At 43.6% G+C, this 55,863-nt stretch carries 67 protein-coding genes and 1 pseudogene (1 of these 68 only partly in view); 44 read left to right on the top strand and 24 right to left on the bottom strand.

Annotated elements, in window-relative coordinates:
* Positions 1-163: 163 nt before the first annotated feature.
* From DET59_RS13980 to DET59_RS14035, 12 genes are all read left to right on the top strand, one after another.
* Entirely contained in the window at positions 164-433 is a 270-nt protein-coding gene (locus tag DET59_RS13980) for a hypothetical protein (protein ID WP_113970260.1), read from the top strand.
* Entirely contained in the window at positions 427-843 is a 417-nt protein-coding gene (locus tag DET59_RS13985) for a YhfM domain-containing protein (protein WP_181778167.1), read from the top strand. Before DET59_RS13980 ends, DET59_RS13985 begins: the two co-directional genes overlap by 7 nt.
* Positions 844-987: 144 nt before the next feature.
* Positions 988-1,191, top strand: coding sequence for a hypothetical protein (locus DET59_RS13990; protein WP_113970261.1), 204 nt, complete (start codon positions 988-990; stop codon positions 1,189-1,191).
* 417 nt (positions 1,192-1,608) lie between these two features.
* Complete coding sequence (locus DET59_RS13995) at positions 1,609-1,833, top strand: hypothetical protein (RefSeq protein ID WP_113970262.1); 225 nt, start codon at positions 1,609-1,611, stop codon at positions 1,831-1,833.
* 56 nt (positions 1,834-1,889) lie between these two features.
* On the top strand, positions 1,890-2,444 hold the full coding sequence (locus DET59_RS14000) for a GNAT family N-acetyltransferase (RefSeq protein ID WP_113970263.1): 555 nt from the start codon (positions 1,890-1,892) through the stop codon (positions 2,442-2,444).
* Between the two features lie 42 nt (positions 2,445-2,486).
* Complete coding sequence (locus tag DET59_RS14005) at positions 2,487-3,284, top strand: AAC(3) family N-acetyltransferase (RefSeq protein WP_113970264.1); 798 nt, start codon at positions 2,487-2,489, stop codon at positions 3,282-3,284.
* Between the two features lies 1 nt (position 3,285).
* Positions 3,286-3,954 (top strand): hypothetical protein, encoded by a 669-nt coding sequence (locus DET59_RS14010; protein WP_113970265.1) that lies wholly within the window; start codon positions 3,286-3,288, stop codon positions 3,952-3,954.
* Positions 3,951-4,283 carry a hypothetical protein gene (locus DET59_RS14015; RefSeq protein ID WP_113970266.1) on the top strand — a complete coding sequence of 111 codons (333 nt, stop codon included), beginning with the start codon at positions 3,951-3,953 and terminating at the stop codon, positions 4,281-4,283. Before DET59_RS14010 ends, DET59_RS14015 begins: the two co-directional genes overlap by 4 nt.
* A 139-nt stretch (positions 4,284-4,422) precedes the next feature.
* A complete protein-coding gene (locus DET59_RS14020; RefSeq protein ID WP_113970267.1) occupies positions 4,423-4,707 on the top strand; it encodes a DUF3784 domain-containing protein in 285 nt (94 codons plus the stop codon).
* A gap of 13 nt (positions 4,708-4,720) precedes the next feature.
* The gene (locus DET59_RS14025; protein ID WP_113970268.1) at positions 4,721-5,566 is read left to right on the top strand and encodes an alpha/beta fold hydrolase; all 846 of its coding nucleotides are present in this window, start codon (positions 4,721-4,723) and stop codon (positions 5,564-5,566) included.
* Positions 5,567-5,653: 87 nt separating this feature from the next.
* Positions 5,654-6,172, top strand: a complete 519-nt coding sequence (locus DET59_RS14030) for a hypothetical protein (RefSeq protein ID WP_113970269.1) — start codon at positions 5,654-5,656, stop codon at positions 6,170-6,172.
* 133 nt (positions 6,173-6,305) lie between these two features.
* Positions 6,306-6,902, top strand: coding sequence for a hypothetical protein (locus tag DET59_RS14035; RefSeq protein ID WP_113970270.1), 597 nt, complete (start codon positions 6,306-6,308; stop codon positions 6,900-6,902).
* Positions 6,903-7,014: 112 nt separating this feature from the next.
* On the opposite strand, the gene DET59_RS14040 is transcribed toward DET59_RS14035, so the two are convergent.
* Together DET59_RS14040 and DET59_RS14045 are read right to left on the bottom strand one after the other, a co-directional pair.
* On the bottom strand, positions 7,015-7,476 hold the full coding sequence (locus tag DET59_RS14040) for a DUF6516 family protein (protein ID WP_113970271.1): 462 nt from the start codon (positions 7,474-7,476) through the stop codon (positions 7,015-7,017).
* Positions 7,454-8,227 carry a hypothetical protein gene (locus tag DET59_RS14045; RefSeq protein ID WP_113970272.1) on the bottom strand — a complete coding sequence of 258 codons (774 nt, stop codon included), beginning with the start codon at positions 8,225-8,227 and terminating at the stop codon, positions 7,454-7,456. Before DET59_RS14045 ends, DET59_RS14040 begins: the two co-directional genes overlap by 23 nt.
* Before the next feature lie 253 nt (positions 8,228-8,480).
* Here DET59_RS14045 and DET59_RS14050 point away from each other — a divergent pair, with 253 nt between their 5' ends.
* Positions 8,481-9,500: a C45 family autoproteolytic acyltransferase/hydrolase gene (locus DET59_RS14050; RefSeq protein ID WP_113970273.1), complete on the top strand. Its 1,020-nt coding sequence runs from the start codon at positions 8,481-8,483 to the stop codon at positions 9,498-9,500.
* A gap of 137 nt (positions 9,501-9,637) precedes the next feature.
* Here the strand turns inward: DET59_RS14050 and DET59_RS14055 are convergent, their stop codons facing one another.
* Complete coding sequence (locus DET59_RS14055) at positions 9,638-9,862, bottom strand: IDEAL domain-containing protein (protein ID WP_113970274.1); 225 nt, start codon at positions 9,860-9,862, stop codon at positions 9,638-9,640.
* A 163-nt stretch (positions 9,863-10,025) separates the two neighbouring features.
* On the opposite strand from DET59_RS14055, the gene DET59_RS21710 reads away from it, so the two are divergent.
* Complete coding sequence (locus DET59_RS21710; protein WP_181778168.1) at positions 10,026-10,181, top strand: dihydrofolate reductase family protein; 156 nt, start codon at positions 10,026-10,028, stop codon at positions 10,179-10,181.
* Between the two features lie 65 nt (positions 10,182-10,246).
* Here the strand turns inward: DET59_RS21710 and DET59_RS14060 are convergent, their stop codons facing one another.
* On the bottom strand, positions 10,247-11,041 hold the full coding sequence (locus DET59_RS14060; RefSeq protein WP_181778169.1) for a sporulation protein: 795 nt from the start codon (positions 11,039-11,041) through the stop codon (positions 10,247-10,249).
* Between the two features lie 291 nt (positions 11,042-11,332).
* On the opposite strand from DET59_RS14060, the gene DET59_RS14065 reads away from it, so the two are divergent.
* From DET59_RS14065 to DET59_RS14100, 8 genes are all read left to right on the top strand, one after another.
* Positions 11,333-11,566 (top strand): hypothetical protein, encoded by a 234-nt coding sequence (locus DET59_RS14065; RefSeq protein WP_397540947.1) that lies wholly within the window; start codon positions 11,333-11,335, stop codon positions 11,564-11,566.
* Between the two features lie 334 nt (positions 11,567-11,900).
* A complete protein-coding gene (locus DET59_RS14070; RefSeq protein ID WP_113970277.1) occupies positions 11,901-12,374 on the top strand; it encodes a DUF2975 domain-containing protein in 474 nt (157 codons plus the stop codon).
* Positions 12,375-12,383: 9 nt separating this feature from the next.
* Positions 12,384-12,599, top strand: coding sequence for a helix-turn-helix domain-containing protein (locus DET59_RS14075; protein ID WP_113970278.1), 216 nt, complete (start codon positions 12,384-12,386; stop codon positions 12,597-12,599).
* A gap of 24 nt (positions 12,600-12,623) precedes the next feature.
* Entirely contained in the window at positions 12,624-13,424 is an 801-nt protein-coding gene (locus tag DET59_RS14080) for a DUF817 domain-containing protein (RefSeq protein WP_113970279.1), read from the top strand.
* Between the two features lie 148 nt (positions 13,425-13,572).
* Positions 13,573-13,968, top strand: a complete 396-nt coding sequence (gene spxA / locus DET59_RS14085; protein ID WP_113970280.1) for a transcriptional regulator SpxA — start codon at positions 13,573-13,575, stop codon at positions 13,966-13,968.
* 75 nt (positions 13,969-14,043) lie between these two features.
* Positions 14,044-14,460, top strand: a complete 417-nt coding sequence (locus DET59_RS14090; protein WP_113970281.1) for an RrF2 family transcriptional regulator — start codon at positions 14,044-14,046, stop codon at positions 14,458-14,460.
* Positions 14,461-14,517: 57 nt separating this feature from the next.
* Entirely contained in the window at positions 14,518-14,850 is a 333-nt protein-coding gene (locus DET59_RS14095) for an IDEAL domain-containing protein (protein WP_113970282.1), read from the top strand.
* A gap of 182 nt (positions 14,851-15,032) precedes the next feature.
* The gene (locus DET59_RS14100; protein ID WP_113970283.1) at positions 15,033-15,845 is read left to right on the top strand and encodes an MBL fold metallo-hydrolase; all 813 of its coding nucleotides are present in this window, start codon (positions 15,033-15,035) and stop codon (positions 15,843-15,845) included.
* A 49-nt stretch (positions 15,846-15,894) separates the two neighbouring features.
* Here DET59_RS14100 and DET59_RS14105 read toward each other — a convergent pair.
* Positions 15,895-16,680: pseudogene (locus tag DET59_RS14105) on the bottom strand (putative hydro-lyase); the annotation flags it as partial.
* A gap of 78 nt (positions 16,681-16,758) precedes the next feature.
* Positions 16,759-16,917 (bottom strand): hypothetical protein, encoded by a 159-nt coding sequence (locus DET59_RS14110; RefSeq protein WP_181778170.1) that lies wholly within the window; start codon positions 16,915-16,917, stop codon positions 16,759-16,761.
* Positions 16,918-17,090: 173 nt separating this feature from the next.
* Between DET59_RS14110 and DET59_RS14115 the strand changes: the two genes are divergently transcribed.
* Positions 17,091-18,005 carry a cupin domain-containing protein gene (locus tag DET59_RS14115; RefSeq protein ID WP_258549679.1) on the top strand — a complete coding sequence of 305 codons (915 nt, stop codon included), beginning with the start codon at positions 17,091-17,093 and terminating at the stop codon, positions 18,003-18,005.
* Between the two features lie 158 nt (positions 18,006-18,163).
* On the opposite strand, the gene mce is transcribed toward DET59_RS14115, so the two are convergent.
* On the bottom strand, positions 18,164-18,589 hold the full coding sequence (gene mce / locus DET59_RS14120; RefSeq protein WP_113970286.1) for a methylmalonyl-CoA epimerase: 426 nt from the start codon (positions 18,587-18,589) through the stop codon (positions 18,164-18,166).
* A gap of 731 nt (positions 18,590-19,320) precedes the next feature.
* Here mce and DET59_RS14125 point away from each other — a divergent pair.
* Positions 19,321-19,647 carry a four-helix bundle copper-binding protein gene (locus tag DET59_RS14125; protein WP_113970287.1) on the top strand — a complete coding sequence of 109 codons (327 nt, stop codon included), beginning with the start codon at positions 19,321-19,323 and terminating at the stop codon, positions 19,645-19,647.
* Positions 19,648-19,698: 51 nt separating this feature from the next.
* On the opposite strand, the gene DET59_RS14130 is transcribed toward DET59_RS14125, so the two are convergent.
* Positions 19,699-20,382 (bottom strand): response regulator transcription factor, encoded by a 684-nt coding sequence (locus DET59_RS14130; protein ID WP_113970288.1) that lies wholly within the window; start codon positions 20,380-20,382, stop codon positions 19,699-19,701.
* Positions 20,383-20,400: 18 nt separating this feature from the next.
* Positions 20,401-21,762, bottom strand: coding sequence for a sensor histidine kinase (locus tag DET59_RS14135; protein WP_113970289.1), 1,362 nt, complete (start codon positions 21,760-21,762; stop codon positions 20,401-20,403).
* A gap of 178 nt (positions 21,763-21,940) precedes the next feature.
* Between DET59_RS14135 and DET59_RS14140 the strand changes: the two genes are divergently transcribed.
* Positions 21,941-22,528: a YdhK family protein gene (locus DET59_RS14140; RefSeq protein ID WP_113970290.1), complete on the top strand. Its 588-nt coding sequence runs from the start codon at positions 21,941-21,943 to the stop codon at positions 22,526-22,528.
* Positions 22,529-22,786: 258 nt separating this feature from the next.
* Positions 22,787-23,062 carry a hypothetical protein gene (locus DET59_RS14145; protein ID WP_113970291.1) on the top strand — a complete coding sequence of 92 codons (276 nt, stop codon included), beginning with the start codon at positions 22,787-22,789 and terminating at the stop codon, positions 23,060-23,062.
* Between the two features lie 77 nt (positions 23,063-23,139).
* On the opposite strand, the gene DET59_RS14150 is transcribed toward DET59_RS14145, so the two are convergent.
* Positions 23,140-24,162, bottom strand: coding sequence for a serine hydrolase domain-containing protein (locus DET59_RS14150; RefSeq protein WP_113970292.1), 1,023 nt, complete (start codon positions 24,160-24,162; stop codon positions 23,140-23,142).
* A 189-nt stretch (positions 24,163-24,351) separates the two neighbouring features.
* On the opposite strand from DET59_RS14150, the gene DET59_RS14155 reads away from it, so the two are divergent.
* Positions 24,352-24,969 carry an HAD family hydrolase gene (locus DET59_RS14155; protein ID WP_113970293.1) on the top strand — a complete coding sequence of 206 codons (618 nt, stop codon included), beginning with the start codon at positions 24,352-24,354 and terminating at the stop codon, positions 24,967-24,969.
* A 49-nt stretch (positions 24,970-25,018) separates the two neighbouring features.
* On the opposite strand, the gene DET59_RS14160 is transcribed toward DET59_RS14155, so the two are convergent.
* Both DET59_RS14160 and DET59_RS14165 read right to left on the bottom strand, forming a co-directional pair.
* On the bottom strand, positions 25,019-26,035 hold the full coding sequence (locus DET59_RS14160; RefSeq protein WP_113970294.1) for an ABC transporter permease subunit: 1,017 nt from the start codon (positions 26,033-26,035) through the stop codon (positions 25,019-25,021).
* Positions 26,028-26,912: an ABC transporter permease subunit gene (locus DET59_RS14165; protein ID WP_181778171.1), complete on the bottom strand. Its 885-nt coding sequence runs from the start codon at positions 26,910-26,912 to the stop codon at positions 26,028-26,030. Before DET59_RS14165 ends, DET59_RS14160 begins: the two co-directional genes overlap by 8 nt.
* Positions 26,913-27,028: 116 nt before the next feature.
* On the opposite strand from DET59_RS14165, the gene DET59_RS14170 reads away from it, so the two are divergent.
* Together DET59_RS14170 and DET59_RS14175 are read left to right on the top strand one after the other, a co-directional pair.
* Complete coding sequence (locus DET59_RS14170; RefSeq protein ID WP_113970296.1) at positions 27,029-27,703, top strand: hypothetical protein; 675 nt, start codon at positions 27,029-27,031, stop codon at positions 27,701-27,703.
* 162 nt (positions 27,704-27,865) lie between these two features.
* Positions 27,866-29,068: a sensor histidine kinase gene (locus DET59_RS14175; protein ID WP_113970297.1), complete on the top strand. Its 1,203-nt coding sequence runs from the start codon at positions 27,866-27,868 to the stop codon at positions 29,066-29,068.
* A gap of 102 nt (positions 29,069-29,170) precedes the next feature.
* Here the strand turns inward: DET59_RS14175 and DET59_RS14180 are convergent, their stop codons facing one another.
* Positions 29,171-29,419: a YueH family protein gene (locus tag DET59_RS14180; protein WP_113970298.1), complete on the bottom strand. Its 249-nt coding sequence runs from the start codon at positions 29,417-29,419 to the stop codon at positions 29,171-29,173.
* A 426-nt stretch (positions 29,420-29,845) separates the two neighbouring features.
* Here DET59_RS14180 and DET59_RS14185 point away from each other — a divergent pair, with 426 nt between their 5' ends.
* The 6 genes from DET59_RS14185 (at position 29,846) to DET59_RS22100 (ending at position 32,939) form a co-directional block, all read left to right on the top strand.
* Positions 29,846-30,349 (top strand): YehS family protein, encoded by a 504-nt coding sequence (locus DET59_RS14185; RefSeq protein WP_113970299.1) that lies wholly within the window; start codon positions 29,846-29,848, stop codon positions 30,347-30,349.
* A gap of 3 nt (positions 30,350-30,352) precedes the next feature.
* Positions 30,353-31,060 carry a M48 family metallopeptidase gene (locus DET59_RS14190; protein WP_113970300.1) on the top strand — a complete coding sequence of 236 codons (708 nt, stop codon included), beginning with the start codon at positions 30,353-30,355 and terminating at the stop codon, positions 31,058-31,060.
* An 80-nt stretch (positions 31,061-31,140) separates the two neighbouring features.
* A complete protein-coding gene (locus DET59_RS14195; RefSeq protein ID WP_113970301.1) occupies positions 31,141-31,530 on the top strand; it encodes a VOC family protein in 390 nt (129 codons plus the stop codon).
* A gap of 203 nt (positions 31,531-31,733) precedes the next feature.
* Positions 31,734-32,174 carry a Dps family protein gene (locus tag DET59_RS14200; protein WP_113970302.1) on the top strand — a complete coding sequence of 147 codons (441 nt, stop codon included), beginning with the start codon at positions 31,734-31,736 and terminating at the stop codon, positions 32,172-32,174.
* Positions 32,175-32,294: 120 nt separating this feature from the next.
* Positions 32,295-32,675 (top strand): nuclear transport factor 2 family protein, encoded by a 381-nt coding sequence (locus DET59_RS14205; protein ID WP_113970303.1) that lies wholly within the window; start codon positions 32,295-32,297, stop codon positions 32,673-32,675.
* Positions 32,676-32,816: 141 nt separating this feature from the next.
* Entirely contained in the window at positions 32,817-32,939 is a 123-nt protein-coding gene (locus DET59_RS22100; RefSeq protein ID WP_258549680.1) for a hypothetical protein, read from the top strand.
* 71 nt (positions 32,940-33,010) lie between these two features.
* Here the strand turns inward: DET59_RS22100 and DET59_RS14210 are convergent, their stop codons facing one another.
* Positions 33,011-34,588 carry a glutathione ABC transporter substrate-binding protein gene (locus tag DET59_RS14210; protein WP_113970304.1) on the bottom strand — a complete coding sequence of 526 codons (1,578 nt, stop codon included), beginning with the start codon at positions 34,586-34,588 and terminating at the stop codon, positions 33,011-33,013.
* 353 nt (positions 34,589-34,941) lie between these two features.
* On the opposite strand from DET59_RS14210, the gene DET59_RS14215 reads away from it, so the two are divergent.
* Positions 34,942-35,790 carry an STAS domain-containing protein gene (locus DET59_RS14215; protein ID WP_113970305.1) on the top strand — a complete coding sequence of 283 codons (849 nt, stop codon included), beginning with the start codon at positions 34,942-34,944 and terminating at the stop codon, positions 35,788-35,790.
* An 85-nt stretch (positions 35,791-35,875) separates the two neighbouring features.
* Here the strand turns inward: DET59_RS14215 and DET59_RS14220 are convergent, their stop codons facing one another.
* From DET59_RS14220 to DET59_RS14255, 8 genes are all read right to left on the bottom strand, one after another.
* Positions 35,876-36,589, bottom strand: coding sequence for a Dph6-related ATP pyrophosphatase (locus tag DET59_RS14220; protein ID WP_113970306.1), 714 nt, complete (start codon positions 36,587-36,589; stop codon positions 35,876-35,878).
* A 173-nt stretch (positions 36,590-36,762) separates the two neighbouring features.
* The gene (locus DET59_RS14225; RefSeq protein WP_113970307.1) at positions 36,763-38,079 is read right to left on the bottom strand and encodes an SLC5/6 family protein; all 1,317 of its coding nucleotides are present in this window, start codon (positions 38,077-38,079) and stop codon (positions 36,763-36,765) included.
* Positions 38,080-38,083: 4 nt separating this feature from the next.
* Positions 38,084-38,773: a response regulator transcription factor gene (locus tag DET59_RS14230; RefSeq protein ID WP_113970308.1), complete on the bottom strand. Its 690-nt coding sequence runs from the start codon at positions 38,771-38,773 to the stop codon at positions 38,084-38,086.
* A 16-nt stretch (positions 38,774-38,789) separates the two neighbouring features.
* Positions 38,790-39,554 (bottom strand): sensor histidine kinase, encoded by a 765-nt coding sequence (locus DET59_RS14235; protein WP_113970309.1) that lies wholly within the window; start codon positions 39,552-39,554, stop codon positions 38,790-38,792.
* Positions 39,555-39,623: 69 nt separating this feature from the next.
* The gene (locus DET59_RS14240; RefSeq protein WP_181778172.1) at positions 39,624-40,604 is read right to left on the bottom strand and encodes an ABC transporter ATP-binding protein; all 981 of its coding nucleotides are present in this window, start codon (positions 40,602-40,604) and stop codon (positions 39,624-39,626) included.
* A complete protein-coding gene (locus DET59_RS14245; protein WP_113970310.1) occupies positions 40,601-41,596 on the bottom strand; it encodes an ABC transporter ATP-binding protein in 996 nt (331 codons plus the stop codon). The genes DET59_RS14240 and DET59_RS14245 overlap by 4 nt, the downstream gene beginning before the upstream one ends.
* A gap of 11 nt (positions 41,597-41,607) precedes the next feature.
* On the bottom strand, positions 41,608-42,528 hold the full coding sequence (locus DET59_RS14250) for an ABC transporter permease (RefSeq protein WP_113970311.1): 921 nt from the start codon (positions 42,526-42,528) through the stop codon (positions 41,608-41,610).
* 16 nt (positions 42,529-42,544) lie between these two features.
* On the bottom strand, positions 42,545-43,450 hold the full coding sequence (locus DET59_RS14255) for an ABC transporter permease (RefSeq protein WP_113970312.1): 906 nt from the start codon (positions 43,448-43,450) through the stop codon (positions 42,545-42,547).
* Positions 43,451-43,689: 239 nt separating this feature from the next.
* Here DET59_RS14255 and DET59_RS14260 point away from each other — a divergent pair, with 239 nt between their 5' ends.
* From DET59_RS14260 to DET59_RS14295, 8 genes are all read left to right on the top strand, one after another.
* Positions 43,690-45,210 (top strand): glutathione ABC transporter substrate-binding protein, encoded by a 1,521-nt coding sequence (locus tag DET59_RS14260; protein ID WP_181778173.1) that lies wholly within the window; start codon positions 43,690-43,692, stop codon positions 45,208-45,210.
* 68 nt (positions 45,211-45,278) lie between these two features.
* The gene (locus tag DET59_RS14265; protein WP_113970313.1) at positions 45,279-46,523 is read left to right on the top strand and encodes an amidohydrolase family protein; all 1,245 of its coding nucleotides are present in this window, start codon (positions 45,279-45,281) and stop codon (positions 46,521-46,523) included.
* Positions 46,524-46,541: 18 nt separating this feature from the next.
* Complete coding sequence (locus DET59_RS14270) at positions 46,542-47,777, top strand: amidohydrolase (protein ID WP_113970314.1); 1,236 nt, start codon at positions 46,542-46,544, stop codon at positions 47,775-47,777.
* Positions 47,774-48,703: a DMT family transporter gene (locus DET59_RS14275; RefSeq protein WP_113970315.1), complete on the top strand. Its 930-nt coding sequence runs from the start codon at positions 47,774-47,776 to the stop codon at positions 48,701-48,703. Before DET59_RS14270 ends, DET59_RS14275 begins: the two co-directional genes overlap by 4 nt.
* Positions 48,704-48,900: 197 nt before the next feature.
* Positions 48,901-50,223 (top strand): D-serine ammonia-lyase, encoded by a 1,323-nt coding sequence (locus tag DET59_RS14280; protein WP_113970316.1) that lies wholly within the window; start codon positions 48,901-48,903, stop codon positions 50,221-50,223.
* Between the two features lie 255 nt (positions 50,224-50,478).
* On the top strand, positions 50,479-52,806 hold the full coding sequence (helD, locus tag DET59_RS14285) for an RNA polymerase recycling motor HelD (RefSeq protein ID WP_113970317.1): 2,328 nt from the start codon (positions 50,479-50,481) through the stop codon (positions 52,804-52,806).
* A 161-nt stretch (positions 52,807-52,967) separates the two neighbouring features.
* On the top strand, positions 52,968-53,180 hold the full coding sequence (locus DET59_RS14290; protein ID WP_113970318.1) for a hypothetical protein: 213 nt from the start codon (positions 52,968-52,970) through the stop codon (positions 53,178-53,180).
* 133 nt (positions 53,181-53,313) lie between these two features.
* The gene (locus tag DET59_RS14295; protein ID WP_113970319.1) at positions 53,314-53,937 is read left to right on the top strand and encodes a class I SAM-dependent methyltransferase; all 624 of its coding nucleotides are present in this window, start codon (positions 53,314-53,316) and stop codon (positions 53,935-53,937) included.
* A 392-nt stretch (positions 53,938-54,329) separates the two neighbouring features.
* Here the strand turns inward: DET59_RS14295 and DET59_RS14305 are convergent, their stop codons facing one another.
* Entirely contained in the window at positions 54,330-55,301 is a 972-nt protein-coding gene (locus DET59_RS14305) for a sensor histidine kinase (protein ID WP_258549681.1), read from the bottom strand.
* Between the two features lie 14 nt (positions 55,302-55,315).
* Positions 55,316-55,863, bottom strand: the 3' portion of a protein-coding gene (locus DET59_RS14310) for a LytR/AlgR family response regulator transcription factor (protein ID WP_113970321.1). Its footprint extends 151 nt past the window's final position; 548 of the gene's 699 nt are visible here — the last part of the coding sequence; the start codon falls outside the window, past its right edge — the gene reads right to left on this strand; it ends in the stop codon at positions 55,316-55,318.

The following is a 55,863-nucleotide window of genomic DNA, read 5'->3' on the forward strand; positions in this document are numbered from 1 at the left end:
CTTGTCACTTCCTATCTGGGAATTGGGTGTGTGGTAACCTCAATTATCTCCAGATTTCAGGGGGTGGCAATTTTTTTGCTCAAAAAGCCCTCTATCATAGGAATTAGTAACCTATTTCTTATAAAAGTTTTGACAATACGTTACTACTTAAAGGGGGAAGAAAATGAAGAAAATCGGTTTGATTTTTGCCTCCATATTCTTCTGTATAGTAAGTGGCTGTCAGGGCATCGAGTCAGTGGTTACAGAGGAACAAGCGAAATCCATCGTGATGGAATACCATACGAAACACAAAGGTGAAGTTGAAATTCTCTCTGTGAAGACTGAATTCAATAAGTACATCATCACATGGGAAAACAAAGATAATTGTGAGAGCGGGACAGACAGTGTAAACAAAAAGGGCGAAATCAAAAACCTCGTGACGTCTATATGTTGAAAAAATGTGTGATCTTTTTATATGTTCTGATTCCATTCGTATTATTAATGGTGACAGGTTGTTCAAGTGAAGTAGAAAATGAAGAGCAGAAAATTATCGTTCAAAAGCGGACTGACGATGAAAATCAATATGAAGATTTTAAAGAAATCACAGACAATGAACAAGTTCGTAATGTGAAAAGGATATTGGATGAAGCGAATTGGAAAGACGCACACGTAACGTTCGTTCGTCCGGCAGATTATCAATTTGTCTTTCAGTTTAAAAATCCACAAATAGAAGCAAAAGCTGTGTTATTCAGTGTTTGGGTTAGTCCGAAAAAAGATTTATTGGAGATGACCAGAGGAGAGCACGAATTTACGCAGCTCACAAAAGAAGAATCGGCACGTTTGTTTGAAATGATTCGTGAATAGAGGAGTATTCCTATCAAGAAAAAGAATGGCTGCTTCCAGTATTCGTTTTCCATTGATATTTTTTTATGTACATTGGAACTTGGGTCGGTTATGAAGATGTAGCCATTAAAGAGGCGCCTAAAACAATCCGGGAAGCGTTATACGATGATTCTGAGAGTTTGGGTTATCGTATCTTTCAAGACAACACTCACACTTACATTTAGAGGTCATCCCGGTACGTCTTCCCGGGACAACCTGTTTAACCTTATTCTAAAAAAGCTTTCGAATAATGGGGCTTATATTGTCGAGACCTATCATCCATTGGAAAATGGCGAGGAAGAAGTAGCGATATACTTACCTATTCAATGAGAGGGTCTTCCATACGTTACACAAACGGATCATAAAAAGAAAGAGTGAATCATATATCAAAATTCCGGGTCATAAACGGCTGAAACCGGATCATATATCTGAAAAGCGGATCATAAGTCGAGAAAACCGGTTCATATATTGGATGATAGGAACCTCATGAACGGTTTCAATCTCAAAGAAGCCCATTGATGGTCATAAAACGGGATATTTTCATAGATTTTGATCAAAAACAAGCTTGAACTCAGGGGCAAAACCTATTTTTTAAAAAAAATGTGATGATAGGTGGAGAAGTGTATCTATCATTCAATTTGATCATACACGATATCCGCTAGATTAGTATTGGAGGCTGTCTTGAATAGGGATTTTGCTACTATACTCAAACAAGGTGGTCTGAAAAGGAAAGAGGGGGTATTCAACATGAAATTTCTCTGGGCGGCTGCCAACATTCTGATTCCGGTTCTGGTGTTATTTCTGGCTTTTGCTACATGGATCGGGTACATTGCTGAAGATATTCGGGAGTATTATCACTTTAAATGGGCAGCCCTACTTCTTTTGTTAGTGGGGTACGGTGTACAGTTTTACAAAAAAACAATCGGACTGATCATCGTAATGTTAAGCCTTGTTATTTGGTTTTTATTATAGTTGGCTCGCCCTTAATGAAATGGAAGGTTAGTAGAAAAAAATGAAGAGGTGTTAAGTTGAAAGATTTTACGATTAGTACAGAAACTGAAAGATTGATCATACGACCTTTGAAGGTTGCTGATTATCCAAACTGGCTTGGGGAATTCGAAAGCAGATTTGCTTCCTCCAGCAGGCACGATCTGGGGAAAATGGATATGAGTGAATGCACGGAAGAATGGTTCGGTCAGTTGGTGAAGAATCATCAGGAACTGGCTGGTAATGATGTAGCCCACGTATTTGGTGTGTTTAGAAAAGAGGATCACAAGCACGTGGGTATGGTTGATTTCTCTACGTTATCAAGGAATGATTTTCAATGGGGAAGGATCGGTTACACCATACATAACCAGCATTGGAAGAACGGGTACGGCAAAGAAGCAGTGAAATCTGCATTGAATTTAGCTTTTCATGACTTGAATTTCCACCGCATTGAAGCTCATATCAACCTCGATAATACTCCTTCCATAAAGCTTGCTGAAAGCGTCGGGATGGAATTTGAATGCATCAGGAAAGGTTTTATCTATGAGTTCGGTGAATGGACGGATAATATGATTTACTATTTAAATGCAGGGTAAGGTATTTTCTTCAATACAATTAGTATAGGGAGGTGAATATTCATGGGACAAGGAAAACTCGTAACGAAAAATCAGATGGTTCATGACTTAGGGGAATTAGGTGTACACCAAGGCATGACCATCATCGTCCATTCTTCCTTAAAATCATTGGGAAGAGTCATTGGTGGCCCGGTTTCTGTTATCCTGGCTCTGGAAGAAACCGTCGGGGGAGAAGGAAACATCGTGATGCCGACACAGACCGAGCAGTTATGTGACCCGGCAGAATACGGAAGCGGCTATACAGATGAAGAGATGAAGATCATCAGAGATAACATGCCGACTTATCACCCCGATTTAACCCCTACATGCTATATGGGCTTCATTCCTGAGACGTTCAGGAAGCAAAAGAGAGTGGTTCGAAGTGCCCATCCCCACACGTCCTTTGCCGCCTGGGGTAAGCATGCTAAATACATAACAGAAGATCATGGCCTTCACTTTTCTTTAAATCAAAACTCACCATTAGGAAAAATCTACGAATTAAATGGCTATATTTTATTACTCGGAGCACCGACAGATTCGAATACCTCACTACATCTGGCTGAATACAGACAAGAAAACACTTTTGTTAAAGAAAAGATCTGGGATGTGAAGGTTGAAAAGAATCATATAGGAGTATGGACGACGTATCAGGATATTAACAATGACTCGGATGATTTTGATAAGATATTTGATGCTTTTCGTAAAGATACAGACAATGTAAAAGAAGGCTTGGTCGGTGAAGCGAGGAGTTATTTAATCCCCATGAGAGAAATGGTTGAGTATGCTGTCGGGTGGATGAATGAAAACAGGGAGGAGACATGAGATGCAATTATTTCATTATCACTGGTGGACGGACAAAGTGGAGGAAATGGAAAGGTTTTATCTGGAGTCAGGATTTAAAACCACGTTAAGAGTCGGTCGATACAATGGGGAAATGCATACATTCAATCCTCCTTTGAACTGGGAAGATTTCCGGGATAAAAACATTCGATTTAGAATCATCGAGATGGTCAAAGGTCAAACCAACCTGACATTTGGACACGGAAAAAGGGATATGTTCGACCATATCGGCTTCTTGGTTACGGAGGTTGAGTATTCAAAGGTCATAGAAAGAGCGGAAGAACTAAAGTGGAAGGTCAATGAAGGCGAACGAAGAACGTTCATATCAACTCCCTGGAAGTTTCGGATCGAACTTCAAAAAAGGCGGGAAGTGGTGACACAAGAAAAACAACCATCTATACAAGCGATGGAGATTCAAATGCCCTTCCGTGAGGATCCTGCCTTGGTAAGCAGTCTATTAAACTTTGAACTGATCGAACAAACTGGTGGAAACGTGACAATAGGGAACGACGAGTGCACCCTTATTTTTTGCAACAGTGAGGAGAAGGAAGCGAGTCTGCATACCGTTGCGTACCTTGCTGATGATGATTTCAGCAACGTAGATCCTGTTCATACGAAATTAATTGGTAGAACACAAAGGTGGAATCAGTGAAACGACACCTTTTCATCATGGGGATTTTGATCCTGTTCTTGGCAGCATGCGGCAACCAGGACGAAATCATCGACCCTCACTTTATGTGGAGAGGTAATAAATATATCACTACCTATGAACCCGTAGAGGAAGAGCGACTAGAAGAACAGGTAGGTGTTATAAAATCGGAGGTGAAAGCCCCAATCGATGAGAATGGGGAAGCCACGGATCTTCCGGAAGGCACGCTCCTTTTTAAAATTGACGATCAAAATGAAAATCCTGCAGATATGCTGGCTTATCAAATCGGGAATCGATTCTATATAGCAAGGAAACTGATGATCCATCATTAAGTAGCATATGAAACTCTTTTGTTTTGGTATGGTCACTTGGGGACTTCCTAATGAAAATCCAGGAATAATATGGAACCTTTTTCCCGTGAATACGTACATGTAGGAAAGGCCTTTTTATTCGCATGAAGGAGGAGTCATGATGGATTATGGATTACTTACCATTGGAGTCGCTCTATTACTGATTTCGTATCTCGTCGGAGTGAAAAAACAAACGTGGCTGCTGGCAGGCTTTAATGAAAAAATGATCAAGGATAAGTCTATGTTAGGGACGATTACGGGGCTTCTATTCTTTCTTCCGTTAGGGGTGCTTGGGATTGTTAACAGTCTGTTCGATTATGCCCATGAGGGAACCGTTTTTGTAGCAGTCATGTTGATCTTACTTACCGTGGTGTATCTACTTATTAATCGTAAACTACTGAAATGAAGGGTGCGCTTGTATGGAAGGAAAGCATATAACAATCAATGGCAAATCGATCTATGTTTGTGTCCAAGGGCAAGGGAAGCCGATCCTCTTTCTCCACGGCGGGCCGGGCGGGAGCCTTGAATATTTCCTGCCACATATGGAGCCTCTGGCTGAAGACTATCAGATAATTTTATATGATCAATCGGGTTGCGGGAAGTCAGGAGGCGATACCTATTCCATAGAAGAGGAAATTCACACTCTTGAAGGCATAAGAAAGGCACTGAGCCTGGAGAAAGTGACGCTGTTCGGCGAGTCGTGGGGGAGTATCTTAGCATTGTCTTATGCAGCAAGGTATCCATCCCATATCCACAAAATCATTCTAACGGCCGCCATCGGTCTATCCTCCAAAGACTATGTAACGTTCAAAAAAGTCTTACTTCAAAAGCTGGGTCCCTATAAAAAAATCCTGCTCGGTTACTATTCGCTATCTTCTATTTTCCGCGTAGATGCATCCCGAAAGCTAAACAATCTGATGGACCCTTATTATGTGCATTCAGTCCATACTTTGAAAAAGAAAAAAGAGATTTGCTACAACAAAGAGGCCCTGGAAAGCATAGGCAAAGACATTGAACAGAACTACAACCTATTCCCCTCCCTGTCTCAAATTGAAGCTCTGCCTATTTTGATCGCTCAAGGATCGCATGATATTCTACCCCCTGCTTATATAAGGGTAAATGTACTCCCATACTTAAGAAACGCAGAACTAGTGGAAGTAAAAGAAAGCGGACATTGGACGATCCTGGAACAACCTGAAGAAATGCTGAGATTGATCCGATCGTATATAGGAGGTCACGGGGACAGGTACCTTGGCTCTTTTTGAAGAAATCAAGGGGATGTTCTCGGTGGTCTTTTTTAGAATAGGCTAAATATAAATGACGTATCAAATCGTTTAAGAAGGGGGAATTTCGTGTTTTTATTTATCGCATTGGCGCTACTCTCTCTAAATGTGGCCTTCTTTATATTAAAGCTAGTGGCTCCTTATTCGGAAATGATGAACTCATTTAAAACAGTGAATGGATTTTGGAAAGCTCAAGCGGCTTGTTTGGCTTGTGTCTTCCTCTTCGTATTTCTGCATTATTCAGGGGAAGAGAGAGCCAAATGGCATACTAGCCCTGACTATGTTTCAGAAGGGAATTTGTATTTGGGTGATGAGAAGGGGAGCATCGAGTACAATTCATTTGTCGTGGAGGAAAAAAACTTTGAGACGAATCTTATTCTACCTGAAAAGGCCATAGGTGCAGATAAAGTGCGCCTTCTATTCACACACGATGGTCAAGGAAAAAAAGAACCGATAGCGTTACCCGATTCCCGGGAGAAGAAACAGCCAGTGACGCTGTGGTTTCCTGATAGTGGGCAATGGAGAATGGATATTGAAATAAACGGTTCCGTATATTCTTCAGTTGTGTTGCCTGTCAAAGAGAAATAGCCGATACACGGGGACAGGTACCCTGGCTTTTTTACGGAATAAGAGCCAAGGTACCTGTCCCTATGGTCTTAATTGGTACGAAGCGAAAGGGCAGGATTGCCGAAAAAAAGTTGAGTAAAGGGGCGAGAGTACGATGAAACGAATGCCGTTTGAACCACCAACAGAACATTATGAAGAACGAATTAAAGACATTGATGAACAGATCTGTCACTTCATTAAACAACGAAAGGACCTTTCTGATAATGATCCTGGTTTTCCAACTAAACAACTGATCTCCACTTGGGCAGAGAAGTATGATTTCCATGAGGAATTTTTAAATAGCGTGTTTTCTCATTTCTTACAAGAAGAAATGTTCAGACCGGTTGTTGAGCCTAAAGGGTTTATGAGGAACATACCAATCTTAAAATCATTTGAAAAAGATGATATGTTTTTCTCGGTAACATTCGTACGTCAATTTGAAAATGCCAGTGTCATTCACTTTACCATTGATACGGACGCATCCGATGAGTATCCCCGGGAATTTCGGGAGCATACATTTTTTGACCTATCAATAGAAGGAGCAGAGGATTACGAGTGTCGTAACGAAGGAGGAGGAGGCTCCAGGGGGCATACATCCTATACATACATTGTATCACCAGCATTACCCGACGATTTTTCAAACATTCATTTCGTTTTTAGAGAATGTAAAATGCCATTTCAGAAGCCAACGGGTTTTGAAATTATTATATGAATGGGGGATTAGGGTCTGATATCCGCAAGTTAAAGTCAGTGTGCAGAGGTCAGACCCTAGTTGGGATTAAGAATGGTGCCTCTTATGGTGAAGGCACCATTTCTATTTCCTCTTATTTCGAATACCTTGACACGTAAACGTATCGCTTAATAAATAAGAGAACTTGATATAAGCATTGATACTCATCATCCCGTTCACGTTTCCTTGCTTCTCTATCAAATTCATCTTCTTTAATGTGTAAGTGGAAAGGATCGAATTCCTTTATTTCATCAGGAGCTTCTTCTGGATGGTAATGGCCATGGAACTTCATCAACGTACCTGAAGCATCTTCCCAGTCATAGAAGTATTCTATGATCTCATTCGTCTGATTATCGATATACTCTACACATTTAAGGGAGGGAATGGGTAAGAAAAGTTTGAAACGAATACGTTTAGCTTGAACGGATAGATTTGGACCGTGGTGGCCAGGAACTTCCACACCGAAGATATTATTTACTTCTTCTATGATGTCCCTAAAGTCCAGTCGCTCGAGTCGAGGGAAGTTCGTCCGTTTAATCCCGAGTGTCTTCCGCATCAGTTATCCTCTGTAAGAAGAAAGACCACATCGCTGCGTCTGTTTCTTCTTCGGCCGACAGTTGATTCCAATTCCGATTTCCGAAGACAGACTTAAAGTCCTGTCCGTCGTATTTCTTCCTGAAGTGCTCCAAATAGGAATGAACCTGTTTTTGTTCACTGACCGAATGGTTTCGTTTTGATTCCTCCCAGTCCCCTGCATCATCTTGGTAAGCTTCTACAGCTTCTTTCACTTGATAACGAACCCCAGAGGGAGCATCGTACCAAAAGTCAGGATGGATTCTAAGTTTCTCGTTTGTTGTTTTTCGTTTAACGGTATCCATACGCCCGTCTTCCGATTCTCGCAAGAACCGACCTTCATTGATCCAGTTATTGATCGTCGTTGTACTTACGCTAAAAAATGTAGCAAGTTGGCCGGTGCTATACCCTTTGAAGTTCTTTGATTCGGTGGTTTTGCGTTTGACGGTTCTCACTTTCCGTTTTCCACTTGCCACTTTGACCATATCGAGAAGTATACGTTCCAGTGCGTCCTTGGCGGCTTCTAGATCATCGAGAAGAATGGATTCGGTCCACTTTGGCTTGGAGGAAAGGTTGGACTCTTCAATAAGATTGTTCATCGCTTTAATAAAGACAAGTCGAAAATGCTTGTCATTAAAAGCAAAGGACGCCCATTCCTCAAATTCCATTTCATGAAGTAAGTGGATTTTTTCTTCATATACTCTTTTCTCAATCTCCGAAATAGGCATGTTCATCACCTCTTACCTCCTAATGTAGCAAATACTGAAAGCAACTGCAAGTTATACACAATAATAACAACTTACTACAAGTATTATTCCATTTTGGATAAAGTATACCTTTTTTCGTATTGCCAAGAGCCTGGCATTTAGAAGATGGGAGGGCTGTCAAAACCGAGCACAAAATGACAGGTGTAAAGTTTTCACTGCGACTATGATGAAAACGTAGTCCTGTGAGAAGGGAACTACACACTAAAAAGGGGGAATGAATGTGTCTAGTTTCAAGGTAAGTATCTTTCAAATCAGGGGCAACTCTTTTCAGATTGGCTTGAAAACAGCTGAAAAGGTCCGGAATACTCCCATTCTTAAAACCTTTGAATCCATCACCAAGCAGGAGATTGATCTTCATAACATGAAGTCTATCTATTCTACGTTTGCCCCGCATTTGCTTGAAGAGTTAGAGGGTCTGGCACAAGGGTTGGGGATCTCGCCGGGAAGGGCAGCTGCATTGTTTAGTGGGTATGATGTTCCGAAGACTGAAGCAATGGGATGCTCGGCACTTCTGACAAACGATTATTATGTGAGGAATTACGATTTTTCTCCTGCTTTATATGATGGGATATTTAGTCTGGTTCAAGCGGATAAAGCTTTTGCTACAGCAGGGTACAATCTTCAAATGCTGGGGAGACACGATGGTGTGAACGAGAAAGGGCTTGTTGCAGGCTTGCACTTCGTCAGTCATGACGGCTACACAAAAGGAGTTTCTCCCTGGACTGCCATCCGGATGGTGTTGGACCGCTGCTCTTCTGTCGATGAGGCCGTCGCGATGCTGAAGGAAATCCCTCACTCGGCCTGTTATAATTTTTCACTGGGAGACCGGAAAGGGAATATGGCAGAAGTCGAAGCAAGCTCAGATAAGGTGATTGTCAGGTATGGAGACTCGGGCTTATCCTGCGTAAATCATTTTCAGGATGGTCGGCTTACTGATAAAAATCGGGAATCCATCGAAGGCTCGATCCAGCGTAATAAGCATCTTCTTGATTTAATGGATAAGAGACTTTCCCATCGTGATATGTTCCAACATTTTAAAAACGCAGAGTCACCCATCTTTTTCACAGATTACGGGAATTTATTCGGGACCCTTCACACCTTTTCATATTCCCATCAACATTCAAGGATCCTCACAACCATTGCCCGGAGCAGTCAGGTTCTGGATATAAACTTCCAGGATTGGGTGAAGGGAGAAGACATTCTTGAAGGGAGTCTAAGTGGTTTTATTCAAGAAGGGTAGCTTCTCAGCAAAGTGGTTAAGGCCCATTTCTCTGCAGAATTAATCATGCAAAAAACAATGCCCCTGCCATCATCAGCAAGAGCATTGTCCTTCATATCAAAAGAAACCAATGGCTTAATCTATATCCAATCAATCATTTAGACCGTTACATCCTTTTCCTCGTAATCTTTACGGATCTGATTTAACTCCTCCGTCAACCGCAGGAATTCTTCTTTATTTCGATCACGTAATGATTGGTCGATTTTCTGTTCGAGTTGTTCTTTCCGGAATGTTAGCAGGGCCTTGTCCAAAATCATTTCTGCAAAAAGAGAGTCTATGCCGGGTACTTCGGACTGTGGTGAATTTAGCAAATACTTCTTCATGAAAAATCAACTCCTTGACCTTTTTTCTATTATACTAACCATTGTCTCAATATTCAAACATTTTAAACAAAAAAATTAAATTTATTTAAAAAATGTAAAAACACTGACATTCTTTTTCCGTTTCTTATACCATGATAGATAGAACGTGAAAGGGGGATCTTATTTGTTCGCCCCTTTAGCTATAGGTGGAACAAGCACTCCATCCCTCTTCGATTCACCGGATTTAACTGATTTGGGAGGTGCCGCCAGGCTGGAATTGAAAAAGATGAAGCCTGTCGGTGAGGGTTCGGTGTGGCTTCATTATAAGGTGAAAAAGTAGCGAAAATAGTCAGGAGCCTGCCCTTCCCCGTGAAACGAGGTGTGGGGGCAGGCTCCCATTTTTATTTAAAGTACCTCATCAATAATCTCTTCAAACGTATCACTCACACGGCTTCTCTTAAGCAGGATTTCCTGATTGTCGAGTGTCACGCTTCCTCTGTGTTCATCCAGGTTGAACTTTTCTTTCAAGACCGCCATCGATCCTTTGCTGCGTTTGTCAATTTCGAAGTAGACGGTGGTTTTATGGTCGCCCTGAAGGATATAGACTTCGAGTTCGTCGAGCTTCCGGCTGTATTTGCCGAAGGATGGAGTGAATTCATATTGCTGCACGAAAGGACGGCTCGTTTTCACCCATGCCGGGGTGTTCTGACTCTCCATCTGCTTGAATTTAAACCCGATGACCTTGATGGCATCCACGATGTTTTCATGAACGGTTGATGGGTCGACGGATACATAATCCCTGTCCTTCGGGTCAACAGCATTCTTGATATCGACGCCAGTCTCGATCCAGATCGGTGGAACATTCTTCTGCGTTTCAGGGTGTATCATCGTGATCGGCGTATGCAGGGGAACCTTGAATGAGAACGGGATGTGCTTCTTTTCTCCCTTAGAAATGGTAAAGGGCTCATTTAGCTGATGGACTTCCACAACGGCAGGAGACAATCGATCGCCGCCTTCATGGCCGTACATCGTCATCAGCTTCAGATCGATCGACTCGATTCGCTGATCCGTATTTCCACCTTTCACCTCTACGACTCCCTCGAGCATCTCACCCTGTTGAATATAGGCCCGCTTCACCTTCGTATCAACGGTCGCGGAACCAATCCCGATACTCGCAATCACTTTATTGAACATGGACATGTGCATTCAACCCCCTTCTTGATATCTCTATCGTAGCATAGATTGTCAGGTTAAGAGGAAGGGGAAGTGTTCAAAATAGATGAACACTTCGGATAAGAAGGATATGATTGTCACGCCGCCGGGATGGCGTTACGCCAATCATATTCTTCTTTTTAGCTTAAAGTATGAAACGCGTTTCATAGCAAGGGGAAAATAAAAAAAGAATAGAGCAGTTGAGCTTGTCATGTAAACTCCTATCCTCTCATATTCATAAGAAAGGCAACGTAAGGAGGTGTGACCATTTTGAATAACATGATGCTACCGGCATTTATTGTGCTTCTAATCCTTATTATTATCATCTGTTTCTACTTTGTGACCAAGTACAAGCAACAGGCTGTTCAAGTCTTTACATTAGAAAGTTTCCTTCATCCGTCTAAACTGGGGGAAGACGAGGGGAAAGACAATAGCTTAATAGAAAAGGTGAATGACTTTTTTGATGATGGGGATAGCGATGGGGACGGAGATGGTGGGGATGACGGGGACTGAAGATCCCCGTTTGTCCCTCATTCACGGTTATAGGTGACAGGTGCCGCATAGATCCCAGGATAGGGCTAAAAAGCAAGAACTCTTCTTCTAAATAATAGAGATAACAAATAGCAGGAAGTTTCACATAAATGTAAACAAAGGCTTTTCTTAGGTATAAAGAGAAAGAAATCATTCTTAAGGCAATGAATGATAAAAAGCATTCCTTTCTCATAAGGAATGCTTTTTATCTTGGTCTAATACAATAATATTATAATTATATTCAATATTTTTTTATTGTAAAACAATAAAAATTAGATTAAAATAAAATGGAATTTAACTAAGCGAGGTGCTTTTGATGAAACGAGAAACACTCTTTTTGAAAATAGCTGTATTTCTTATAGGAACCCCGGTTCTTGCACTGTGTGTATTCGGGTTGCCTTGGTTAGCGAAGGATGTGGCTGGTTGGGAGCTTGCCTACTTGATATATGGCATCTTGATCGTGATGTATGTGTCGGCGATTCCGTTTTTCGGTGCCTTGTATCAGGCGATCAGACTATTAAGCTATATTGACAAGAACGATGCGTTCTCGGAATTATCAGTGAAGGCTTTAAAGAATATTAAATATTGTGCAACCACCATCACGATTTTGTATGTAGCCGGGATGCCGCTCTTCTATCTCATGGGGGAGAGAGACGACGCCCCAGGGGTCATCGTGATCGGCATGATGTTTGTTTTTGCTCCGCTGGTGATTGCGGTATTTGCGGCAGTTCTTCAAAAGCTATTAAAAAATGCCATCGATATAAAATCAGAAAATGACTTAACGGTCTGAGGTGAAAACATGGCGATTATAATCAATATTGATGTGATGCTGGCAAAAAGGAAAATGAGCGTGACAGAGTTGTCGGAGAGGGTTGGAATCACGATGGCGAACCTTTCTATATTGAAAAATGGAAAGGCAAAAGCGGTTCGATTATCCACTTTAGAGGCGATCTGTAAGGCATTGGAGTGTCAGCCTGGAGATCTATTAGAATACAAAAGTGAGGAAGACATTTAGTAAACAGGGTATGGGGGCGAAATCATGAGAGCAGTAAAGCAACTCGTTCGTTTTGGTTGGGAGCAGGCCCTGTCCTGTTTGTTCCCTGTCGTTATCTTTGCCTCTTTGGCTTTGACACAAATCATCCCGCTTCCACTACTACCCCGGTATGACTGGCTACTCATCATCTGCCTCCTGATGCAGTGGGGAATGCTGCGTTCCGGGCTTGAAACACGGGACGAACTTAAGGTGATCACCTTGTTTCACCTGATTGGGCTTGTCCTTGAACTATTCAAGGTCCATATGGGCTCTTGGTCTTATCCCGGGGAAGGGTATTCCAAAGTGTTCGGGGTGCCATTGTACAGCGGTTTCATGTACGCAAGTGTGGCGAGTTATCTTTGCCAAGCGTGGAGGAGGATTCGGGTGGAACTGGTGAAGTGGCCACCGTTTTTGGTCGTTTTTCCCCTTGCTGCTGCGATTTATTTAAACTTTTTCACCCACCATTACTGGATTGACGTTCGCTGGTGGTTATCGGGACTCGTTTTGATCGTCTTTTGGCAGACATGGGTCCTGTACGAGGTGGGCGGAATTACGTACCGCATGCCCCTTGCCCTTTCATTTGTGCTCATCGGATTTTTCATATGGATAGCCGAAAATATCGCCACGTTCTTTGGTGCCTGGGAATATCCAAACCAGACCGATGCCTGGAGTCTCGTTCATCTGGGGAAGGTGAGTTCATGGCTCTTATTGGTGATTGTCAGCTTTCTGATCGTGGCGATGTTAAAACGGGTGAAGGGGAACGGTTCGGTTCAGAGGGAAAAGAGTTTAGGGCCCTGTCCTTTCTAAAGGCGAGGGGTTCTTTTTTTTATAAAAAAGGGTTGACATACCTAACTGTAAATATTAATATTACAGTGTACCTTGATACAAAGGGTGATTTATTTTTTGTATAAACTGTTACTTTTTTTATTACATTTATAAAGGAGTGTATGAACAAATGGTCAATCTATATCTGACACCAAGCTGCACATCCTGCCGTAAAGCAAGAGCATGGCTGGATGAACATTCAATTGAGTATGTGGAACGTAATATGCTGACAGAACCGTTGACACCTGACGAGATCAAATCGATCCTTCGCCTGACAGAAAACGGAACAGAAGACATTATTTCCACTCAGTCAAAAGCATATCAGGAATTAGACGTAGACATTGATTCTTTGCCGCTCCAGGATTTATATACATTAATCAGGGAGAATCCGCAAATGCTGAAAAGACCGATCATCCAGGATGAAAAGAGATTGCAGGTCGGCTATAACGATGAAGAAATCCGCAGCTTCCTGCCGAGAAAAGTTCGTACCTTCTCCTACAAAGAGCTGCAAAAACTGGCCTATTAACAGAGTGATCGGGATGGTTGACAGTATAAACTGTAAAAGATACCATTACAGTAACATCCGTAAAGGAGGCAGGCCATGAATAGCGACTTTACATTAGCCATTCACAGTTTAACGTATCTTGCCCTGAAGACCGATCGCATGTCCACAAGCGATGCGATCTCAGAAAGTGCCGGCGTTCATCCCGTCCGCATCCGAAAAGTCCTGAGTTTGTTGAAAAAGCAGGGATTCATCGCCTCAAAAGAAGGCACGGGCGGCGGATTCATTTTTGCAAGGGACTTGAGCGAGATCAATCTGTGGGACATCTATAAAATCACGTCAGAAGGCGCCCTGCAGCCCAAATGCACGGCCTCTAACGAACAGTGTGTCGTAGGGGCGAATATGAAAAAGGTTCTCTTTCACATTTTTCTGGGAGCAGAAGAACAGCTGGGGGATTACTTAAAAGACTACACCATTAGAGATATCGTCGACTTAATCAATAAAGAGGAAGCATAGAAGCTTTCTTTTCCTATAAATGTAACAAATAATATTACAGTTGGGAAGGTGAAAGGTATGTCAAACCAGCATTCCATTTTAAAAACCGGGGATTGGATCAAAGGGAAATTACTTTCAGGTGAATTGGTCATCGGTTATATTGAAAACCTTGATATCCAAAGTCAAACACTAAAAGCAAAAGTCGTGACAAGTGATAATAAAACCATTGAAGGCAAAAGCCTTCCCTTATTAAACAGACAGGTGACCAAAATACCATCCACCCCTGTAAAAAATAAGGAACAAATCCAGTTCCTGATTGACCTTGCGCTTGCAACGGGTGACCAAGAGTGGTTCTTGGAACTGACTGCGAAGTTGAATTCCATGCGGGAGCTTGCAGAGGGGATAAAGTGAACATCATGAAAGAGCTGAAGAGAGTGATTCTTCAGCTTTTTTTTTGTTGATTTACCATTCTAGGGATTAACCCTCTCCTCCTAAAGTCGTAGAATACATTTGACCATTTGGTGGAAGAAGACTACTAGAAAATGGAATAGAATGAAATCAGATAAAGAGACGGGAAGAGGAGGAGCTCTACGATGAACAAATATGTGTGTACGACATGTGGAATTCAATATCCGGGGAGTCAGGAGGAACCTGAAAGATGTCCCATATGCGAGGAAGAACGTCAGTATGTCAATCCGGATGGTCAAAGCTTTACGACACTGGATGAAATGATCCGAAGCGGAGTCTATCAAAATACCATTCTACAAGAAGAACCGGGACTGTACAGCATCACCACCACACCGAAATTCGGCATCGGACAGACGGCTTATCTGATTACAAATGGCAGATACAATGTGTTATGGGACTGCGTCACGTATCTGGATGAGAAGACGATCCGGACCATTGAGGAGTTGGGCGGGATCGATGCGATCGCGGTTTCCCATCCGCATTATTACTCTGCGCAGCTGGAGTGGGCCGAACGGTTTAATGCGCCCCTTTACCTCCATCGGGATGATCGGAATTGGGTCATGGAACAGAGCGAGGGGATCCAGTTCTGGGACGGGGAAGAGTTGACGTTGAAAGAAGGGATTTCACTGCACCGCCTTGGTGGGCATTTCAAAGGGGGAGCGGTTCTTCACTGGAGTCAGGGCGGGATTCTGTTGACAGGGGATATCATTCAGGTGGTGGCGGATACGGACTGGGTCAGCTTCATGTACAGCTATCCGAATCTCATTCCCCTGCCGGCAGGTAAAGTGAAGGAGATGGCTGAAAAAGTAGAGCCTTTATCTTTCCATAAGCTGTATAATGCCTTTCATCGGGTGATAGCAAAAGATGCCGATCAAGCGGTCCAACGATCTGCAGCGAGATATATCATGGCTTTGGAAGGTAAACTGTTTTCTACATAATCCAAGAACACGCGGAAAATGAGGGACGGACCTCTAAAAGGTCCGTCCCTCATTTTCCTTCCTTCAGATACTCTTCATTGCTCCAGTCTGTTACGAACATATGACCAGGGGCATGGGTCATCATGAAGGGGATCTTTGCGTGGAGGGCAACTGCTTGTGGCGTCACGCCGCAGGCCCAGAACATCGGTGTTTCGCCTTCCTTGATGCCGACAAAGTCACCATAATCGGGTCGTGTGATGTCCCCGATGCCGATTTCTGTGGGGTCACCGATATGGACAGGAGCCCCGTGCATCTTAGGGAATAAAGAGGTGATGTCCGCTGCTTTTTGTACCAGGTGATTCGGGACCGGTCTCATGGAAACGACCATTGGACCTTGAAACACACCGGCTTTTTCCGTCTGGATATTCGTCTTATACATGGCAACATTCTTATTCTCCTCGATATGCCGCAAAGGGATCTCTCCCTTGATCAGCTGGCTTTCAAATGTAAAGCTGCACCCGATGAGAAAAGTGACGAAATCATCTCGCCAACCATCATCGATCCGCGTCTTCTTTTCCACCAATTGACCATGCTCATACACGTGATAGAGGGGGATATCGGTTCGAATGTCGGAGCCTTTCCCATACCCTGATTCGAATTCACCGGCTTCCAGCACTTCGACAATCGGGCAGGATTTGGGATTCCGGGTGGTATATAGTAAAAAGTCAAAGGCGTACTCCTTAGGCAGGACGACTAAATTGGTCTGTACATAATCCTGGCAAACACCGGATGTGTGGGATTGGTGCTCCCCGTTTCGAATGCGGTTTCTTAATTCTGAAGGTAACATGGGTTCAGCTTCCTTTCTTTGTTGATCGAATTTTCTCTATTTTAACACAGGAGGTCCATCCATATTGAATCGGCTTCCTGCAAAGGGCTAATGCTTCCGATTTCTCTTAATCAAATAAATCACAAAAAAACCAAGGAATATCCCAGCACTATAGGTAAGGATAAACGATAAATCCTGCATTCCGATCAGGAACAGTCCGAGAAAGACGACGATCCCGACCAGTAAAGAAAAATACCAGTGGTGCATGATGATCACCTCATTCACTAAAAAGATTTCCAAATACATCCATAAATGTACTATACCCGGATGATCGATTCCTAATCATTTGTATCTCCTTCCCTGAGCTCAATTGGGTAAGAGCACAATTCCCCGACACTTGCATAGGATATCTTGGTAAAAATCTGAAGGGAATGAGCAGCATGTACAATGTTCCGATGACGTATTCAAATCAGCCTTATGCGAATCTAAACCCCATGACAAGAACCGGGGAGGAAGGGAATCATCCGATTGCTGAAATCCTTTTCGACGGAATCAGGGGAAAGGCGGCAACAGCCGATCTGTACAGCCGATTAGCCCATGTAGCCCCGAATCAATACCACCAGCATGAACTTCTTCAACTGATGGAAGACGAACAGCGTCACTGGTGGCAACTGACCAATCTATATACTTCGCTTACGGGAAGTCAGCCCGTTTATCAGGTGGAGAGTGTTCCATTCCATTCTTACCGGGATGGATTGCAGAGAGGATATGAGGCGGAATTGGCAGATTACGAACAGTTCCGGATCGGATGCCTGCAGGCCCAGCATCAAACCCTGTATGAGGTGTTCGCCAATGCGTGTAAGGATGAATGGGAGCATGCGAGGCGATTGAGTGTATTGGGAGCGGATGAGGACAGACGGATGCCATCGATGGATTATGGTCCAGCACCGTTTGTCGTGAATATCGACGAGGCAACGATACAAAATGACACGTTCCGAACCGCCATCTGGACGGGAGAGCATCTGCAGGTGACCTTGATGAGCATTAATCCGGGAGAGGATATCGGGTTGGAGATTCATCCGCACCTGGATCAATTCCTGCGCCTGGAGCTAGGACAGGGAATCGTACGGATGGGAGACCGGCAGGATAACTTAACCTTTGAGAGAGAAGTGAAGGAAGACTTTGCGATCGTGATCCCGGCCGGTACGTGGCATAATGTGATCAATACGGGTGATACGCCGATTAAGCTTTATTCGATTTATGCTCCGCCTCAGCATCCCCGGGGGACGGTTCATGTGACGAAGGCGGATGCGGAGGCTGCGGAGGCAGGTCGCGGGTATTATTTTACGGAATAGGGATTCATGTGATTTCGAATATGAAACCATGTGTAAATAATATTGTCCCATTCCTGTTGCCACTACCTTACCATTTTCAATTGACAGTCTAAAGACGGGGGCATTTTGAACAAAAAAACGCATTGAACTCAACTTGAGCCCAATGCGTTTTAGTTTAGCTAGATTTTTTCCCCGTCCGGATAATCACAATACTCGATGATTGTGCCTTCAGTATCAGCGGGATTCAAATAAATCAATCTTCTCCCATGCTTGTTGACACGGAGACTGTCCTCCAATATGCGGATCCCCTTTGGCTTCAGTTCCTCAATAGCGGCATCGAGATCATCCACTCGATAGGCGATGTGGTGGACGCCCTTGCCTTTTTGCTTGATGAACCGTGCGATCGGCGACGTATCATTATTCGTCGGCGCAAGTAATTCGGTTCTGGCGCCGTCCACTTCCATGATGGCAATCTCGCTTTCGACACCCTTGGCATCACTTCTGTAGCGGTCGATCAGCTTCGCCCCGAGGACATTTTCGTAGAAGCGGATGGTATCTTCTATGTTTCTGACAGCCACTCCGATATGGTCGATTGTCTTTTTCATGATCATTCTCCTAAAGTCTGAATCAGTTTAGGTGCTATCTTATCATATCTTTTAGGTGACGTGAAAGAATCGGTTCGTCCCTGTGCTTGTTTTTCAAAGGCTATTTTCGCAAAGTTTGTTGCTATTGTAGAGAAGAAAGTAATAGTTGATTTCCGCTACAGGATGCTTGCTTTCAGCGGGGCTGGCGGGGAGCCTCCTCGTCTGTGCCTCCGGGGTCTCACCTGTCAAGCTCCAGTTTAAGAAGAATTATGTTTACTAGTTAGATTGTTTTTGGACACCTTGTAGCTCTGTCACGAAAATTCTCGTGAAGATGGTAAGGGGAACTGCGCAGACTCCTGCGGAAGTACGGTCGTGCCGAGTCCCCGTTCGGCTAAGCTGAGGAGGCTCGGCCGAACGCTAGCTGCAAGCGAAGCAGTTCCCCTTACCATCTAGCACACACTAATTGACAGAGCCTTGCAGAACTTATGTTAAAAACAATAATCTTTGCGAAAAGAGCCTTTTTAAAAGAAGGGACGGACCTTGTGCTTCCATAAGAAAGCTTGAGGTCCGTCCCTGTTTACAAGGGGGTGCTTTTCCAAGATGAGCCTGTTTACCCTCTATTTTTGCAGAAGATATGCAAATGAAAATAAACCTCTTTGTTTATAAAAAAATGTACCTTATCCGTTTATTACAAAATGAACGGGATATAGTAAACGTGTAGGGAATATTCAATCTTAAAGGAGGAGTTCACATTGTCACACGAAAAATATCAATCGGCCATTAACGCATTACATGAATGTATGGTAGCTTGTAATCATTGTTACGACTCTTGTTTAAAGGAAGACGATCTCAACATGATGAAAGAATGTATCCGGTACGATCGGGAATGTGCGGATATGTGTGCATACTTAGAACAATCCTTAGTAAGAGGAACACCATTTGCGTCTGAACTCGCTGGAGTGTGCGCGGCGATTTGTGAAGCATGTGGGGAAGAATGCAAGAAGCATGATCATGATCATTGTCAGGCATGTGCCGATGCTTGCTTCAAATGTGCAGAAGAATGTAAGAAAATCGCCTAAAGGAAATGACATAAGAAAAGATCAAAGGACAAGGAGCCTTTGATCTTTTTTTTATGTTTTCCACTGGTAGCCGATGCCCCATATTGTCTTCAAATGATGTTCAATAGGGAAGCCTGCTTTCTTCAGCTTATCCCTTAAATTCCTGATATGGGAATCGACGGTTCGGATATCGGTCATAGAATGGATATCCCATACCATGAGAAGGAGCTGTTCCCGGGTGTATACCCTTTCTGTGTTCTTCATCAAGGAGTGCAGGATTTTATATTCCTTTAACGTCAGAGGGGTGATTTCATTTTCATATTTTAACGTGTAGGAGTCTCCGTCCAACGTAAAAGCCCCTCTGGTCAAGCGTTGATCATCTACTTGGTCATACTGTTTGATCCTTCTGAACTGAGCGTTCACACGTGCGACCAGTTCCCCTTCATCAAAGGGCTTCGTGATATAGTCATCAGCCCCGGCGTTTAAGCCTTTAATGACGTCATCCTTATCACCCCTGGCCGTTAACATGATGATGGGGACGTTTGAAAATTCCCTGATTTTTTCACAGGTCTGGAAGCCACTGAGCTCAGGCATCATGATATCTAATAGAATCAGGTCTACGGAATGTTTTTTAACAGACTGAATGGCGTCATAGCCGTTATTTTTCTTTGTGCATACATACCCGTGAGGCTTCAGATAAAGCTCCAACAGGTTCAGCATCCTTCTTTCGTCATCGATTAATAAGATGGTATTCACCAGACTGACCTCCAAACTTCACAGTATTATGTTGATCGATGTTCCCTTATTTCGTTCACTTTGAATGGAAATTTGACCGCCATGTGCTTCCACCAATTCTTTCACAATGGATAGCCCGAGACCGGATCCGCCAAATTCCCTGGAACGTGATTTCTCCACCCGGTACATCCTGTTGAATACCTGTGGAAGTTCCTCCGGCGGGATGCCCATTCCCTGATCGTGAATCAAAAGGCTCATATTCCCTGAGTCGTTTCGCTCAACCGTCACCTCTGTCGTTGAATGAGGGGGCGAATGTTTTAGCGCGTTATCCAATAGGTTCATGACGATTTGTTCGAGACGTATGGGATCGGCAAGGAACGGGAAATCCTCCTTCACAGTCAAAATGAGATCGATTCCCTTTCTTTTAAAAACAGGAGCTACCTTGTTGATGACTTTATGATAAAAAGAGCCTGAATCGATGGTTTCAGTTTGAATGGAGAAATTATTTTCATCAATCTTTGCCAGCTCAAATAAATTTTCGATCAACGTCAGGATGGTTTTGGATTCTTCCTGGATGATGTTCAGATATTCTTTTCGTTCAGATTCCGGGATGTCCTCTCGTAAGGCTACATTGGCATACCCTTGAATATAGGTCAGGGGGGTCCTGAGCTCATGAGAAATATTCGCCAAGAATTCAGTGCGCTCCTGTTGAATGGTTTCTAAATCTGTTGCCAGCCTCTGAATGGAATCCGATAGATCCCCAAGTTCATCCTGACCGAGTTCCGGAAGTTTCACCTCGAAATTCCCTTTGCTCAATTTTTCCGTCGCCTGCTTCATTTTTAACAAGGGACGGGTCAGAAGTTTTGATAGGAGAAAATGGATACCCGTTAAGATGATGAGACTCAGTATTCCTGCGAGAAGGAAATGGCGGTTCAACTGGCTGATCAGGTTCCGTAACGGTGCGGCGCTCTTGAACATATAGACGTATCCTTCGTTTCGTTCACTTTCGAAGGATGTGACGGTGGCTAAATAATTCATGTCCTTCCAATTCGATTCGATGACCCTTCCTTCACGGGTCAAGGATTCAGGGGGGACTTGGATTAGTTCACGCATTCCATCCGTTAATTCCCTTGACCCTGTGATGACGTTATGGTTCTGATCCGTGATCACGACTTCCGTTTCCGTTTTGGATTCCATGAGGGCTATGTGATGCAGCGTCGTTTCCGAATAACGGTCCTCTAACACATCGCGATGACTATTCCCCCGGGATAAAATCGATTGAAACTCCTCCTCGATCCGTGTATCGATGATATTGTCATATAGATAGAGCATCAATAACCCTTCCATCACAAGAACCGCGATCGTAAAGTAGAGGGCTAACTTGGTTGAAATTTTATTCATGGTATAACCTCATTTTGTCATTTCCTTTATTTTACCGAAAAAATATGAAAAAACTATGCACAATGCCTGAAAGCCGGATCCATTTGTCATAAATTCTTCATGGTTCTTTTCCCTTTCTCCATATTAATTGCAATTTTACGGGGTAAACTTTAGTGGGAAGATGATAAGGAGGATGACCATGACTACAAATAGTAAAAAACCGATCCTATTACTCATTACCGCAATGTTACTTCTACTGGGAGCCTGCTCCAACAATGGAGGGGATATGGGACATGAAGGCGGAAGTGACCAGGAGATGAAAGAAGACATGGACGGGATGGACCATGGTGACATGAATCACTCCAGTTCAGGAGAAGTACCGGAAGGCTTGAAGGAAGCCGCCGATCCGACATATATAGTAGGAAGTAAAGCCATCATCCAAGATGACCATATGGAAGGGATGAAGGGAGCGGAAGCGACGGTCACTGGTGCTTACGATACCTTCGTCTATACCGTTACCTACACACCGACCACTGGCGGAGAAAAAGTGAAAGATCATAAATGGGTCATTCATGAAGAGATTGAAGATCATGGAGAGGAACCTTATGAATCGGGGGATGAGGTCGTCCTGAACGCCGAACACATGAAAGGGATGGAAGGTGCGGCCGCAACCATAGATTCCGTTGAAAAGACGACGGTGTATATGGTGGATTTCACACCAGTGACAGGTGGAGAAGAGGTGAAGGATCATAAATGGGTGACCGAGAGCGAGTTGTCACCTGAATAAAGGGTGGTTTGGTAAACCATAAAGCAAGAGCTTATTCTTTTAAGGATAGGCTCTTTTTTTGAGGATAAAAAGAGAGCAACACTGAGAAAGGGGTGGAACCGTATCGTGTGGGATGCTTGAAGAATGTACATATAGATGGGCGTGATCATTTGTAGAGAAACCATTAAATTTTTTGGTAATTTATGCTATTGTAGAAGATGTAAATTATGAATTCATGACTCCAGTGTGAGTAGATTCGGTGAAAAGGAGAGTGGAAGAATGGAACCTTACGAATTGAATAAACCTCTAAAGATTTCCATCAATGTCTTCCTGCTTTCTTTCATTATAGCGGCATGGATCATGATGTTTGATGACCAGCCTGGAAATGATTCCATCGGATGGATGTGTCTCATGGCTTTTTGGGTGTTTAAGAGCCTATATGACGGAGTGATAAGTCTGAAGAATGGAAGGAAGAAGTCGGCTATTCTAGACTTCCTTTTAACCTTTGTTGCGCTGGGTGTTTTAATATGGGGAGGTATGAGGTATTTTACTTGAAGCTGTTGGAAGAAAAGAGGCTCCATCGTTCTTTGTTACTGGAAAGCCGGAACGATGGACCCTTATTTTTCATGCACTCAGATTTCAAAATAACTCTCAATCGATTTCGTCACTTCAAATGGGCCTGATTCTCTATTGGACGGAATCGACAGCTTTAAGTCAAGCTGAGGATAATAAGAGGAACGAAAGCTCACTCCGGGATCATACCCCATCACATGATACTTGTAGATTTCCTCATTCCTTTGATTCATCCAGATTCCATACCCGTAGTGCACCTCTCCATTCACATGGACATGAGGGGTCAGCAGCTTTCTGGTTGTTTCTTCATTTACTAGTTTATAAGAATATAAAGCTTCCCAAAGGTTCATCATATCTGAAGCGGTGATAAACGCCCCGCCGTCCGCCCCGCCTTTTACAGGGATGGAGTAGAGGTTGGTTCTCCACGAGTTCTCTTTCTCTATATAGCCCACTGCTGTATTGGAAGGAAGGCAGTCCAATGAAAAATACCCTGAATTTCCCATACCTGCTTTCTGGAAAATCTCAGATTCTATGTAATCGGTAAAAGCCTGCCGGGTTTGTTGCTCGATGATCAATCCCAATAGGATGAACCCCGCATTATTGTAATGAAATCGATCGCCGGGAGTGAATTTCATCTGATTGGACTGAAAGAATGGGAGAAAGTCCTTGAGGGATCTCATATGGTAAACCGGTCTTTCCTTCCACAGCTCTTCAAAATCAGACATTACTTCTTCATCGAAATAATCAGGGATACCTGACGTATGGGTCAAAAGATGATGGATGGTCACTCCCTCATCAAAATGAGGAAAGTCGATATCCAAACGATCCTTTAACCGGGTGTCAAAAGACAGTACCCCCTTTTCCACCATTTGACCTATCCCTATGCTTGTAAATAACTTACTCCCTGATGCAATCCCGAATCGTGTACCGGTGGTGTTCGGAAGGCGATCCGATCGATTGGCATAGTCATGGGCACTTTCTGATACAACTTCTGTCCCTTGTTTGACAAGGACGACCCCAGAGAAGCCGAGTTCTTTACAGCTTTCATGTATTAAATTATGCAGCTCGGTATGTTTGCTCATTGAATTTCCCTCCGTTATAGGCTATGACTCTATTCATTATATTAACATATATTTCCTGTTAAAGGTGTGATCTATGGGGATCAGCATAGACCACTTAGGAAAAAACCTTCCCCATGAATTTCTGCTATACTACATACGATGACATTTTTTACCTGTCAAAAAACACCGAACGAATTGGAGGAATCATTCATGGACAGCATCATCTTCGACCTGGACGGAACACTTTGGGATCCCATTGAATCCGTTCTGGAAGCATGGAACAACGTTATCAACGAACATAACCAGTTAAAAGATGGAATAACAAGGAAGCATCTTGAGGGAACGATGGGGCTTCAAATGAAAGAAATCGGGAAGAGATTGTTCCCTGAATTGAACGAAGAGGAGCGGGAGCGACTTCTGAAAGATCTTTCCCGCTATGAAATCCCCCACTTAAGTAAGTATGGAGGGAGTCTCTATAACCATGTGGAAGAAGTGCTTGTAGAGCTGTCGAAGAAGTACAAGCTGTTTATCGTCAGCAACTGCCAGGACGGATACATAGAGGCATTCTATGACTATCACAAACTGGATAAGCATTTCATCGATTATGAGAACCCTGGTAGGACAGGACTTTCAAAAGGCGAAAATATTAAACTGATCATTGAACGTAACCATTTAAATGCCCCTGTATACGTTGGAGATACAGAAGGGGACCAAAAGGCGGCAAAGGAAGCGGGGATTCCATTTATCTATGCCCGCTACGGATTTGGGGAAGTGGACGAGTATACGCAAGCCGTTGATTCTTTTGATGAGTTGCTGAAACTTTTTTGATAAAAAAAAGAAGGCGCCGATGGGTCCGTGGGCGTCTTCTTTTCATGTGTTAATTCTTAAGTGTAAACAAATCCGTTGAAACAGTGGTGGTGGATTTTTCCTTGATTTCTTTTTCCTTCTTCACCTTCACCAATGCATAGTCACTCTCGATGAACACTTTCCTAAGTGTCGAGCTTATGCTATTCACGCACAGAATGATGAGGGCGAAAAAGGCCAGTGGGACAAGGACCAGGAACGGGTTCGAGAAAATGAGCCGGATATTCATACTGATGGTGGCGGCCCATTCATTTGTTTCCGAGAAGTACACCGGGTTACTTGGGTCAAGGTCTGTGAAGGCAAACTCAGCTATCTTCAATCCGCCGAGTGCCATGAGCATGATACCAAGCTGGATCAGTAAGGAAAGGGCTTGTGCCACCTGCTCCGAAAACAATACGATGGAATGCCTCATAAATTGAGGGATAAGATGTCTCCTCATGATACTGAATCGACCGGCTCCCATCGTCCTGGATACGTCGATAAATTCCTGGTTCATGTAAAGCTTCATCTCTTCCCCCAGGTAGGTTCCGAGGGAGGGAGTTGTGATGATGGCAATCACACATAATTGAATGACAAAGTACTCACCCGAAGGCAGGAACCCAGGCTGAAACGAGTTTTCCAAGGGAATCAGCATGGCGAATACGACGATGGCAAGGGGAACATATTGAAAGGACTCCCCCAAGCCTTTAACGTACCTCCTGACGATTGATGGGACAAATATGTAAACGATGGCAAAGATGAACCCGAATACAATTCGTAGAAAAGCAATGAACAAGGCAGCAAAAATCGTATATTTCGCACCGGCCAATAATAATAGAAAGAAATTCCTGCCGAGACGGTCGCTGCCTAAAGGAGCCATCTCACTTGGTGAAAAAGGAGGAGCGGCAATGAGTCTTCCTTCTTCATCCTTTAAATAATTCACCACCACATCATAATCCGGAAACCATACAGGAGTCAGAAAGCTGATGAAGATGAGGGCCACAATAACGAAAACAGGAACCGATAGCCCTTTTACAAGTTTCCTAGACACGATATTCTCCTCCGTTTAACCATTTCTTCAAGATGTACGACCCCGCTTGAAAAACGATGAAAAAAGGTACGAAAATCAGGAGCATCCCTACAAAGAAGGCAGCAGCTGAACTGGTGGATGCCCGGAATAATACCATCATGAAGCCATTCATATTAAACAGGATTTCAATGACAAGTAAATTGGAAAGCATCAAAAGAAAGATCGGCTTTAAGTGAAGGAAGAAGTGGATCCATACATTACGGAACAGATGAAACCACACCGTATATGATTTCCTGAACCCTTTCGCCAGGGAAAACTCTACATAGGGCTTGCTCTCCTCTTCTTTCAGCTGGAACAAAAACTGCTTCACAAGGAATACAACTGGCAGGATGGAAAGGCAGACGATCGGTAGAAAGTAGGTCCGTTCATCGTGGATGGCATAAATATTGAAAAACAGGATGTCCGTCCTTTTATATAACCAGATGGTGATGATCTGGAATGATACGACGATGAAAACGTCCGGTAGCGCATCGAGTACATTCAACAGTTTCATGGACCATCGGTACCCCCGGCGTGATGATAGCATGATGAAGTAGCTCACCAACACAGAAAAGCAAATGGCCAAGAAAAACGAACTGATCAGGATGGTGAATGAATAACCATAAGTATCCAGTGCTATCTTGACCAAGGAATATGGTCGATTCTGTTCTCCTAAGTAAACCGTGATGGCAGACGGGTCCATCAGTTCAAAAATGGAATCATACAACTCATGGAAATAGTAACCAACCGTAACAACAAGCTGCGTATCATAGGCTAGAAGCGACCCGACCCCGCTCAGTAAAAATAGCCCCGCAACCACAATCAAAAAATGAAAGGACGTATCCACGACTCTTTTCATGAAATCCCTCCACATTATTTTACAAATTCATACAATTTTTTCATGTCTCATGTTACAATAAGCAAATAAATTTGTAAACAAGATTCTGACTAATGAGCTGAAGGCAGGTGTTCGATATGAACGTGAAAAGACGAATGCTTTACCTATTCATCCTGCTGGCCCTTACATTATTAACAGCTTGTCGACTGGACTTTTCAAAGGATAAAAGCAGTGTGCAGCAGATGATGAAAAAAGAAGGCAGTGTTGAAAAGGTAGAAAAAAAGGATACTGAAAGCAAGCCCACTTCTAACGAAAAAGAAGAACCAGCCTATACGTTCAATGCATCTGTCACATTGGATTCAACCAGTATTCAAGTAGAGGGAGATTCAACCCTTCCACCCGATGTAATTCTCTATGTCAGACTGAGAGCATATCCCGAAGACGCTTCAATTCCCGACATTAAGGACTATCGTGCAGAACCTTATACGAAAGTTATCTCTGAAGAACATATGAGCGTCCAGGAAGACGGGACATTCAAGTCACGTGGAGTGGAGAGACCGGAATTTCAACAAAGATATCTGCTGGAATTAATTTTTGCACCAACGAGATTTGAAGAATCGATGCAACAGAAACTTGTGACCGAAGGTGAAAGTGTAGAGGACCTTCCTGGGATGATTCCGATTGACATGCCTACCCGAAATGAATTCTTTGATGATGTGGTCCCTGGATATATCAAACACGTCAATATCATGCAATTTGATGAACCGGATGGGAATGACGTAACGTTGGAATTAGTGTCAGTTGAATCGTAGACACTCCCTATAGAAAATGGACAATAGGAAGGTGTTTTTTTATGTAGTTTGATGCTGGCCATACGTTTCTTCGGTGATTGACTTTTCCCGAAATTTGTCAGATAGTTAGATTGTCCTGTCATAGAATGACAGAAATAGAGTTTATTAGTGGGAGCATTATTAATGAAGGAATTTCATGGTCGATTACATAAAAAATACTATTATATGATTGTTTCGTTCATTATCGCCCTGATGATCGCGGGGTTGTTGGTGGATAATCAGGTGAATTCACGATTTGTGGTGCATGGAGTGATGATTTTCATCATCTCTATCTGTCTTTTGATTTATCCATGGTTTGAGAATGCGTGGGTGAGATATATGACGATCATCTCCTCCACCGGTTATTTTTACACCCTCTTTTACTTGTATCCGGAAACGTGGTCGGGGTTTGTTTTGCTTTGTTTTATTCCTGCCCTATCCATTCTCTTTTTTGATAAGTGGCTGTTTTATTTTTCGCTTGTGATCAATCTTGCGTTCATTGCGGTTACATTCGGTTATATCGGATTTGTCGATAAGGGGAAAGACTATCCTTACATATACACAGATATAGTAGGGAATGTGGTGAACTTCTTGGCCAGTCAGGTCCTGCTCTATTTTATCTTTCATTTAACGAACCTGCGAATTCAGAAGCAGCGGGTTTATTATGAGCAGGTGCAGCAGGCGGAGCGGATGAGGACAACGGGGCAGCTGGCGGCGGCTGTTGCCCATGAAATCCGGAATCCCCTGACCGTCGTGAAAGGATTTCTTCAATATTATGTAGAAGACCCGGCATTCAGTCAGAGCCAGAAGCAGAATTTTGCCCTGATGATGAATGAACTCGATACGGCGGAGCATGTCATTTCCCAGTTCCTCTCCGTTTCAAAGCCGGACAATGTGGAGAAGGTGGACAATGTCGACGTTGAGATGGTTCTCAAGGATGTGACGGAACTCCTCAACATGTACGGTCTGCTGAACGACAATGGCATTGATCTTTACGTAGAAAAGGACTGTCATGTGGCGGCCAATTCCATTGAATTGAAGCAACTATTTATCAATCTAATCAAAAATGCCATCGAAGCCTCCCCACATAGTGGGTCCGTTGAGGTAAAGGCTGCGAAAGTAAAAGGCCATGTCTGCATTCAGATCATAGACAACGGCCGTGGAATGAGTCAGGAGGAAGTGAAGAACCTCGGGACTCCTTTCTACTCCTTAAAAAGCAAAGGAACCGGCCTGGGCCTCATGATTTGCTTCAACATTGTGGAGAAATACAACGGGGGCATACAGTTTGACAGCGAGCCGGGACATGGCACAACAGTCACACTGAAATTTCCCCTTGTTCCTAATTAAAAGAAGGTCCGTCCCTCAACGCACTAAAGCATTGAGGGACGGACCTTTCTTGATAAGCATGAAGAAACAGCAAATGATCATTTGCTGTTTTGTGTCTTGTATTTAAGAATGGCTTTGAACTAACTTTTCGATAGCTGTTACCAATTCGTCTGTATCCCCTTGGAACATATGGAAATTAAGTGAGGATTGAAGTTTTGTACTTTGAATGCTGATGTCATCCTTTTGATTGAATTCTGCAGACCAATGGATGGCAGGTATCGATACGATAAATCGTTTGTCGGGAGTTTTATGGAGATATACTTCAGCCAGTTTGTTTCCGGACAGATTTATTTTCTCATATGAGGTTATCATTACATCACTCATTTCAGTTTTATGGTAGGTAATGTAAGTATAACAGGCTTAAACGGTTAAGGCGAAGAATTACATAATGGGGTAATAGTAAAGAAATACTTGAAATGAGGTTGGCTTATAAAAAAGAATAGGAAAGATGGAGAAAAATTAGGCTGGTTCATGTTGACAGGTGAAGAAGTGTAAGCATGATGGATATATTATTTCAATCATCATCACTTCCATATCGGGGTGCTAGATAGGTCATCAGACATCTTTTTCACATCGGACTGAGTCTCTTTCAAGTCATTACTGATGCTCCGAACGTCTTTATATCGTGGTTTATTAGTTTTGTCCCTGCTTCTTTTTCATTGAGGTCATACTACAAAACAAGTCCTTATAGTGGTAAGCTATTGTTTTAGTGATAGGAAAATCTCAGGAGGTAGACACATGAATTTAAATAATAACGATATATTAATTCGATTACGATATGCACTCGATATCAAAAATACAGAAATGGTTGAGATCTTCAAGCTTGGAGGCATTGAGCTCTCAAAAGAAGAAGTGCTGAAGGTGCTCACAAAAACACAGTACAGTGATGATTTCGAGGAAGAGATCATTGAGGATGAAGACCATATACCATGTGATGATGAAATGTACGAGTCCTTCTTAAACGGCTTCATTACGTTTAAAAGAGGACCAAAACCGGGACAGACGGATCGACCGGAATTGACGTATGAGCATGTGAATAACCTTCTATTAAAAAAGGTAAAGATCGCCCTCTCATTAACAAGTGAGGATATGATCGAGATCCTGGATCTGGCTGGAGTGGCAATTACAAAAGGCGAATTAGGAGCGATTCTGCGAAGAGAAGGACATAACAATTACCGAGTGTGCGGTGACCGGTATGCACGGAATTTCTTAAAAGGGTTAGCCATCCGATACAGGGGATAAATGATGAACCATACTTATTCTGGTGAGACCATACAGTTTGAGATTAAATATAAGAACCGGACATCGATCGGTATTTACTTGGACAAATTCGGAAGCATTGAAATTCACGCACCTAAAGGGACCACGGATGAATCGGTGATTCGGCTGCTGGAGGATAAATGGGATGTGATCCTGGAGAAATCGAAGGAGATGAAGGATCGTCTGAATGGACCGCAGGATAAGGTCTATGAACATGGGGAACCCTTTTTGTATTTAGGGAACTCATTTCCCATACAGGTTCTTCAAAATCAGGAGATTACACAGGATCATGTCACATTTGACGGACAGACGTTGCATATCAAGGTAAAAGAGCACGAGGATAAACGAATCCAGCAGGCGTTAAAACGGTTTTACTACAAGCAGTGCAAAGCATTGGTGGAGAAAAGCATTGCCGTCCATCAACGTCACTTTAAATCCAAGCCCCGTTCCATCCGCATCACAGACAGTCAAACGACCTGGGGAACTTGTGATGGGAGAAGGCAGCTGACCTTCAACTGGAAGCTTGCCATGGCCCCGCAGGATGTTATCGACTACGTCGTCGTCCATGAAATGTGCCACATGGTCCACCTCAATCACGACCGTTCCTTCTGGCGGCTTGTCGGAAAAATCGTACCGGATTATAAGGAAAAAGAGCAGTGGCTCGCGTTGTCCAGTTGGAAGATGACGGTGTAAGTCGGCAATTCATGTGGGACGAGGAGACAGGTGAACTGTAACCCATCAATCAAATAGTTGAATAGAAAGAAGTGAAGGCCTTGATAAAGTATAAATGTCTCCATCATGTAAGTCTTACGGTGACAAATTTGGAAAAAGCGAAAGATTTCTATGGGAAAACGTTATGTTTAAACGAAATTCCGCGTCCCGATTTTGGTTTTCCGGGTGCCTGGTATGAAATCGAGGGTCAGCAGCTCCACTTGATCGTCGATCCTTCTTCGCAAACCATACGTAAGGATAAACGTCTATCCAGCAGGGAAGGGCATTTTGCCCTTAGAGTGGAGAGCTATTATGATACTCTCCAATGGTTAAAAGAAAACGAAGTCGAAATTCTCGAAAAACCACAATCGAAAAGTGGATTCGCCCAAATTTTCTGCGCCGATCCAGATGGTAATCTGATTGAACTTAATGTGGAACAAAAAGATCTATAATTTTCTATGAAACCAACAGGCGCGATGAACTCAGGGAATGAGTCATTATCCTGTTGGTTTTGTTTTTATGGGAAGCTGCATGTTATATATATCAGTGGATAGAATAAGGGTGTAAAGTGTTTTATGATAATACTTATTAATTGATAATTATTATAAATAAGGATATAATACATTTATAACAAAGACAAAAGGAGAGAACATACATGAATCAACAATTAGTCGTGGCCCTTAACAAACAACTTGCAAACTGGAACGTCCTTTATACAAAATTACACAATTATCATTGGTATGTAACGGGTCCGGAATTCTTCACCCTGCATGAGAAATTTGAAGAATACTACAACGAAGCGGGAAATTATATTGATGAAGTGGCAGAAAGAATTCTGACGATCAAAGGGAAGCCGATTGCTACCCTAAAAGAGTACCTTGAAACGGCTACCATCGAAGAATCCAATGGAAAAGAAACGGCCACAGAAATGGTGGACGCATTAATAAACGATTTTAAACAAATTGTGAATGATTCCAAGAAGATCATCGAAGCAGCAGAGGATTCTCAGGATCAGCCTACAGCTGACTTATTCATCGGAATTAAAACATCACTCGAACAACATATTTGGATGTTGAATGCATTTAATACACGATAAGACAAAAAAGCATTGACCTGCATGGGCCAATGCTTTTTTACATCATCTACATTCATTCGCCTATTCATTCCATATCCTATAAAATGAAAGTATCTCGGTTGAAATGAAAGGATGATTGAAATGAATGGTTCACTCACCATTAAAGAAAGAGCAGTCTCATTTCTGGAACTTGTCGCATCAGGAAACGTCCGTGAAGCATACGAGAGTCACGTAAGTCCTGACTTTCGCCACCACAATCCGTATTTTCCAGGAGATGCCGATTCACTAATGTCTGCTATGGAAGAGAATGCATCCGGGAACCCGGAGAAGATACTCGAAGTCAAGCGTGCCATCCAGGAAGGGGACACAGTTTCGGTTCATTCACATGTGAGACAGAATCCAGACGACCTGGGAGGGGCTGTCGTTCATATCTTCCGTTTCGAGGATGATCGGATCGTGGAATTGTGGGATGTAGGGCAAGCCATTCCGGAGGATTCACCTAATGAGAATGGGGTCTTTTAATTTTCATTCAATATAAAAAGTCGATTCCTATGGGAGTCGACTTTTTTACGTTCACCAGCAGGCTGGGGAAATTTCGAGCGGCTTCATATTTTTTGCCATCCTTGTGCACTATATAAATAAAACAAAAAGGGTGGTGAAAGAATGTCTAAACAGAAGAATAAGGACCTTAAGAATAATAAAGCAATGCCGAAGTCAGATGTGGAATTTGCACAAGATGGACTTGAAAAAGTGGCCATTAAAGCGCAGGAACGAAAGAATAAGTAAATAGAAATAAAAAATGAGAAGTTAGGCAACTTCTCATTTTTGGTCTTACTGAATCGTTTAGTTAATAGATATTATTGAATGCTAACATCATTGATTTCCAAATAACCGGCAGGACTGATAGAAAAATCTTTTACGTTGTTTCGAATCGCCGCCATATTTTCAATCACTCGTACCGGGATATAGACCGCGTCTTTCATTTCCAGCTCCTGAGATTTTGCATAAAGCTCCAATCGTTTCTCTTGATCCATTTCAGAACGTGCCTGTTCGATCAATTGATCTACCTCATCATTACTATAGAAAAATGTATTTCCGGCAGGTCCATGGGAGTTGCTGTGGAAAAGATTGTATTGATTATAGTCTGCATCACCTGTAGCATTTCTCCAACTGATGATGAACATTTCCGAATTTCCACTTGTGGCTTGCTCTACAAAGGTTCCATACTCCTGGATCTGGATCTCCAGGTCGATTCCAATTCCTTTGAGCTGGGATTGCATGACTTCAGCCAGGCTGATCCTTTCCTTACTGTCCATTGTAAGCAATGTGGTTTTGAATCCATCAGGATACCCAGCTTCGGTCAGTAACCGCTTGGCTTCATTTACATTATACTCATATGCCTTCATATCCTGATGATAGCCAAACACTTTAGACCCTAATAAGGAGTTTGCCTTTTTTCCTATATTATTAAATACACCTTTCATGATGGAATCCATTTCAACTGCATGGGATATGGCTTTCCGGACACGGACATCATTGAAAGGTTCCTTTTGTACATTGAATCCTACATACTCGGTACCAAAGCCTTCACTTCGGTATACCTCAACATTATCGGAAGCCTTCACCGAATCCATCATCGTGACAGAAAGAGGTTCTGCAATATGGGCTTCGCCTGTTTCAAGCATGGAAATCCTCGTTGTCTCTTCTGGTACGACTTTGAATACGACTTCGCTTATAGTTGGTTGATCTCCCCAATACTCGTCGTTTTTATGAAACACAATCTCTTTTCCTGTTTCCCAGGACTTGAACTCAAATGGACCTGTGCCGACCGGCTCTTGGATAATGTCCTTTCCATATTTATCGATCGTCTTGGGACTGATGATTCCGCCTTCATGACTCGCCAGGATGGATAATAAGGGTGAAAAAGGTTCAGTTAAAAGAAATCGAACGGTACGATCATCGACTATTTTTATTTCCTTGACCATTTTGAATACAACTGCTCGAGGCGAAGCCACCTTTGGGTCTGTTAAACGATCAAACGTTTTCTTCACAGCCTCGGCATTAAATGGTGTCCCATCATGAAATGAAACATCATCTCTTAGCTTGAATTCCCACGTTGTATCATCCAACTGCGCCCATTCCTCAGCAAGTAAAGGCTTGATTTTGGCATTTTTGTCTCTGCCGACAAGCCCCTCGTAAATTTTACCGTGTGTCACGCTTGCAGCGTTAATGGTGGACATAAAATGATGATCAAGGTTCTCCACATCGGATAGACGGGCGATGACCAACTTATTTTCTTTGTTGGAAGCCTGTCCATCAGCCTGGTCACCCGAATTAGCCCCCATATTGGTGGAGCAACCGCTAATCGCTAACATCAGTACCATTATTCCAATCATTAAAATCCTGCTCCTGAAACTATTTACCTTCGTCTTCATCTATTCATCCTCCCCTCCGTATTTATTTAATTATAAGAATTTTCAGACATATAAAATTAAGATATCTTTACTGTTTTTTTTGTTTTGTTGACCTTTTAATTAGGCAGGATGAGTTTATTCTAAGGTTCATAGCAAATCAAATGTAGTCCCAAGTATCCGGCCCACTTTTCTTACAGGTGTCGATAGGTGATTAAAAGTGAATGGGTAAATTGATTAATGACTTTCTTCCCAACAAACCTGACGATTAAATTGGTGTGAAATATTAAATAAATATTTGAAATACTTGTTTTAGAAGGGTTTTTATTCATAGTAACGAATAGGGAATATATCAGGATAAAAAGGAGCGTGTTATGATGAAGGGATTATTCCATAATAAGGAAGAGGTAACGGGTTTTCTTACGGCTAACAGAGAGAAATTCCAGCAAATGCTCTTATCTGAAGCTGTAAATGTTGGGAGCAAAATCAATGATATTCTAGAAAAAGGAAACATCGATCTATTAAAGAATGCAGAAATGTTAGCTCACTATATCGTTGAAAACAGAGAAGAAGAGCTGGTGGAATTTGCAAAAGTAGAGGGTATTGCATGGGCACAACATTCTCTCACACTTGCATTCAAACTGGAATGGGTACATGCCATTAGAAGGACTCTATGGCATTTCCTTTATCAATATGATAATCAGAATGCGGAAAATGAATCACCAAGAAAGAAATTCTTTGATTTGGAAAAAAGAATTAATGACAGCGTTGATCAGTTCCTGAATACTTTCTTTATCAGTTATTCTGATTACAAAGATGAACTTTTATTATCGCAAAAAAAACTGGTGGAAAATCTATCGGTACCTATCATCCCGATCAATAGCTCGATTGCGGTATTGCCTTTAATTGGAATGATCGATACCTATCGTGTCCAAACATTGGAAGAAAAAGTGTTGATGGGAATCAGTTCGATGAAAATTCAAACCCTGATTATAGATTTATCGGGTATTGCCGAAATGGAATTGGATGTCATTTTTCAATTTGAGAAGATCTTAAACGGAATTAGTATGATGGGATGCAAAGCAATCCTTACAGGGCTGCGGGTAGAGCTTGTTAGAAAAATAGTTGATTCGGGAGTGGCATTTGACAGTCCAGTAGAGACACAGGGTACATTGCAACAAACACTCAAAGAACTCCTGGTATTGGAATCAGGAGTGCAATATTAATTTAATCATTTTATTTATAGGGGCAAAAAAGCTGAAGATCAAACATCTGATCTCCAGCTTTTTCTTCATTCAATCATTATTCAGGTCACTTTCTAACATGACGTTCCGACATCTTATCCAGTTCCAACGGCAAAAACGCATATTCTCCGTCTTTCAAAATCTCACGCTTTAAAACGGGAACAGGATGTTTGAAAAGCGGGCCATCCACTACTGTGGTATGGAATTCTCCACCTTCTCCGCATGGGTCGATTCCCCGTGCTTCAAGTTCCTTTATGTATTCATGGGTCAACGTCCGCCCTAAATCGTCAGAGCGCATGCCCAGGGATAAATTAACCGTCACAACGATTGATACAAATCCCAGATTGATGAACTCTTCTACAGCTTCACGATGGTTCATTCCCCATAAAGGCATCCCGAGCTTCAGCCTTGCGTTCTGCGCCACTTTTTCATGCCAGCAGCCGTGTTCAGGCATATCCAGGTCTCCCGTCACTAACGCTTCTGCTCCTTGATTCTTTGCTTTTTCTAAAAGGGTCATGTAGGCTTCTTCATAATCTGTCCAACTGGCAGCTGCTGTGAATACGGGCAAGCCGATCGATTCTGCTTGTGCACGGATAAGCTCTGGAGGCATCCCGTGGGATCTGGAACGTTTTCCTTCTTCCTCCAACATCACGATCAGACCGATGGCATTTCCATCCATCGATGCTTTGTATAGAGCCAAAACACTATCCTTTCCTCCGCTAAATGAAGTGATGAATGAATGCCCGCGAGCACCATGTTTCCATTCCTTTGATTCTGCCATTCTTATCTTTCCTCCTTAAGGTTTTTTCCTGTTTTTATAAATCGTTTCATCGTTTCTCTCATTCTATCACGATGAGGCTTTATAGATCACATCCTACTAGTCTGTGATTAGTAGATGTCTGAGTCCATAAAGACAAAAGAGTCGCCTATTTGTCGCCTTTCTTACTCGTATCGTTACGGGTAGGGTTTCATTTTTTTATGAATTCGTATCTCATTAACCACCAGCGAAATCATCACTAACCCACTCGACACGAAAAAGCTGATCCAGGTCGATTGAATTGAATTATAGCTTAGGAGAGACAGCAACCCGGTTCCTAAACCAATCAACGAACAATAAGGGAGGAGCACCGGGATCGTTCTTTTATAAAAGATGATCGCCAACATCGTCGGAATGATGGCTGCATACACCTGGGCGAAAAAGAAGATAAGCTCCATCAGACTGGGTGACAGGATCGAACTGATGAGAAAGAGTGAAAGGGAAAGCACACCGGAGACCAAATAGGTCTTTTTCAATTGCTGTTCTTCACTCCAATCGAACTTGTGGTTCAGCATATTCCGGATGACCATGATCGATGTGGCATGGAGCTCAGCCCCCACGGTGGAGGCAATGGCACTGAAGCAGCAGCCGATAAATAATAAAAGCAGAAACAATGAGTCGATTTTCTCCACCAGCTGACTCAATATGGAGTAAATGTTTTCAAAGCCCTGCCCATAAACCGCAATCAATACAATCGCGGTGAAGGCGAGGGGGATGGTCGCCCATATGATCCCGGCCATCATAAAGGATGTTCGGACCTTGGATTTTTCAATGATATAGATCCGCTGCCAGGTCGCCCGGTCGATCAATACTTGTCCGAATCCAATCAGAAATGCTGTAAGAATGAACAAGGTGATTTCATTATGTTTCAGAAATAATAAGTAGGGATGATAAAGCAGCAAACCATCGTAAACGGGAAAAATACCTTTTTGAATAAAAAAATAAACGGGAATCAGAATGATGGCTGCGAAAATAAACGAGATATGAATCCCTTCAAAGCGATGGATTTGCTTCATGCCCCCTATGGACAATAGGAAGCAGTATAGAAAGAATACGAGTAACCCTACATAGATCGGTGTTTTTAATAGAAAATGAAATAACACACCTGCCCCCAGTGCTTGTATGAACAGGGAGTCCAGGCTTGTCAGGAGCAATACCCACATGACGAACCAGTATGACCTGCCACGGAGCCTTTCTTTCAAAACATCCCCTAGAGTCATGGAGTTTGGGAATCGTTCCCTGATATAGGGGGTGATCCACCCGAATAGAAAGAGAGCGGTGGCACCCATCATGGCATAGCCGATTCCACCAAGCAGTCCATATTTCACGAGTGTTTCAGGAGAGGACAAAATCGTATTGCCGGTCACCCATCTCGCCAGGAGCGAAACGACTCCATACGCCACTCCAAACGTGATGGTTCCTTGTATATACTCACGATACGTTCGTGGCTTCATTAATTTATACCTTCTCTCTAATCCGATATTCCCTTGGAGTGTATCCTGTTTGCTTCTTGAATAATGAACTGAAATAGTGCTGACTGCTAAATCCGCACGCTTCAGAAATAGAAGAGATGGACTTTTCGGTATCCTGTCGCAGTAATCGCTGTGCGGCCTGGACTCTAAAATCATTCAGGTATTCAGAGAAGCTGATCCCCATCTCTTCATGAAATTTTCTGCTCAGGTACGTACCGTTGATATGGATCTGGCTCGCCAATGAAGAAAGGGAAAGCTTATCGCTGTATTGTTCATGGATGATCGTTAACGCTTCCTGCACGATATGGGATTGGATTGTTGCGTATTTATAGTGGCCGAGAACTTGGAATAATTCTTCTTCAATTATCGGTTTTGTCAAATAATCCTTTGCCCCGAGTCGCAGGGAGGCCTGTGCATAATCGAATGATTGGTAGGCCGTGACCATAATGATATCAATCTGGTCATATTTCTTCATTTCAATCCCGAGTTCGATCCCTGATTTACCAGGCAGCTGAATGTCGAGGAGCGTAAGGCGAATCGGGTGTTCCGTCAGGATCTTTAATGCCTGTGACGCATCCGCGGCTGTATGGATCGTCCAGTAAGGATATTTTTCGTGAATCATGTAGTTGAGCTGCTCTAGTTCAAGGGGCTCATCGTCAACGAGCAAAATATGCATGGCGCTTCCTCCTTCATCAAGTAATGGTGTCTTCTCTGGTCATATGTGGCCAGAAGATCTGGACACTCGTTCCTTTGGCTTCTTCATTCAGCTGAATGAGGATTTCTTCCTTCGGAAAGAGCATCTGCAATCGCTTCTGAATATTGTGTAATCCAATTCCACGGTCTTCCTTTTGAACATCTAGCGCTTCCAAAGCAGTTGATGAGCTGTTCCATACTTCTAAGTACACTTTGTTCCTTTGCTCATTCAGGATGATGATCAGCTTGCCTTGTCCGGGATGCTTCTCAAGTCCATGCTTAAAGGCGTTTTCTACAAGGGTCTGTAGGAGGTAAGGAGGGACTAGGGAAAGCTTGCAGCTTTCTTCAACGCTCCACACTACCTCGAGCCGATCTCTGAATCTCAGCCTTTGAATGTCGAGATAATATCGGGTGTATTGGATTTCCTCCTCCATGGTGATCAAGGGGTCAGTCTGTTTGTATTTGAACTTAAAGTATTTGGAAAGCACCTCGATGGCAGAAATCAGTTCTTCCTTGCGATTCAGACGTGCCAGGCTCAGGATTACATTAAGTGTATTGAAAAAGAAGTGGGGCTGGATCTGTTGGTTCAGTTGGTTGTATCTAGCTTCTTGAAGTTCCTGTTTCAGAAGCAGTTCGTTCTTTTCTTTCTCCAGTTGATCCAGACGTTTTTCAAATAGAAAGAGAAATAATAAGCTAAAAGCCCCAATGATTGGGGCTAATACGGACAGCATGATATAAAATGAAAAGGATTCTTGTGTAATCATGTGAAGAACTCCTAAAGTGATGAGTCATACTTTCTATTTTATAAGAAAACGAAGGTTCTGAAAATATGTTTAGACATAATGGCACCTTGTAAAATGTTCCCCATGACCGGTCATAGGAGGCAGTTCTGCTTTACACAAATCTGTTGCCAGAGGGCAGCGGGTATGAAACTTGCACCCGGATGGTGGATTCAATGGCGAAGGGACATCCCCTTTTAAAAGAATTCTTTCTCTTTTCTTAGAAAAATCAGGTACTGGTATGGCCGAAAGCAAAGCCTTGGTATAAGGATGGGTAGGGTTGTCGAACAACTCATGCTTTGTACCGATCTCGACCACCTTCCCGAGATACATCACAATCACCCGATCTGATATATGACGTACAACACTTAAATCATGGGAAATGAAGAGGTACGTTAATTTCAATTCCTTCTGAAGTTTCTTTAACAGGTTCAAGATTTGTGCCTGAATGGATACATCCAGTGCCGATACGGCTTCATCACAGATGATCACTTTCGGATTCACCGCCAATGCCCGTGCGATTCCGATCCTTTGTCGCTGACCGCCGCTGAATTCGTGGGGGAGACGGTCGAGTGAGGTAATGGGGAGGCCCACATAGTCCAATAATTCCTTCATACGATCTTCGTGTTTGAAAGGGGGCAGTACTTTTTGTATGGTCATGGCTTCCTTCAGGATCTTTCTGACGGTTTGTCTCGGATTCAAGGAGGCAAACGGATCCTGGAAAATGACCTGGATATCTCCCCTCATATTTCTTAATTCCTTTTTGGATAGACTGTTCAATTCCATTCCTTTGTATTGAATGCTGCCTTCCGTCGGCTTATCCAGCTGTAGGATGGCACGGCCGGTTGTCGATTTGCCGCAGCCGGACTCACCTACGATACTGAGGGTTTCCCCTTCATACAGGGTGAAGGTGATATCATCCACGGCTTTTACGACTTGTTTCGGCTGGAACAACGACTCCCTTTTGATAGGAAAGTACTGTTTCAGGCCCTTTACTTCTAAAATAGGTTTTTTCTCTGTCATCACAGCGGTCATGTCATCTGCACCTCTTTCTCGACGTTATATAGAAAACATCTGATTTGACTACCATCCTTTAAGGAATTGAGCTGTGGCTCTTCCTCGTGACATCGTGCAGTCGCCAATGTGCAACGGGGAGAAAAACGGCAGCCTTTTGGCATGTTATAGGGGGAAGGGACACTGCCCGGCATCGTTTCCAGTTCTGCCTGGTCTTCATGCAACTTCGGTAATGAAGACAACAGCCCATTTGTGTAGGGATGTTTCGGGTTTGAGAATAATTGTTCCGTCGAACTATATTCCACCACCTGTCCGGCGTACATAACCGCTACTTTGTCACACAGCTCTGCTACCACTCCTAAATCGTGCGTGATGAAGATGATTCCCATATTCAGCTTTTTCTGAAGGTCCTTCATCAGCTCCAGAATTTGGGCCTGGATCGTCACATCCAGTGCCGTAGTCGGTTCATCCGCAATGAGGACCTCCGGGTTACAGGCAAGGGCCATGGCGATCATGACACGTTGCCTCATTCCGCCGCTCAGCTGGAAAGGCTCTTGTTTCGCCCTTTGTTCAGGAGAAGGGATGCCTACTAATTCGAGCATTTCGACCGCTTTCTTCCATGCTTCCTTTTTCCCGAGCTTTTGATGGATGCGTACAGCTTCTGCAATCTGCTCCCCGACCGGTATGACAGGATTCAATGACGTCATTGGCTCTTGAAAGATCATGGAAATTTGATTTCCGCGCACTCTTCTAAGCTCGGATTCGGACATTTTAAGGATGTCCTTTCCTTTCAATTCAATGGTCCCGTCCACTATCTTTCCTGGAGGGGAGGGGACAAGGCGAAGTATCGAAAGGGAGGTCATGCTTTTTCCACAGCCCGATTCTCCGACAATCCCCAATGTCTCGCCTTCGTGAAGAGCAAAATCGATTCCATCAACGGCTTTCGTCACTCCTTTTTTCGAAGTGAAATGGGTTTTTAAGTTTTTTACTTCCAAGACCACATTTTTACTCATTGCAACCACTCCTAGTTAAGTTCAATTCGTTTGTTAAAGAATCGGTATAAAACATCTACGAATAAATTGACGATTACGAAGACAAGGGATGCGACCAGTACTCCGCCCTGAACCATCGGAAGGTCACGTGTACGGATCGAGTCAACGATCATACGGCCGAGCCCATTGATGGCAAAGACCGATTCAATTAATACCGTCCCTCCGAGAAGTGCCCCAAACTGAAGGCCGACCACCGTGATGACAGGAATCAAGGCATTGCGCAGGGCATGCTTATAGATAATGGCAAAGCTTTTTAAACCTTTTGCCTGAGCAGTACGGATATAGTCCTGCCTTACGACCTCAAGCATGCTGGATCGGGTCATTCTGGCTACGATGGCAGCTCCTCCGACCCCGAGCGTAAAGGCCGGTAAAATGATGTGCAGCATGCTGTCCCATCCCGCAACAGGTAAAAGCTGAAGTTTTACAGAGAATAAATAAATGGATAGAAGACCTAGAAAGAAGCTTGGAAGGGAGATCCCTAATAAAGCGACGATCATCACGGAAATATCGGTAGCAGAGTATGGTCTGACTGCCGAAATGATCCCTGCTGTCATTCCAAGGACAATCGTAATGAGAATACTGTAGAAGGCCAGTTCAATCGTGATCGGTAAGCGGGTCATGATTTCCTGGATGACAGGCTGCTGGCTCTTCAGAGATTGTCCAAGGTCACCCTGGAAAACATTCATGATGTATTCTCCATATTGAACATACAGTGGTCGGTTCAAGCCGAGCTCTGTCCGTAGTTGATTGATCGCTTCTTTCGAGGCACCTTCCCCTGCAAGTATGATAGCCGGGTCTCCGGGAACCATCTGCATGATGAGAAAGACAACCAGGGTCACACCGAATATGACGGGGATGATTTCTATTAATCTTCTGAAAATGTACAATATCATTTCCTATTCCTCCTTATTATGATTTCAGTCTCGGATCAAGCGCGTCCCGAAGTCCGTCCCCGAAAAGATTAAAGCCGAGTACGAGAATGGAAATCGCCAACCCCGGGAAGAGGGCGATGTAGGGAGCCGTGAATAAAAAGTCCCTTCCGCTGGACAGCATTGTACCCCATTCAGGTGAAGGAGGCTGTGCTCCTAATCCAAGGAAGGATAATCCCGCTGCTGAAAGGATGGCGGTGGCGAGACGCAAGGATCCTTGAATGATGATGGGAGATAAAATGTTCGGCAGGATGTGCCTGAAGATGATGATGAAATCATTGGCTCCAAGCGAACGAATGGCATCGATATATTCAAGCTTCTTCGTTTCAAGCGTTGATCCCCGTACAACCCTTGCAAATAAAGGGATGGAGAACACCCCGACGGCAATCATGACATTTACAAGGCTCGGTCCCAGTGCAGAGATGATGGCAAGAGCCAATAGGATCCCAGGGAAAGCAAGCATGACATCCAGGATTCTGCTGATGAAGGTATCGATCCATCCTCCATAAAACCCTGAAATCAACCCCATGATGATGCCAAAGAAAGCACCGAAGCCGACTGCGGCAAAACCGACCCCCATTGAAAGACGGGAGCCGTAGAGGATCCTGGCTAGGATATCCCGTCCTTTATCATCCGTCCCCATCCAATGCTCTGTACTCGGGGGCTGGAGTTTATTGTCCAGTTGAATGTCATAAGGATCATGTACAGCGAGTAAAGGAGCAAACAGGGCAATGAGAATATAGAAGAGAATGATCCCTCCACCGACTACTGCTGCCTTGTTCCTTGAAAAGGTTTCCCAAAATGGTTTGATTCTTGTTTCAAACAGGCCGGGCTTTGACTCAAGTATGGGTGATTGAATTTCTTGAACTTTAAGTTCTGTCGACATGACGTTTCCTCCTCATTGAAATGGTTTGTGTAATTCAAAGATAGAGGAAGAGGCGTGGAAAGGGAAGGTGATAAGTTTGAATTGTCAAAATAATTAAAAAGTTGGTAAAGATATTGAAAATCATTCGCTGTTTTCTTTTTTATAATGCAGATAGGCACCAACAATACGGAAAAGGGAGAGTGGAGGAATTGAAAGAAAAGAAGAAGTATTTCAGGGGGATCGCAGGATTATTGATCGTGATGGTCATGCTCATCACCCAGGCGTGTTCAACAAGTAATGTAGAAAGTGAAACCGCAAGCAAACAAGGCGGTGAATCAGAAGGCGGGATACTGAAGGTCGTCCGATTATCCGATGCAACCAATTTGGACCCCCACTTCATCACAGATATTCCGTCCGCCAATGTACTTTATCAAAAGGTGTACGAGAGCCTTGTAACGTTTGATAAAGAAATGAACATTGTTCCGTCATTGGCGAAAAGCTGGGAGCAGCCGGACGAAACGACGTGGGAATTCACATTAAATGAGGGAATCATGTTCCATGACGGATCTGAATTTAACGCAGAGGCAGTCAAAGTAACGTTCGACCGCTTATTGGATCCTAACACCGGGTCTCCTCAAAAGGATAAACTCGGGATGATCAAAGAAATCAACGTACTGGATGAATATAAAGTGCAGTTCAAGCTCGATGCTCCTTATGCACCTCTCTTATCGATCCTTGCAAGTAACGAAGGAAGCATCATGAGCCCGAAAGCCGTGAAAGACAATCCTGAAAGTCTTGCTAAGCACCCGATTGGAACCGGGCCATTTGCCTTCAATTCATGGAAGTCAGGTCAGTCCATCACCCTCGAGAAAAACGAAGAGTATTGGGGAGAACAGCCGAATATTGATGGAATCGAGTTTCAGGTAGTACCAGAGGACGCCACCCGCTTAGCGATGATTGAAACGGGTGAAGCTCATATCAGTGATCAAGTGCCCGTAACTGAAATCGAGCGCATCGAAAGCTCCGATACATTGAATCTGTACCGAACAGAAGGGTTAGCCGTCGAATATGTCGGATTCAATACGCAAAAAGAGCCCTTTGATAATGTAAAGGTAAGACAGGCTATTTCCATGGCCATTGAAAGAGAAGCAATCATAAAAGGTGTCTATAACGGAGTGGGTACGTTAGCGAATGCTGCCATGAGTCCGCAAGTATTCGGTCATAGTGAAAACGTGAAACCGTATGAGTATGACCCGAATTCTGCCAAGGAGCTTTTGAAAGAAGCAGGATTTGAAAAAGGTCTTGAGCTGACACTGATTACAAGTGACCGTAAAGAACGGATCAATATGGCGGAAGTCATTCAGTCCCAGCTGAAGGGAATCGGGATCAAAGTGAATATTCAAGTGCTTGAATATGGTGCGTATATTGAAGCCGTAGACACAGGAGAACAAGATATGTTCATCGGTGGTTGGGGGAATGCAACAGGCGATGGAGACTACAACCAATACAACTTGTTCCACTCTTCTTCCCACGGTTCACCAGGAAACCATTTCTATTACACCAATGAAAAAGTCGATGATCTCATCGAGCAGGCAAGAAAAGAAGTGGACCCTGAAGTCAGAAAGACATTATATGAAGAAGCGATGACCATTGAAATGGAAGAAGCGGTATACATTCCGATTCGGAACTACGAGCATTTAGCAGTGTACAACAATGAAGTGAAGAATTTCTGGTTGAGTGCCGCCAACTACTTAATGGTGAATGACGCAACGATCGAATAGGGGATGGTTCGGGTGGTGATAAGCACCATCCGTAATCTTGTAAACACTAAATCTTGGAGGTTGATTCTATGAAAACGATTTGGATGAAAAATGTAAGAATGGAAACCGGTTTTGAGAAAGAGAATGAAGTCGTGACAGGGACACTTACCGAATATGCCCATGTCAAAATAGAAGGTGGAAAGATTACGGCCATCTCACGTGACGAGTCAGAGATTGAAGCTGGAGCGGACGTGTTGGATGCAAAAGGAAAGTTGATCCTGCCTTCCTTACGTGAAATGCACATCCATATCGATAAAACCTACTTCAGTGGTCCATGGAAGGCTTGCCGTCCGATCACAAAAGGAATTTTTACAAGAATAGAAGAAGAACAGGAGCTGCTTCCCAAGCAATTGCCATACGCACAGGAGAGAGCTGAAAAGATGATTGAGCTGCTGCTTCAAAATGGCCACACTCACATCCGGACGCACTGCAACATCGAACCGACTTCCGGCTTAAAGCACCTGGAAGTCACCGTTAAAGCATTAGAGAAATATAAACATCACCTCACTTATGACATTGTGGCGTTTCCTCAGCACGGGCTTCTGCGCAGCAATTCAGTGGAACTGATGCGGGAAGCCATGAAAAATGGTGCCACCCTTGTCGGGGGAGTCGATCCGGCGACAGTTGACCGACATATCGATCAATCGCTCTATACGACTTTTGACATTGCCACAGAGCATAATGCCGGTGTCGACATTCACCTTCATGACCCGGACACACTTGGCGCTTTCACCTTTGAACGTCTTGCTGATTTTACAAGAGAGGCGAACTTGAAGGGGCGTGTCACGATCAGTCATGCCATTGCACTTGGTGATCTTGAGGGGCAATCTCTTACCGACATGATGTCCACTCTGAAAGATCAAGAGATTGATATTACCACGACGATCCCGATTAACCGTCCAACCATTCCGGTTCCGACTCTGGATCAGTACGGTTTACAGGTATCCGTCGGTCATGACAGCTTAACAGATCACTGGTCACCTTTTGGAACCGGGGATACGATCGAGAAGCTGAATATCCTTGCTGAACGATTCCGACTGATCGATGAGTACTCCATCAACCGTACATGGAAATATGCATCCGGAGGGATCACGCCGTTGGATGATGCGGGGAAACAGGTGTGGCCTCAAGTAGGGGACGCAGCAGACTTCCTCCTGGTGGAAGCAAGCTGTTCAGCGGAAGCAGTGGCAAGGAGAGCAAAAATTGATTCTGTTTATAAGAACGGGGAAAAGGTGTTGCTGCCTCACTCTGAATCTGTACTGATCAATAAATAATAGAAGGGAGACGTTTCGATGATCTGGTTGAAAAATGTGAAGCTTGAAGTAGGAAACATAGAAAATGGAGGCATGACCGAAACGAAAACAGAGCTTTTTCACCTCGGGGTCAAGGAAGGGAAAATCGTTCAACAGCTGCCTCATACACAGCCCATACCCGAGACTGCTGATGTGATCTATGATATAAAAGGTCACTTGGCCATTCCGACCTTTAACGAAATGCATAACCATTTGGACAAAACGTATCTAACGCTTGGATGGAAAGCGACGAAGCCCGTTAAAAACCTGAAAGAAAGATTGCAGTTTGAAGCAGAGGAGCTGACAGAACTCGCACCAACGACCAAAGAAAGAGCGAAACGGATGATCGACGAAATCCTTTCAAACGGTTCAACGCATATCCGCACTCACGTAAACATTGATCCATACATTGGATTGAAGAACCTCGAGGGTGTCATCGAGGCATTGGAAGAGTATAAGCATGCGGTGACTGCGGATATCATTGCCTTCCCGCAGCACGGATTATTAAGAGATTCCGTGCCGGCATTGATGAGGGAAGCGATGAGAAATGGAGCCACCATGGTTGGTGGCCTCGACCCTGCAGGAATCGATCGCTCAATTGAAAAATCACTCTATGAAACCATGAATATCGCAACAGAGTTTAATGCGGATGTAGACATCCATCTGCACGACAGCGGGCATGTGGGGACCTACACGATCGATAAGTGGATCGATATGGTGGAAGAGTCGAATTGGCAGAACCGGACAGCCATCAGTCATGCCTTCTGTATCGGGGAGGTGCCGGAAGTGAAACAGGTTGAACTGGCAGAGAGGTTAAGAGATAACGGAGTGGCAATCATGTCGACCATTCCTTTGACAAAGTCCCTTCCGCCAATCAAGCTCCTGGATGATCATGGAGTGAAGGTCCATCTTGGGTGTGATGGATTCTATGACTCCTGGAGTCCGCTTGGTCACGGGGACGTGTTAGAGAAAGTGTATAAATACGGCCAGGTGACAAGAAGAAGTGATGAAGTATCCTTAAGGGACAGTCTGAAGTGGATAACTGGCGGAACAACGGCATTGACGAAAACAGGTGAATACAAGTGGCCGAAAGTGGAAGATGATGCAAGCTTTATTTTCGTTGACGCTGCTTCATCAGCGGAAGTCGTTGCCAGAAGACCGAAACGACTGGCCGTGATGAACAAAGGGAAAGTGGTATATGGGTCTCTCTGGAGTACCCATGAGCTGGTGAAATGAAAGAAAAGGTAAATGGAAAGCCCGTGTATCTCTACATGGGCCTCCTTTTTTGTGTCATATGCTGGGGAAGTAATTTTATTTTCGGTGCGATTTTAGTGCACTATTTCAAGCCGATGGAAATCGCATTTTTACGGCTTATTTTTATTACTCTGTTCCTGCTTATCGTATTCTACAAGTCAATTAGACAATTTTCTTCGTTGAAATCCATGGTCATCCCACTGCTCTTCATCGGTTTCATTGGCGTGACCTTGAATCATTGGAGCTTCTATGCCAGCTTGACCACGGCATCGCCCGTAACGGCGGCCTTGATCCTGGCTACGGCACCCATTTGTACATCCCTTATCAATTCGGTTGTATTTAAGGAACGCAAAAGTCCGTTTTTCTGGATGTGGAGCCTTTTCAGCTTTTTCGGCGTGCTCCTGGTCATCATGAAGAAAGGGGCCATAGTGATCGGTATGGGAGAAGGGTATATCTTCCTCACGATGCTTACATTTTCCGTGTTCATGATTCTTGTAGAACGATATGCAAGGCACCTTTCTTCTATTCTATTGACCTTTTATTCGACCATGGTGGGGTTGATCTTGATGACCGTGTTTTTGCCATTCTCCGACGTTACTTTTCTGAGGTCCGTCCCCTTCAGCATTTGGATGCTGCTTTTTTTTACAGCGATCATCATGCATGGGATATGCCCGCTTATTTGGAACCATTGCATATCAGAAATCGGTTCTACGAATACATCCCTGCTCCTGAACATTGAACCGTTTGTGGCAATGGTGGTTGGATACATTGTGTTGAAAGAGTCGGTAAGCACTATGCAAATGATCGGGGCAATCACTATACTAATAAGCGTCACAATGGCTCTCCATTCCAATCGAATGGGACAGAGGGACAGGCACCTTGTCCCGACAAACTCAAATACACTATGATGATTGTTACGGGACGAGGGAGCGGTCGCCTTGTCCTCCAAATTTCTACAACTATTTCCCCGGAAATTGATAAAAAATAATAGAATTCTACAAAGTGTGTCATGCTGACTATTTTTCACCTTCAAGAAATCGTCAGCATTAAACTTCTAAAGGCACTAAAACTTCTGTAAAATGAAACGTAAATTGAGGGGGAGATAATGATGGAACCTACATACGGCTTGAAACCTGCTTTACTTTCCGATCTAAAAGCAATGAAAGAAACCTTCTGGTCAAACTCATCACTGAAATCCTGGGTCAATTCTGATACAAACCCTGTAGAGGGGAGTGATATCTATGAAGCTGAAAAGAGGCTTCTTCGGTTTGCCCCGTACATAAGACACGTATATCCCGAAACAGAAGAGAAGAATGGAATCATTGAGTCACCTATCCAATGGCTTCCGGATATGCAGAGAGAACTGGAAAAATATTATCAAACTACCATATCGGGAAAGCTACTGTTGAAATGTGACAATGAGCTGCCCATTGCCGGTTCCATTAAAGCCAGAGGGGGAATCTACGAAGTACTGAAGCTGGCAGAAACTCTGCTGATTCAACACGATATGATTCAATTGACGGACGACTACTCCGTGTTAGCCAATCCCTCGTTTAAGGAGTTCTTTTCACAGTACTCCATTGCGGTAGGCTCGACGGGGAACTTAGCCTTAAGTATTGGAACCATCGGTGCAGCTCTTGGTTTCAATGTGACGGTTCATATGTCACGTGAAGCGAAAGAGTGGAAAAAGGAGCTTCTCAGAGAAAAAGGAGTAACGGTGATCGAGCATCAGAACGATTTCTCCTATGCCGTTGAAGAAGGGCGAAAGCAATGTATGAAGGACCCGAATGGTTTTTTCATAGATGATGAAAACTCGAAGGATCTTTTCATGGGCTATGCAGTCGCTGCACTGCGGTTGCGAAAGCAGTTAGAAGAAAAGGGGATTGTTGTTGACCGGGATCATCCATTGATTGTGTATTTGCCATGCGGTGTCGGGGGTGGACCTGGAGGGGTGACGTACGGATTGAAGCATGTATTTGGTGATCATGTTCATTGTTATTTTGCCGAACCAACCAATTCTCCATGTATGCTTCTTGGGCTTTCGACCGGAAAGCATGAAAAGATTTCTGTCCAGGATATAGGATTAAGCAATCGGACAGAAGCCGATGGACTGGCCGTCGGGCGCCCCTCAGCATTAGCAGGAAGGATGGTGCAGGAACTGGTGAACGGCGTGTATACAGTCAATGATGAGAACTTATTTAAAATGCTGGCTCTTTTACACCAATCAGAATCCATTTCCTTAGAGCCTTCCGCGCTTGCCGGGATGCTTGGCCCAACCTCTATACAGATACGAGAGCATCTTGAATCCCTTTCGTTAACTAGAACTCAATTAACTCAAGCGACTCATCTAGTGTGGGCGACAGGTGGGAACTTAGTGCCTGCACAGATTATGGAAAGTTATGTTGCTATGGGGAAAGGATTTTTATAGTGCTTAGGGACGGACCTTGTGCTTTCAAATGAAGGCATGAGGTCCGTCCCTCTTTTTCTCACAAAAAAGACTGCCAAACGAAAATCGATCGTCCAACAGTCTTTAAATTTATATTGATTAGAATGGGAATTTGTGATAAATTAGAACAGAAACGCTTAAGCTGAGTAAATTAAAACATATTACCTCAATAATAATTATATAACATAATTTACTCTTTCGTCAACCCTCAATTTTTTTAGGAAAAGGAGTGCTTGGATGAATCTTGAAATTCGGCAGGAGCAGGAACGTGTGGACCGTGTCATTGAGACAATTGTGGAGCAAATCGGACGCCTGGAGGATGAAACCGGACGACGACAAGAGGAAGTGGTGGAGATCCGTAAACACTTCTGGGATGAGGTCAAGGTGAATACGGATACCTTCGATGATTTTCTGGAAACCGTCCTCAGTTTGAGGCAGCAGGCACAAGTGTTGACCGTCAGTCAAAGCACTCACAGACAGGCAGTAAAAAAGCTATCTGCTCTACAACGCATGAAGGGCAAGCCTTATTTCGGACGCATTGATATTACCGAAGAAGGAGAATCGGAGTCGGAAAAGATCTATATCGGCATTGCCACCCTCACGGATCATAGTGGGGATGATTTCCTGGTCTATGATTGGCGCGCTCCGATTTCGAGCGTTTATTATGATTATCCGCCAGGTCCCGCAGAATACGCCACACCCGGTGGCATAGTCAGAGGGACGCTTGAGAAAAAATGGCAGTATCTCATCCGGGACGGCGTCATCGACTCCATGTTCGATACCAGCCTGACGATTGGGGATGAAGTTTTGCAGGAGGTGCTTGGGAAGCGGACGGATACCCATATGAACAGCATCGTGGCGACCATCCAGCAGAAGCAGAATCAGATCATCAGGCACGATCACGGCCGGCTCCTCATCGTACAAGGTGCAGCGGGCAGCGGGAAAACATCGGCCGCCCTTCAGCGGATTGCGTATTTATTATATAAATATCGAGGCACCCTCAAGGCGGATCAAATCATTCTGTTCTCTCCGAACGCCATGTTCAACAGCTATGTATCGAACGTACTGCCTGAGCTTGGTGAAGAGAATATGGAGCAGGTGACCTTTCAGGAATATTTGGATCATCGATTGAGTAAGGAGTTCGAATTGGAGGGACCATACAGTCAATTGGAATACGTCCTGACCGAAATGGATGACCCCTCGTACCGGACCCGGACGGCAAGTATTTCTTTCAAGGCATCGACGGACTTCTTTGACATCATTAAATTATACAGAACGTCACTGGAGCAATCCGGGATGCGATTCAAAGGAATTAAGTTTCGGGGAAAACCAATCGTCACAGCAAGGCAAATCGAGGAACATTTTTACACCAACGATACGTCCTTTCGTTTTCATAACAGGCTGGAGAAATTGACAGACTGGATCAACCAACAGATCGATGAAGCAGAGAAGATTGAACGGAGCAAGCCTTGGGTCGAAGAAGAAATCGAACTGATGAACAATGAGGACTATCACAAAGCGCATCAGCACCTGCAGAAGAAAAATCCTTCGAATGATTATGAAATCGAGTATGAGGCGTTGGCCCGATTGACTGTTCGCAGGAAATTCAAGGGACTGCGCAAAGCGATCGAGAGATTTCAATATGTGGACGTGAAAGGAATGTATCTTCAGCTTTTTGTGGATCCTGTGAACATCTCCACCTTATGGAACGGGGAGATTCCTGAAGAGTGGGAGGATATTTGCCGTTCGACTGTGAACATGCTCGAGGAAGGGGAATTGTCCTACGAGGATGCGACGCCTTTTTTATTGTTAAAAGAGCTGATACTCGGCTTTCAGTCCAATACGTCGATTAAGCATGTGCTCATCGACGAAGCTCAGGACTATTCACCTTTTCAATTCGAATTCATTAAGCGTCTATTTCCTTCAGCCAAAATGACCGTGCTCGGCGACTTTAATCAGGCCATCTTTGCCCATGCACGTGAGCATGTGGATTTCAGCACACTGACCGGACTCTACGGACAAGATGAAACCAACGTGATCAACTTGAATCAGAGTTACCGGTCGACCAAGCCGATCATCGAGTTCACACGCCGGCTTGTGCCTGGCGGTGACCAGATAGCTCCATTTGACCGAAACGGGGAAAAACCGGTGCTCACCCAGGTCGCTGATCACGATGAACTTCACGAACGAATTGCAGCGAAAATACAAGAATGGCAGGACCGGGACTACCATTCCATAGCCGTCATTTGTAAATCTGCGAAAGAAAGTGGAGCCGCATACGCCTCCTTAAGCGGTGTAGAAGACATCAAGCTCATGAAAAGCGCTTCCCTTGAATACGAACAGGGCGTGATCGTCATCCCGGCCTACCTGGCAAAAGGAATCGAATTTGACGCCGTCATCCTTTATGACGCATCCGCCCAATCCTATGGTGACGAAAGCCTCAGCCGCTTGTTCTACACAGCCTGCACAAGGGCCATGCACGAGCTGCAGCTATTCAGCGTAGGCGATCCGAGTCCATTCTTTGAACATATAGAAGCGGACCTCTATAGTAGCGAACCGTCTTAAATTGATCATACAAAGGGACGGACCTTGTACTTCAAATCAGAAGTGCAAGGTCCGTCCCTCTTTTTTATTTTATAAAAGTGATTGAGTTAGGGGAAATGTTTTGAAATAATTGGAAGAGAAGGGTCATATAGTTTAATTTTAAGTGGAAAGGAGGAGTCTGAGTGAAGGGAAATATGAAATTTGCATGGATTGCTTCCTGGTTTGCGCTTGTTGGTCAACTGGCATTTTTCATCGGTGTGTCGCTGTTCACAGGGGATTGGCGCTATGTCATGTGGAGTTTTATGGTCAGTATGGCAGCGGGCGTTCCAAGCATGATCCGTACGTGGCTGGCGCAGAAAAGAATAAACGATCAAAAAGGGAGTCCCGCCCAATAACTACGGCTTCCTCATTCTTCACATAAATCCAATGAGGCAATTCATCATTCAAGGTTGGAGAGACCGTGGTCACAAAGTGTTTGCATTAGATAAGACTGATGATCGACCTTGTCATTTTGGGAGGTGTTTTATCATGAACAATCGTTGGAATGAATGGGTATATAAACTCTGGTCTCCCATATACGATACGTTTTTTAACTCAGGTGTATTCCGTAAAGCCCGGCAACAGGTATTTCAAGGAGAGGCATTTCAAGAAAATCAACGAATCTTATTTGTTGGTGTAGGCACAGGAGCTGACCTGGAATGGATCCATCATCAGTCATTGAATATTACCGCGATTGACTATTCAAATGAAATGCTTGAAAAAGCCAGAAAGAAATTCCCGGACTCCCGGGTACAATTTCTGAAAATGGATGCACAGAAGATGAGCTTTCGCGATCATCAATTCGATGTGGTAATCGGGAGTCTTATTCTATCCGTCGTACCTGATGCAGATCAGTGCCTCAAGGAAATGATCAGGGTGTTGAAGAAGGATGGTGAGTTGATCCTCTTCGATAAGTTTGCGCCTGAAGGAAGAGGACTTTCTCCTATTAAAAAGGTTCTCAGGCCGCTGATCAAATTAGCCGGTACCGATATTGGTCTGAGCTTCGAGGCGCTAGTTGAAAAATATAAAGGAACGTTATCTGTGAAAGAGGACATCCCAGTAATGTTCCATGGGATGTACAGAAAGATTGTGATCATAAAACAACATCCATGAATGATGTTTTAACTTTCTTTCTATCTATGATGGATTTCCAGAGTGAATTAATGCTAAAAAGGGCTGGCCAGAAAGTCGCATTCATGACTCTTCGGCCAACCCTTTATTTATGAATTCCCAATGACCCCGTCCTGACCTCAGAAACCTTAAAAATTCTTATCCTTCACTGATTTCCTTTTAAAAAAGAGGATCGTAGCTACAATAAGGACCAGGATAACGGCCATCGGTATGATGATAAATAACGCAACTCCCGAATCTCCAAAGATGGGAATTCCTCCTCTCAAGTGATTGATCATAGCTTCTCTTTTCCCTTTATTATTTCGATAAAACTTTATGGAGCACACTGGAAAACATCCGAGGGACGGACCTTTACATGAAATACAATAAAACTTCTAATGTATGGCCGGAAATTTAATCTTCACCGTGAATTCTTCATCTCGATATACGAAGTCCAGTAACCCTTGGTGATCGGTCACCGTGTCCTGAATGACCCTGGTACCGAGCCCTTCGTGTTTCTCCCCCTTTGTGGTGTGGCCGTAGCTCTGATAAAGCTTATCCAGAATGTGGATCGGAATCGGAAGGCTCGGATTTTGACAGATCAGCACGTACAGCCCGCTTCGTTTGTAGAACTGAAGAGTGACGTTTGATGATTTGCCGTAGTGATTCTGCCATTCAATGGAAGCATCGATGCTGTTGGATAACAGGTTTCCAAGTAGTGTCACCAACTTTTTATCCGGAATGGGCAGGGTGGATAGGGGCATGTCCACATCGTAAATCATCGTCACCCCCGAAGCCTTTCCCTGGCTGTACATTTGATGTAGGATGCCTGCTATACTTCCACGTTCACCCTTAATGGAAAGATTCGTCTCCTCATACCCGTCCACCAAATCATCAAGGTAGGCTGTGGCCTCTTCATGGTGCCGGTTTTCGAGCATGTAGTGGATGGAGGAAACATGCTTGAGAAAATCATGCCGCTCACTGCGAACGATACGGAAGGTTTCCATGAGTTGAGCGCGCTCTTCTTCAAATTGGCCATTTTCTTTATAGAGCTGTTCGATTCGATTTGACACTTCCCACCTTACACATTCCATACCCATGAACACCACCAGAAATACTCCGTAAAACCAGGAAGTCTTCATCACAAGGTAAGGGAGCAACAGGAGGAGCTGTATGAGAAAAAGGGCAACGTTCCACTTCAGATCTGGTTTAAAGAAAGAGATCCGTATTTTTCTAAAAAGTATATACAGAGTGAGTGAGACTACTAGAAATGTTATATAGAAAGGGACATCCCAAGGCAGATTCAAAAGAAGTGCATGCAGATGCACGAATCCGAGCAGGATGAGTGTAACCCAATAAAAATTCACAGCGTTTCCACCTTTTAAAAGTAATATTTTTGCAGGAAATCGACCTTTTCCTTTGTAATCATGGCCTGCTTGTCGAGTCCTTCAAATGTGATCACATATGAGTTTTTCGCATAAAGAGAGAAGTTCTTGACGTAGTGAATGTTGATGATGAAGGAACGGTGGGATCGGATGAAGTCCCGCTCGCGTAATTCACCCTCGAGTTCATTCAAGGTGAGATAGGTTTTGATTTCTTCATCCTTGGTGTAGATCGTAGTCGATCGACCGGAACGTTCAATAAAGACAATGTCCTTCTTCTGCACAATATGGATATCATTCTTTTGCTTTAAATAGAGTCTTCCTGTCAATTCAGCGGACCTTGACTTTTCCATCAGCCGCTCGATGGATTTCATCAATCGATCATTGGTATAGGGCTTCATGATGTAGTCATGTACATTCAATTCAAAGGCATGGACGGCATAGCCGCTGTTTCCCGTAACGAATATCACGGAAATATTCAGGGCATGGGAATGAATGATATCCGCCAGCTCATAACCTGACAAATGAGGCATCTCAATATCGGCTA

The organism is Rossellomorea aquimaris, from assembly GCF_003315075.1.
GTDB lineage: Bacteria > Bacillota > Bacilli > Bacillales > Bacillaceae_B > Rossellomorea > Rossellomorea aquimaris_C.

What these genes read in the sequence shown, in the direction of transcription:
- DET59_RS13980 (WP_113970260.1), top strand. Translation starts at nt 164, where the DNA reads ATGAAGAAAATCGGTTTGATTTTTGCCTCCATATTCTTCTGTATAGTA.
- DET59_RS13985 (WP_181778167.1), top strand. Translation starts at nt 427, where the DNA reads ATGTTGAAAAAATGTGTGATCTTTTTATATGTTCTGATTCCATTCGTA.
- DET59_RS13990 (WP_113970261.1), top strand. Translation starts at nt 988, where the DNA reads ATGATTCTGAGAGTTTGGGTTATCGTATCTTTCAAGACAACACTCACA.
- DET59_RS13995 (WP_113970262.1), top strand. Translation starts at nt 1,609, where the DNA reads ATGAAATTTCTCTGGGCGGCTGCCAACATTCTGATTCCGGTTCTGGTG.
- DET59_RS14005 (WP_113970264.1), top strand. Translation starts at nt 2,487, where the DNA reads ATGGGACAAGGAAAACTCGTAACGAAAAATCAGATGGTTCATGACTTA.
- DET59_RS14010 (WP_113970265.1), top strand. Translation starts at nt 3,286, where the DNA reads ATGCAATTATTTCATTATCACTGGTGGACGGACAAAGTGGAGGAAATG.
- DET59_RS14020 (WP_113970267.1), top strand. Translation starts at nt 4,423, where the DNA reads ATGGATTATGGATTACTTACCATTGGAGTCGCTCTATTACTGATTTCG.
- DET59_RS14025 (WP_113970268.1), top strand. Translation starts at nt 4,721, where the DNA reads ATGGAAGGAAAGCATATAACAATCAATGGCAAATCGATCTATGTTTGT.
- DET59_RS14035 (WP_113970270.1), top strand. Translation starts at nt 6,306, where the DNA reads ATGAAACGAATGCCGTTTGAACCACCAACAGAACATTATGAAGAACGA.
- DET59_RS14040 (WP_113970271.1), bottom strand. Translation starts at nt 7,476, where the DNA reads ATGCGGAAGACACTCGGGATTAAACGGACGAACTTCCCTCGACTCGAG.
- DET59_RS14045 (WP_113970272.1), bottom strand. Translation starts at nt 8,227, where the DNA reads ATGAACATGCCTATTTCGGAGATTGAGAAAAGAGTATATGAAGAAAAA.
- DET59_RS14055 (WP_113970274.1), bottom strand. Translation starts at nt 9,862, where the DNA reads ATGAAGAAGTATTTGCTAAATTCACCACAGTCCGAAGTACCCGGCATA.
- DET59_RS14060 (WP_181778169.1), bottom strand. Translation starts at nt 11,041, where the DNA reads ATGTCCATGTTCAATAAAGTGATTGCGAGTATCGGGATTGGTTCCGCG.
- DET59_RS14065 (WP_397540947.1), top strand. Translation starts at nt 11,333, where the DNA reads ATGATGCTACCGGCATTTATTGTGCTTCTAATCCTTATTATTATCATC.
- DET59_RS14070 (WP_113970277.1), top strand. Translation starts at nt 11,901, where the DNA reads ATGAAACGAGAAACACTCTTTTTGAAAATAGCTGTATTTCTTATAGGA.
- DET59_RS14075 (WP_113970278.1), top strand. Translation starts at nt 12,384, where the DNA reads ATGGCGATTATAATCAATATTGATGTGATGCTGGCAAAAAGGAAAATG.
- DET59_RS14080 (WP_113970279.1), top strand. Translation starts at nt 12,624, where the DNA reads ATGAGAGCAGTAAAGCAACTCGTTCGTTTTGGTTGGGAGCAGGCCCTG.
- spxA (WP_113970280.1), top strand. Translation starts at nt 13,573, where the DNA reads ATGGTCAATCTATATCTGACACCAAGCTGCACATCCTGCCGTAAAGCA.
- DET59_RS14090 (WP_113970281.1), top strand. Translation starts at nt 14,044, where the DNA reads ATGAATAGCGACTTTACATTAGCCATTCACAGTTTAACGTATCTTGCC.
- DET59_RS14095 (WP_113970282.1), top strand. Translation starts at nt 14,518, where the DNA reads ATGTCAAACCAGCATTCCATTTTAAAAACCGGGGATTGGATCAAAGGG.
- DET59_RS14100 (WP_113970283.1), top strand. Translation starts at nt 15,033, where the DNA reads ATGAACAAATATGTGTGTACGACATGTGGAATTCAATATCCGGGGAGT.
- DET59_RS14110 (WP_181778170.1), bottom strand. Translation starts at nt 16,917, where the DNA reads ATGCACCACTGGTATTTTTCTTTACTGGTCGGGATCGTCGTCTTTCTC.
- DET59_RS14115 (WP_258549679.1), top strand. Translation starts at nt 17,091, where the DNA reads ATGTACAATGTTCCGATGACGTATTCAAATCAGCCTTATGCGAATCTA.
- mce (WP_113970286.1), bottom strand. Translation starts at nt 18,589, where the DNA reads ATGAAAAAGACAATCGACCATATCGGAGTGGCTGTCAGAAACATAGAA.
- DET59_RS14135 (WP_113970289.1), bottom strand. Translation starts at nt 21,762, where the DNA reads ATGAATAAAATTTCAACCAAGTTAGCCCTCTACTTTACGATCGCGGTT.
- DET59_RS14140 (WP_113970290.1), top strand. Translation starts at nt 21,941, where the DNA reads ATGACTACAAATAGTAAAAAACCGATCCTATTACTCATTACCGCAATG.
- DET59_RS14145 (WP_113970291.1), top strand. Translation starts at nt 22,787, where the DNA reads ATGGAACCTTACGAATTGAATAAACCTCTAAAGATTTCCATCAATGTC.
- DET59_RS14150 (WP_113970292.1), bottom strand. Translation starts at nt 24,162, where the DNA reads ATGAGCAAACATACCGAGCTGCATAATTTAATACATGAAAGCTGTAAA.
- DET59_RS14155 (WP_113970293.1), top strand. Translation starts at nt 24,352, where the DNA reads ATGGACAGCATCATCTTCGACCTGGACGGAACACTTTGGGATCCCATT.
- DET59_RS14165 (WP_181778171.1), bottom strand. Translation starts at nt 26,912, where the DNA reads ATGAAAAGAGTCGTGGATACGTCCTTTCATTTTTTGATTGTGGTTGCG.
- DET59_RS14170 (WP_113970296.1), top strand. Translation starts at nt 27,029, where the DNA reads ATGAACGTGAAAAGACGAATGCTTTACCTATTCATCCTGCTGGCCCTT.
- DET59_RS14175 (WP_113970297.1), top strand. Translation starts at nt 27,866, where the DNA reads ATGAAGGAATTTCATGGTCGATTACATAAAAAATACTATTATATGATT.
- DET59_RS14180 (WP_113970298.1), bottom strand. Translation starts at nt 29,419, where the DNA reads ATGATAACCTCATATGAGAAAATAAATCTGTCCGGAAACAAACTGGCT.
- DET59_RS14185 (WP_113970299.1), top strand. Translation starts at nt 29,846, where the DNA reads ATGAATTTAAATAATAACGATATATTAATTCGATTACGATATGCACTC.
- DET59_RS14190 (WP_113970300.1), top strand. Translation starts at nt 30,353, where the DNA reads ATGAACCATACTTATTCTGGTGAGACCATACAGTTTGAGATTAAATAT.
- DET59_RS14200 (WP_113970302.1), top strand. Translation starts at nt 31,734, where the DNA reads ATGAATCAACAATTAGTCGTGGCCCTTAACAAACAACTTGCAAACTGG.
- DET59_RS14205 (WP_113970303.1), top strand. Translation starts at nt 32,295, where the DNA reads ATGAATGGTTCACTCACCATTAAAGAAAGAGCAGTCTCATTTCTGGAA.
- DET59_RS22100 (WP_258549680.1), top strand. Translation starts at nt 32,817, where the DNA reads ATGTCTAAACAGAAGAATAAGGACCTTAAGAATAATAAAGCAATGCCG.
- DET59_RS14210 (WP_113970304.1), bottom strand. Translation starts at nt 34,588, where the DNA reads ATGAAGACGAAGGTAAATAGTTTCAGGAGCAGGATTTTAATGATTGGA.
- DET59_RS14215 (WP_113970305.1), top strand. Translation starts at nt 34,942, where the DNA reads ATGAAGGGATTATTCCATAATAAGGAAGAGGTAACGGGTTTTCTTACG.
- DET59_RS14220 (WP_113970306.1), bottom strand. Translation starts at nt 36,589, where the DNA reads ATGGCAGAATCAAAGGAATGGAAACATGGTGCTCGCGGGCATTCATTC.
- DET59_RS14225 (WP_113970307.1), bottom strand. Translation starts at nt 38,079, where the DNA reads ATGAAGCCACGAACGTATCGTGAGTATATACAAGGAACCATCACGTTT.
- DET59_RS14230 (WP_113970308.1), bottom strand. Translation starts at nt 38,773, where the DNA reads ATGCATATTTTGCTCGTTGACGATGAGCCCCTTGAACTAGAGCAGCTC.
- DET59_RS14235 (WP_113970309.1), bottom strand. Translation starts at nt 39,554, where the DNA reads ATGATTACACAAGAATCCTTTTCATTTTATATCATGCTGTCCGTATTA.
- DET59_RS14240 (WP_181778172.1), bottom strand. Translation starts at nt 40,604, where the DNA reads ATGACCGCTGTGATGACAGAGAAAAAACCTATTTTAGAAGTAAAGGGC.
- DET59_RS14245 (WP_113970310.1), bottom strand. Translation starts at nt 41,596, where the DNA reads ATGAGTAAAAATGTGGTCTTGGAAGTAAAAAACTTAAAAACCCATTTC.
- DET59_RS14250 (WP_113970311.1), bottom strand. Translation starts at nt 42,528, where the DNA reads ATGATATTGTACATTTTCAGAAGATTAATAGAAATCATCCCCGTCATA.
- DET59_RS14255 (WP_113970312.1), bottom strand. Translation starts at nt 43,450, where the DNA reads ATGTCGACAGAACTTAAAGTTCAAGAAATTCAATCACCCATACTTGAG.
- DET59_RS14260 (WP_181778173.1), top strand. Translation starts at nt 43,690, where the DNA reads ATGGTCATGCTCATCACCCAGGCGTGTTCAACAAGTAATGTAGAAAGT.
- DET59_RS14265 (WP_113970313.1), top strand. Translation starts at nt 45,279, where the DNA reads ATGAAAACGATTTGGATGAAAAATGTAAGAATGGAAACCGGTTTTGAG.
- DET59_RS14270 (WP_113970314.1), top strand. Translation starts at nt 46,542, where the DNA reads ATGATCTGGTTGAAAAATGTGAAGCTTGAAGTAGGAAACATAGAAAAT.
- DET59_RS14275 (WP_113970315.1), top strand. Translation starts at nt 47,774, where the DNA reads ATGAAAGAAAAGGTAAATGGAAAGCCCGTGTATCTCTACATGGGCCTC.
- DET59_RS14280 (WP_113970316.1), top strand. Translation starts at nt 48,901, where the DNA reads ATGATGGAACCTACATACGGCTTGAAACCTGCTTTACTTTCCGATCTA.
- helD (WP_113970317.1), top strand. Translation starts at nt 50,479, where the DNA reads ATGAATCTTGAAATTCGGCAGGAGCAGGAACGTGTGGACCGTGTCATT.
- DET59_RS14295 (WP_113970319.1), top strand. Translation starts at nt 53,314, where the DNA reads ATGAACAATCGTTGGAATGAATGGGTATATAAACTCTGGTCTCCCATA.